Annotated in this window: 32 protein-coding genes and 8 tRNA genes (1 of these 40 running past the window's edge); 39 read left to right on the forward strand and 1 reads right to left on the reverse strand. The window is 36.7% G+C overall.

Translation table 11 applies throughout. The features are described from left to right. The 15 genes from rpsU to NK356_RS03065 all read left to right on the forward strand — a co-directional run. On the forward strand, positions 1–110 hold the 3' portion of the coding sequence (gene rpsU / locus NK356_RS02995; protein WP_034693154.1) for a 30S ribosomal protein S21. The gene continues 88 nt to the left of window position 1, outside the view; only the last 110 of its 198 coding nucleotides appear in the window; its start codon lies beyond the left edge, outside the window; its stop codon occupies positions 108–110. A 78-nt stretch (positions 111–188) separates the two neighbouring features. After that, on the forward strand, positions 189–1,076 hold the full coding sequence (locus NK356_RS03000) for a tyrosine-type recombinase/integrase (protein WP_253316236.1): 888 nt from the start codon (positions 189–191) through the stop codon (positions 1,074–1,076). After that, positions 1,073–1,363, forward strand: a complete 291-nt coding sequence (locus tag NK356_RS03005; protein WP_034693158.1) for an HPF/RaiA family ribosome-associated protein — start codon at positions 1,073–1,075, stop codon at positions 1,361–1,363. The genes NK356_RS03000 and NK356_RS03005 overlap by 4 nt, the downstream gene beginning before the upstream one ends. Positions 1,364–1,472: 109 nt before the next feature. Further along, positions 1,473–1,546 (forward strand) — tRNA-Thr (locus NK356_RS03010). Positions 1,547–1,564: 18 nt separating this feature from the next. Beyond that, positions 1,565–1,645 (forward strand) — tRNA-Tyr (locus tag NK356_RS03015). 89 nt (positions 1,646–1,734) lie between these two features. Continuing rightward, a tRNA-Gly gene (locus NK356_RS03020) sits at positions 1,735–1,807 on the forward strand. Positions 1,808–1,896: 89 nt separating this feature from the next. Further along, positions 1,897–1,970 (forward strand) — tRNA-Thr (locus NK356_RS03025). Between the two features lie 18 nt (positions 1,971–1,988). Then, a tRNA-Tyr gene (locus NK356_RS03030) sits at positions 1,989–2,069 on the forward strand. An 89-nt stretch (positions 2,070–2,158) separates the two neighbouring features. Next, positions 2,159–2,231 (forward strand) — tRNA-Gly (locus tag NK356_RS03035). A 42-nt stretch (positions 2,232–2,273) separates the two neighbouring features. Next, positions 2,274–2,345 (forward strand) — tRNA-Thr (locus tag NK356_RS03040). Between the two features lie 1,246 nt (positions 2,346–3,591). Further along, on the forward strand, positions 3,592–4,272 hold the full coding sequence (locus tag NK356_RS03045; RefSeq protein ID WP_034693163.1) for a response regulator transcription factor: 681 nt from the start codon (positions 3,592–3,594) through the stop codon (positions 4,270–4,272). After that, a complete protein-coding gene (locus tag NK356_RS03050; protein ID WP_034693166.1) occupies positions 4,273–5,637 on the forward strand; it encodes an ATP-binding protein in 1,365 nt (454 codons plus the stop codon). Positions 5,638–5,854: 217 nt separating this feature from the next. Next, positions 5,855–7,096 (forward strand): TolC family protein, encoded by a 1,242-nt coding sequence (locus tag NK356_RS03055; RefSeq protein ID WP_253316226.1) that lies wholly within the window; start codon positions 5,855–5,857, stop codon positions 7,094–7,096. 4 nt (positions 7,097–7,100) lie between these two features. After that, on the forward strand, positions 7,101–8,186 hold the full coding sequence (locus NK356_RS03060; protein WP_253316237.1) for an efflux RND transporter periplasmic adaptor subunit: 1,086 nt from the start codon (positions 7,101–7,103) through the stop codon (positions 8,184–8,186). A gap of 69 nt (positions 8,187–8,255) precedes the next feature. After that, complete coding sequence (locus NK356_RS03065; protein ID WP_034693171.1) at positions 8,256–11,354, forward strand: efflux RND transporter permease subunit; 3,099 nt, start codon at positions 8,256–8,258, stop codon at positions 11,352–11,354. Positions 11,355–11,440: 86 nt separating this feature from the next. On the opposite strand, the gene NK356_RS03070 is transcribed toward NK356_RS03065, so the two are convergent. After that, on the reverse strand, positions 11,441–12,943 hold the full coding sequence (locus NK356_RS03070) for a DUF4394 domain-containing protein (protein ID WP_253316227.1): 1,503 nt from the start codon (positions 12,941–12,943) through the stop codon (positions 11,441–11,443). A gap of 325 nt (positions 12,944–13,268) precedes the next feature. On the opposite strand from NK356_RS03070, the gene tuf reads away from it, so the two are divergent. The 24 genes from tuf (at position 13,269) to NK356_RS03190 (ending at position 40,363) form a co-directional block, all read left to right on the forward strand. Further along, a complete protein-coding gene (tuf, locus tag NK356_RS03075; protein WP_034693176.1) occupies positions 13,269–14,456 on the forward strand; it encodes an elongation factor Tu in 1,188 nt (395 codons plus the stop codon). 64 nt (positions 14,457–14,520) lie between these two features. Continuing rightward, positions 14,521–14,591, forward strand: a tRNA-Trp gene (locus tag NK356_RS03080). A gap of 12 nt (positions 14,592–14,603) precedes the next feature. After that, a complete protein-coding gene (gene secE / locus NK356_RS03085) occupies positions 14,604–14,810 on the forward strand; it encodes a preprotein translocase subunit SecE (protein ID WP_002976410.1) in 207 nt (68 codons plus the stop codon). Between the two features lie 19 nt (positions 14,811–14,829). Beyond that, a complete protein-coding gene (gene nusG, locus NK356_RS03090; protein ID WP_002976412.1) occupies positions 14,830–15,372 on the forward strand; it encodes a transcription termination/antitermination protein NusG in 543 nt (180 codons plus the stop codon). A gap of 503 nt (positions 15,373–15,875) precedes the next feature. Continuing rightward, complete coding sequence (locus NK356_RS03095; protein WP_034693179.1) at positions 15,876–16,496, forward strand: hypothetical protein; 621 nt, start codon at positions 15,876–15,878, stop codon at positions 16,494–16,496. A 13-nt stretch (positions 16,497–16,509) separates the two neighbouring features. Further along, entirely contained in the window at positions 16,510–17,157 is a 648-nt protein-coding gene (locus tag NK356_RS03100; RefSeq protein ID WP_034693182.1) for a hypothetical protein, read from the forward strand. A 7-nt stretch (positions 17,158–17,164) separates the two neighbouring features. Then, positions 17,165–17,833, forward strand: coding sequence for a hypothetical protein (locus NK356_RS03105; RefSeq protein WP_253316228.1), 669 nt, complete (start codon positions 17,165–17,167; stop codon positions 17,831–17,833). A gap of 270 nt (positions 17,834–18,103) precedes the next feature. After that, complete coding sequence (gene rplK / locus NK356_RS03110; protein ID WP_034693187.1) at positions 18,104–18,547, forward strand: 50S ribosomal protein L11; 444 nt, start codon at positions 18,104–18,106, stop codon at positions 18,545–18,547. Positions 18,548–18,558: 11 nt separating this feature from the next. Next, complete coding sequence (gene rplA, locus NK356_RS03115; protein ID WP_002976422.1) at positions 18,559–19,251, forward strand: 50S ribosomal protein L1; 693 nt, start codon at positions 18,559–18,561, stop codon at positions 19,249–19,251. 17 nt (positions 19,252–19,268) lie between these two features. Next, a complete protein-coding gene (rplJ, locus tag NK356_RS03120) occupies positions 19,269–19,856 on the forward strand; it encodes a 50S ribosomal protein L10 (RefSeq protein ID WP_034693190.1) in 588 nt (195 codons plus the stop codon). Between the two features lie 46 nt (positions 19,857–19,902). Then, entirely contained in the window at positions 19,903–20,268 is a 366-nt protein-coding gene (rplL, locus tag NK356_RS03125) for a 50S ribosomal protein L7/L12 (protein WP_034693192.1), read from the forward strand. Between the two features lie 873 nt (positions 20,269–21,141). Further along, a complete protein-coding gene (locus tag NK356_RS03130; protein ID WP_253316229.1) occupies positions 21,142–22,275 on the forward strand; it encodes a hypothetical protein in 1,134 nt (377 codons plus the stop codon). Positions 22,276–22,309: 34 nt separating this feature from the next. Next, a complete protein-coding gene (locus NK356_RS03135; protein WP_034693201.1) occupies positions 22,310–24,904 on the forward strand; it encodes a T9SS type A sorting domain-containing protein in 2,595 nt (864 codons plus the stop codon). A gap of 442 nt (positions 24,905–25,346) precedes the next feature. Next, positions 25,347–29,168 carry a DNA-directed RNA polymerase subunit beta gene (gene rpoB / locus NK356_RS03140; RefSeq protein WP_034693204.1) on the forward strand — a complete coding sequence of 1,274 codons (3,822 nt, stop codon included), beginning with the start codon at positions 25,347–25,349 and terminating at the stop codon, positions 29,166–29,168. Positions 29,169–29,274: 106 nt separating this feature from the next. Then, a complete protein-coding gene (gene rpoC / locus NK356_RS03145; RefSeq protein WP_034693206.1) occupies positions 29,275–33,540 on the forward strand; it encodes a DNA-directed RNA polymerase subunit beta' in 4,266 nt (1,421 codons plus the stop codon). 87 nt (positions 33,541–33,627) lie between these two features. Then, on the forward strand, positions 33,628–33,933 hold the full coding sequence (locus tag NK356_RS03150; protein WP_027375539.1) for a DUF3467 domain-containing protein: 306 nt from the start codon (positions 33,628–33,630) through the stop codon (positions 33,931–33,933). Positions 33,934–34,112: 179 nt separating this feature from the next. After that, positions 34,113–34,763: a Crp/Fnr family transcriptional regulator gene (locus NK356_RS03155; protein WP_034693208.1), complete on the forward strand. Its 651-nt coding sequence runs from the start codon at positions 34,113–34,115 to the stop codon at positions 34,761–34,763. Positions 34,764–34,888: 125 nt separating this feature from the next. Continuing rightward, positions 34,889–35,731, forward strand: a complete 843-nt coding sequence (locus tag NK356_RS03160) for a DUF5777 family beta-barrel protein (RefSeq protein ID WP_034693210.1) — start codon at positions 34,889–34,891, stop codon at positions 35,729–35,731. Between the two features lies 1 nt (position 35,732). Beyond that, positions 35,733–36,080 (forward strand): hypothetical protein, encoded by a 348-nt coding sequence (locus NK356_RS03165; RefSeq protein WP_034693212.1) that lies wholly within the window; start codon positions 35,733–35,735, stop codon positions 36,078–36,080. 10 nt (positions 36,081–36,090) lie between these two features. Beyond that, positions 36,091–36,636, forward strand: a complete 546-nt coding sequence (locus NK356_RS03170; RefSeq protein ID WP_253316230.1) for a YceI family protein — start codon at positions 36,091–36,093, stop codon at positions 36,634–36,636. Further along, a complete protein-coding gene (locus tag NK356_RS03175) occupies positions 36,633–37,157 on the forward strand; it encodes an ankyrin repeat domain-containing protein (protein WP_253316231.1) in 525 nt (174 codons plus the stop codon). Before NK356_RS03170 ends, NK356_RS03175 begins: the two co-directional genes overlap by 4 nt. A gap of 4 nt (positions 37,158–37,161) precedes the next feature. Beyond that, positions 37,162–37,947 (forward strand): T9SS type A sorting domain-containing protein, encoded by a 786-nt coding sequence (locus tag NK356_RS03180; RefSeq protein ID WP_253316232.1) that lies wholly within the window; start codon positions 37,162–37,164, stop codon positions 37,945–37,947. A 177-nt stretch (positions 37,948–38,124) separates the two neighbouring features. Continuing rightward, the gene (locus tag NK356_RS03185; RefSeq protein ID WP_253316233.1) at positions 38,125–38,970 is read left to right on the forward strand and encodes a GNAT family N-acetyltransferase; all 846 of its coding nucleotides are present in this window, start codon (positions 38,125–38,127) and stop codon (positions 38,968–38,970) included. Between the two features lie 109 nt (positions 38,971–39,079). Then, a complete protein-coding gene (locus NK356_RS03190) occupies positions 39,080–40,363 on the forward strand; it encodes an ectonucleotide pyrophosphatase/phosphodiesterase (protein ID WP_253316234.1) in 1,284 nt (427 codons plus the stop codon). The last annotated feature ends 92 nt before the right edge of the window (positions 40,364–40,455 follow it).

Below are 40,455 nucleotides of genomic sequence, written 5' to 3' on the forward strand. Positions count from 1 at the left end.
GTCAATTAAGATCTAGACAACAGTTTATTAAGCCTTCTGTAACTTTGAGACAAGCTAGACTAAAAGCGGCTTACAAACAAAGAGCGCTTAGCAAAGAAGAGCAGGCTTAAGATTTTTTCTTAACCATATATTAATTCACTTCTTAAATTCTTATATTTGAGGAGTGAATTTTTATTTTTATACCCATGATGCTGGAAAAGTTTTTAGAATACTTACAATTCGAAAAAAGATATTCTCCTCATACCATTACAAGCTACAAAAAAGACCTTGAAGACTTTTCCCATTTCTTTCTCCGAACAGAATCTTCCGAAAATTTAGCCAGGGCAGACAAAAAGATTATCCGGAATTTTATTGTTGAACTCAGTGAAAATGACATTTCTAAAAGAAGTATCAACAGAAAATTATCCTCGCTCCGTAGTTTCTATCTTTTTCTTTTAAAAATAGGGGAAATTAAAGTTTCTCCTACCGAAGGTATTTCTTCTCTGAAGTTTTACGCTGAGAAACAGATTCCTATGTCTAAAGAGGAAATGGAAGACCTTAATGAAAGGATTTTCGAGGAGGTACATGATGTACTTGAAAAATGCATTATGGAAGTTCTTTATCAGACAGGAATGCGTAAAGCGGAACTTTGTGGCCTGATATTTGAGAATGTTGACTTATATGAAAATGAATTAAAAGTAATAGGAAAGGGGAATAAAGCAAGGGTAATTCCTATTTCCGATGAACTGTCTGAACTCCTTAAAAGTTATCTGGAAATAAGAAATCCGCAGACAGAATTTAAATCATATTTTTTTGTCAATAAGAAAGGGAAAAAACTCAACGAAAAATTTGTTTATGTGGTAGTTAATAAGTACCTTAGTCTTATAACAACGAAAGAAAAAAAAAGTCCTCACATCCTTCGGCATAGCTTTGCTACTCACGTTTTGGATAATGGGGCGGAGATCTCCAAAGTGAAAAAAATATTAGGGCATTCCAGTCTTGCCAGTACTCAAGTCTATACGAATGCTAATATTGAACAATTGAAAAAAGTGTTTAATCAGGCTCACCCTCGAGCATCAAAAAAAGAAGAATTATGAAGATTTCAGTTCAATCAATCGGTTTAACACCACACGAACCACTAGAGTCACACATCGACAAAAAAGTTAGCAAATTGGATACCTTCTATGACAAGATTCAGGAGTGTAAGGTATTTTTGAAAGTAGAAAATAATGCTGATAAAGCAAATAAAACAGCCGAGATTATTTTGGCGGTTCCGGGAGACGATATCGTAGTAAAGAAGACATCTGCAAGTTTTGAAGAAAGTTTGGACCTTTGTGTTGATACTGCTAAAAAGCTATTAATCAAGAAAAAAGAAATGGCATAGGAAAAAAAGTTAAAAAAAGTTTATAAAATATTTGAGAATTCAAAAAATCCGTTCTATATTTGCACTCGCAAAAAAGGAACAGCGATCTTTTGAATTCTTTTTTATATTTGCCTCCATAGCTCAGTTGGCCAGAGCACGTGATTTGTAATCTCGGGGTCGTGGGTTCGAATCCCTCTGGAGGCTCATAAAATATAAACTTTTGGGGAGATTCCAGAGTGGCTAAATGGGACTGACTGTAACTCAGTTGCTTCGGCTTCGTAGGTTCGAATCCTGCTCTCCCCACTTTATATTTTTATAAAAAAAAACTTGCAAGATTAAATAAGTTTTCTTAGTTTTGCACAGCGTTTACCAATAGTTTTGGAAACAAAATTGCGGAAGTAGCTCAGTTGGTAGAGCGTCAGCCTTCCAAGCTGAATGTCGCGGGTTCGACCCCCGTCTTCCGCTCAAAAAAATCACACCATAAAGGTGATTTTTTTTAACACTGAAATATGTAGAGTAGAGTTTCTCGATCAGTTTCAGTCTTTTATTAAAATGCCTCCATAGCTCAGTTGGCCAGAGCACGTGATTTGTAATCTCGGGGTCGTGGGTTCGAATCCCTCTGGAGGCTCATAAAATATAAACTTTTGGGGAGATTCCAGAGTGGCTAAATGGGACTGACTGTAACTCAGTTGCTTCGGCTTCGTAGGTTCGAATCCTGCTCTCCCCACTTTATATTTTTATAAAAAAAAACTTGCAAGATTAAATAAGTTTTCTTAGTTTTGCACAGCGTTTACCAATAGTTTTGGAAACAAAATTGCGGAAGTAGCTCAGTTGGTAGAGCGTCAGCCTTCCAAGCTGAATGTCGCGGGTTCGACCCCCGTCTTCCGCTCAACAAAAAATCATGCTACTTAGTGTGATTTTTTTAGTTGATGCCGACTTAGCTCAGCGGTAGAGTGCTTCCTTGGTAAGGAAGAGGTCACGGGTTCAAGTCCCGTAGTTGGCTCTAATTTTTTTATATTTAAATATAAAAAGTATAAAACACAATTCCGTGAAAAAAAAACAAAACCTTTCTGGTTTATATTTTAAACTATAAAACAATTCTTGTTTTATTAGTTCTTCCGCTTTTAAAGCATATAAATAAAAATTTACATTTTTTCGATAAATATAACAATGGATGGAGCTATGCAGATTGGCTTATTAATTATCAGGACGGTGGATTTAAAAGAAGAGGATTAGGGGGAACTTTGTTTATTTGGCTTCATGACATTACAAATATTCCTTTATACAGGATAGTTTACTTTATTCAGTTTTCTATATATATCATATTTTTCATTTATTTTATACTAATTCTTTATAAAAAGAAACTATCACCTTTATATTTAACTTTAATTTTTACACCTCTTACTTTTTTATTTTACTATTATGATATAAATATTATAGGTAGAAAAGAAATTATTTTTATTACGGTGTATAGTGCTTTTATTTATTATATAAGCAGTAATACTTATCGGAAAAAAACAGAAGTATTAATTATTGGGTTTATATTTTTGTTTTCATTCTTCCATGAAATAATCATTTTTTATATACCTTATTTTATATTTTCATTGTTTTATTTTGATGTTAAATATAAGCTGAAACGAAGTTTAATATATTTAACAGTCTGTATTATACCAATGTTTCTTTTCTCTTTTATAGGGTCAAAAATTAATAATGGAAAATCTTTGCAGATATTGGAACAAAGAGGTGTACTCTTGTCAGGTGATAATATTTTTACATGGGATGAGAATTTAGATATCGTAGCTCAGATTATATCGAAGATTTCAGACTATGGCTTATACGGAATCAGTTTTGTTATAATTTTTGCGGTATTTGCTTATTATATAAGTATTAAAACACCAAACAGTAAAAAGATTTTATTAGGATTCACATTATGTTGTATCATCACAATCCCATTATTTATTATTGCCCTAGATTGGGGAAGATGGCTTCATATACACTTTATGATGTTGTTATTATTTTTAACATCTATTTTGCCCATCCGAAAACTGGAAGAGAGTAGAATAACGCTAAACAAAGAATTGTTTATAAGCCTTATGATTGTACTGATCTTATCAATTTTTCAGGTAAGACACTGTCAGTTTGGTTTTTTATTCAATTTAATTAATAACCAACCCTGAAACTTGTATTTTTATTTATACTTTCTTAAACTCCTGAAAATTTTCTTTAAATTCGTGTAAAATAAATTTTTGATGAATATTCTTTTACTGGAAGATGATCTCATTCTGTCTGCAGAATTGTGCAGATTTTTAGAATCAAATAATTTTAACTGTGATAAGATCTATGACGGAGAGACTTTTCTTCGTCAGATAAAAAATAGTACTTATGATCTGTACTTACTAGATATTAATGTTCCTAAAATAAATGGACTGGATGTCTGTCAAACGATCCGTTCTTTTGACAAAAATACTCCTATCATTATCATCTCTGCCTATGGAGATATCTCTGATAAAAAAGATGCCTTCACCAGGCTGGCTGATGATTATCTTGTAAAGCCATTCCAGTTTGAGGAACTTCTGCTAAGAATCAATTCATTGCTGAGGAGAAAAGCGCCTTCTGATAGTTCAGATCAGGATATTTTAAGAATTGATGACCTTATTATCAATAAAACCGAACAGAAAGTTTATCGTGGAGGTAATGAGATAGCCCTTACCCTAAAAGAATTCCAACTTCTGGTTTATCTTGCAGAAGCACAAGGAAGAACCGTTTCCAAGCAACAGATCACAGAACATGTCTGGGAACATAATTTTAACACGAATACTAACACCGTAGAAGTTTATATCAATTTCCTGAGGAAGAAGATCGATAAAGATTTTAAAATAAAACTGATCCACACCCGTTCAGGTTTTGGATACTATCTAAGCCCATTATAAATGTCTTTAAAAAGAAAGATCGCTTTAACGATAAGTATTGCCTTTTCATTATTATTTGGAATGGTGATGGCGGTCATTTATTTATCTTTTAATGATTTCAGAAGAGATGAGTTTAAAGAAAGATTCAGGCAGAGACTTGAATTTACTTCTCATTTCATCTCAAAATCCAAAGACTTTGAAGAGGAAGCACCCGTTTTTTTCAATGAAAATTCAGATAACATTCTTTTGAATGAAAAGATTTTAATTTTCAATGAGAAAAAAGAATTGATCTACAGTACGATCAAAGACCGAAATGTCATCTGGGATAGTGCCATGCTTAAGGAGCTGGATAAAAAGAAGATTATCTATACAGAAAAGACCGTTCCGGAAATCTATGCAGCACTTAGGAATATCAACGGCGAAAATTATTATATCCTTACAAGTGCTTTTGATACCAATGGGAAATCCAAATTGGGATATCTTAAATATCTTTTGATTACAGCTTATGTGATGAGCACCATGCTTATTGGTTTCTTCAGCTATTATTTTGTGGAAAAGTTCCTCCGTCCTCTGGAAGATCTGAACAAAGAAATCTCTGAAGTTACGGCTCATAAACTCACCACACAGATTCCGGTAGAGCAATCCAATGATGAAGTAAGTGTTCTTGCAAAATCCTTTAATACAATGATTGGAAGGCTGGATGATGTATTTCAGTCACAAAAAGATTTTACAGCCAGTGCTTCGCATGAGATCAGAACTCCTATTACAAGAATGGCATTTCAGCTGGAAAACCTTATTAAGTTTGAAGAACATTCTCCGGAAACTCTGTCTTCTTTAAAACAAATCCAGAGAGATGTATACCAGCTGTCGGATCTGACAAATTCACTTTTACTGCTTACCAAGTTTGATAAAGAAAATATCCAGAGTATTTATGAGGAAGTAAGAATCGATGAAGTCATTTTTGAAGCTTTTGAAGCGGTGGAAAAAAGTTATCCACAACTTAAGCTGGATTTTCTGATCAATGAAGAAAGTTCTGAAAATGCTTTTCTGACTATAAAAGGAATTCAGTCACTATTGGTAATTGTATTTATCAACTTGTTTAAAAATGCAGCGGTGTATTCAGATAATACAGAAGTGAATGTTCTGATCACTGAAACCAATGATAATCTTTCCATCGAAGTTATTTCCCATGGTAATACTATTTCTGAAGATGAGCAGGCTAAACTTTTTGAAGCTTTCACGAGAGGAAATAACGCACAGAATATAGCCGGGTCAGGATTAGGTCTTAGAATCGTCAAAAGGATTCTGGAATATCATGATGCAGATATTATATATTCTTCACCTGAAGAGTATATGAATAAGTTTACACTATTTTTTAAAAAATAAAATGAAAAGCAACTGATATGAAAAACAGTTGCTTTTTTGTTAAACTTCCGATTAAATTTTTTAATAAAAATTCAATAGTTGGAGAAAAATTTACTGATTTCATGTTGTGGTTTGTTGTAGAAACAGCCTGCTCAAGCCTATTTTAATATTTTTTTAAGCGTCATTTAAGTTTCTTTTAATAGCATCAAAGCAATTTTGTAATTTAAAAAGAAAAATAATGAACAGAATTGCAGTGCTGTGCCTCGCCGTTTCCTCATTCATGGCGGCACAACAGCAGATGTCTCTTTTGGATTGCGAAGAAGCTTTCCAGAAGAACAACCTCCAACTGCTCGCCGAACAATACAACATCAATATGGCTGATGCGGATATTCTGCAGGCTAAAATCTGGGAATTACCACAATTAAGCGGGCAATTCAACGCTTATAATCCTCAAGACAAAAAGTTTTTTGATGTAGGACATTCTAAAGGAGCGGGTATTACTCAATTGATTTACATGGGTGGTAAAAAGAAAAATGAAATTGCTTTTGCCAAGTCCAATAAAGAGCTTGCTCAACTTCAGTTTTCACAATTGCTGGTAGATTTAAGATCTCAGCTCCGTTCTACCTATTTCAATCTTTACTACGAAAAACTAAAGCTTGAGAATACCAACAGGCAGCTAGGGTATATGAATGATCTTTTAAACGCCTATCGTGTGCAGTCAGCAAAAGGAAATGTTTCCCTTAAAGACGCAGTAAGGCTGCAGAGTATTGTAATCCAGCTGAATCATGATAAACTGGAGATCAATAAAAATATTCTTGATTTTGAACAGAATCTGAAAGTTCTGACAGGAGTTACTGAAGAGATAGAACCTACGATGTCTGAAACCGAAGCTAAAGAAGCTTTGGTGGCACAGCCTTTCGGTGATGAAGAAGAACTGAAAAGCAAAGCCCTGGAAAATAATGCAGATTACCGATATAATTTGAAACTTATTGATAACAGTAAGCTGTATGCACAGTGGCAGAAATCATTGAATGTACCGGATGTTACCGTAGGCGCTGCATGGGACCAGGCAGGAGGAACCTTCAATAACGAAGCAAATTTGACTTTAGGAATTCCTTTGCCGCTATGGAAAGCCAATCAGGGAAATGTTGTAAAAGCAAATTATGCCATTCAGCAGAATCAGAAAAATGCAGACTTTCAAAAACTAACTCTGGAAACTAAAGTCCAATCTGCCTATAAAACCTGGAAAGCACAATACGACCAGCTTCTGGATGTGAAAACTACAGACCTTCAGAATATGGAGCTTGTTTATAACGGAATGCTGAACAATTTCAGAAAAGGAAATGTAAACCTGATTGAATTTACAGACTTCATGGATAGTTACAGGGAGACAGCTCTTCAGATCTATGATATGAAAAATGAAATCATGCAGTCTGCAGAACAGCTTAATCAATTAGTACAAACGAAAATCTTCTATTAAAATGATGAAAACATATATTATCCCCGCATTGATGGTTCTTTCATTAATGGCCTGTTCCAAAAAAGAGGAAGAGAAAAATGTTCATGCCAAAAAAGGATTTGAACTCAGTAACACGATGCTGAATTCTATTTCTCTGGCAAAAGTTGAAAAAAAGAATATAGAAGATGAATACAGCTTTTACGGAAAAATCTCAGCAGATAAAAACAGCTATATAGACGTATACCCTTTAGTAGGAGGAAATGTGATGAGTGTCAATGTAGAATTGGGTGACTATGTAAAAAAAGGACAAGTACTGGCTACGATTAGGAGTACTGAGCTTGCAGAAATTCAAAAGGATGTGAGCGATGCAAAAACAGATCTGGTAGTGGCAAAAAATAATCTTCGTGTGGCAAAAGAGCTTTACGAAGGAAAGCTTAATACAGAAAGAGATGTTCTGGAAGCTAAAAGTCAGTTACAAAAAGCTGAAGACCAATTGCAGAGAGCTGCAGCGGTAAGTACGGTTTATAATGTGAAAACCGGAAACATATACAGTGTGGTAGCACCTATCAGCGGATATATTGTTCAGAAAAGTATCAATAAAGACATGCAGCTGAGAAGTGACAGAAGTGATAATATTTTTGATGTGGCCAATACTACCAATGTATGGGCGATAATGAATGTCAATGAATCTGATATTGATAAAATCAGTCTTGGAATGAAGGCACAGGTTTCCACCCTTTCTTATCCCGACAAAGTTTTTGATGGAAAAATTGATAAAATATTCAAAATTATTGATCCGCAGACTAACGCCATGCAGGCAAGAGTAGTATTGGACAATGCCAACGGACTTTTAATCCCGGACAGTAAAGCCACAATAAAAGTTTCCAGTCTGGAAAGCAACTCTACGCTTACTGTTCCATCCAAAGCTGTGATCTTTGATGATAATAAAAGCTTTGTGGTGATTTTTAAATCCAGGACAGATGTAAAGATCAGAGAAATCAAAGTATTAAAGCAGGTGGGTGATGTCACCTATATTGCAGACGGTCTGAAAGAAGGAGAAGAAGTGATTACCAACAATCAGCTGCTGATCTACCGCTCGCTGAACAGCTAGTCTTATTAAACCATTAAGAATGTTTGCATTTTTCTTTAACGGCTTTTTTAGGTCATCAATGTATCTATCATGAATAAATTCATAAAAAATATAATCGCTTTTTCATTAAAAAATAAAGCATTTACCTTTATCTGGGTAGCGATTTTAGCCATCTCCGGTTTTATAAGTTTCAAAAACATGCCTATTGAAGCTTTTCCGGATGTAACCAATACCCAGATTGTAATCATCACCCAATGGAATGGACGTAGTGCAGAAGAAGTAGAACGTTTTGTCACGACACCCATCGAATTGGCGATGAGCCCGGTTCAGAAAAAAACAAGTGTGAGAAGTACCACCATGTTTGGGCTTTCTATTGTTAAAATTCTGTTTGACGACGGGGTGGATGATACTTTTGCCAGAAATCAGGTCAATAACCAGTTAAGAACCATTAGCCTTCCTGATGAGGTAGACCCCGAAGTACAGCCACCCTACGGGCCAACCGGTGAGATTTTCAGATATACGCTGGAAAGTAAAACAAAAGATTCCCGAACATTGCTTACCCTGCAAAACTGGGTGATAGATCGTGCTCTAAGAGGAGTTCCCGGTGTAGCAGATATCAACGTTTTCGGAGGGCAGGATAAAGTTTTTGAACTCAGTATTGATCCGAGAGCATTGGATAAATATAATCTGACTCCGCTTCAGGTATATGATGCTGTAACAAAGAGTAACCTGAATGTAGGAGGTGATGTCATTGAAAAAAATGGCCAGGCTTATGTAGTAAGAGGTATTGGTTTGGTAAAATCTGTGGCAGATATCGGAAATATTACCATTCAGAATGACAGTGGAAACCCTGTTTTGGTAAAAAATGTAGCAGAAGTTCATGAAAGCTCTATGCCTAGAGTAGGACAGGCTGCTTTGAATCATCATGACGATACAGTAGAAGGAATCGTTGTGATGAGAAAAGGAGAGAATCCAAGAGAAGTTCTGGTAGGAGTGAAAGCTAAGATTAAAGAGCTTAACGAAAAAGTACTTCCGAAAGATGTGAAAATGGTCACTTTCTATGACCGCGACAATCTGATGGATTTCACTACGCATACTGTAATGCATAACCTTATTGAAGGAATTGTATTGGTAACGGTAATTGTTTTAATCTTTATGGCAGACTGGAGAACCACTTTGATTGTTTCCATCATCATTCCTCTGTCTCTATTATTTGCCTTTTTATGTTTAAAACTGGCCGGGATGAGTGCCAATCTGCTTTCGTTAGGAGCGGTTGACTTCGGGATTATCATTGACGGAGCCGTCGTCATGGTGGAAGGTCTCTTCGTAATGCTCGATCATAAAGCGAAGCGGTACGGAATGGAGAAGTTTAATAAACTTGCCAAAGGTGGCTGGATTAAGCAGACCGGAACCGGATTAGGAAAAGCAATCTTCTTTTCGAAATTAATTATCATCACCTCTCTGATTCCTATTTTCTCATTTCAGAAAGTAGAAGGAAAAATGTTCTCTCCTCTGGCATTTACATTGGGATTTGCATTAATGGGAGCGTTGATATTTACTTTAACATTAGTTCCTGTTCTTTCCCATATTCTTTTAAATAAAAACGTAAGAGAAAAAAATAACCCATTTGTTAATTTCTGGGACAGAATCGTTTTGAAAGGCTTTAATTTAACGTTCAAACATAAAAAGATGAGCATGATTGTGGCGATTTCTTTCTTGGCAGTTACTTTATTTTCCGGTAAATTTTTAGGAACAGAATTTCTACCCCAGTTGAACGAAGGTTCATTGTGGATTACTGCAGAAATGCCGATGAGCTCCTCATTAAAAGAATCTCTGAAAACAGCTGATCTTTTAAAGAAAGACATTATGAGCTTCTCCGAAGTAACAGATGTTCTTGCGCAGACGGGAAGAAGTAATGACGGAACTGATCCCAACGGGTTTGGATTTGTACAATTTGCGGTGAATCTTAAGCCAAGAGAAGAATGGAAGCGTAAGATTACTTATGATGAACTGATCAATGAAATAGACAAAAAACTTAGAAGTTATCAGGGAATTACCTTCAACTATTCTCAGCCGATTTCGGATAACGTAGCAGAAGCCGTTGCAGGTTTTAAAGCTGAAAACGGAATCAAAATCTACGGTGATAACCTTGAAACTCTGGATAAATTAGCCCATGAAGTCTTACTGAAGATTAAAGATGTGAAAGGCGTAAAAGATCCGGGAATCATTAAAAATATTGGGCAACCGGAAGTGAGCGTAGTTTTGGATAGAGATAAGATGGCTGCTTACGGAGTCATGCCTGCGGATGCCCAAGCTGTGCTGGAAATGGCTTTTGGAGGAAAAACAGCTTCTGAAATGTTTGACGGGGAAAGAAAATTCCCGATCCGTCTTCGTTATTCTCAGGAATACAGAACCAATGAAAATGACATTGCTGCTTTGATGGTACCTACACAGGATGGAGCAAAAATTCCTTTAAAAGAAATAAGTACCATTGTTAAAGATAACGGAGCTGCATTTATCTACAGAGACAATATAAAGCGATATATCGGAGTTAAATTCTCCATTCGTGACAGAGATTTGGGAAGTACCATTGCGGATGCCCAGAAAAAAGTGGAAACCATTGAATTTCCGGATGGCTATTCTGTAGGATGGACAGGTCAGTTTGAAAACCAGCAGCGTGCCTCTCACAGGTTAGCACAGGTAGTACCTGTGAGTATTCTGATGATTTTCTTCCTGTTGTTTATTCTGTTTGGGAATATGAAAGATTCTCTTTTGGTGTTAGCGAACGTACCTTTTGCTTTGATAGGAGGAATTATCGCATTGCATGTTACCGGAATCAATTTTGGAATCTCTGCCGGAGTAGGGATGATTGCCCTTCTGGGAATTTGTATCCAGAACGGGGTTATTCTCATCACCGAGTTCCATCAGAATGTTAAAGACGGAATGGATATAGACACCGCCATCTTAAATGGGGTGAAATCCAGAACAAGACCCGTGATTATGACAGCATTGATGGCTTCCATCGGATTGATGCCGGCAGCCTTGTCTACAGGAATCGGATCGGAGTCTCAGAAACCTTTGGCCATTGTTATTATCGGAGGACTGATTACAGCTACAGTGCTTACCCTGCTTATTTTTCCGATTATCTTCTGGATCTTCAACAGAACAAAAAAGCTCAGTCAAATTTAATTAATCTTTCATTTATATATTAGTTAGAAGCGCGGAAAACAAAGTTTTCCGCGCTTCTCCATTATTGAAATAAAAAAAGGATGAGTTTAAAATCCTAACCCCACTGCAAAAGCTTTTACAGTATTGGGGTAATCAGAAACAGAAGTAGCTGCTCCTGTCATTGTATTTACAGTGTAAATTTTTGTTGAAGAACCTACAGTAGCCATTAAATAAGCTTTCTGGCTCATGCCTCCAATATCAAAACCATTAGCACTGGTAATATTGATTCCTAAAGAACCTGTCTCAACTAAAGTCCCGTTGTTGGGTGGGTTTTGCTGATATAATTTATCCGTATTATGATCGATAACAAGCAGAGTAGTAGCAGTAGCTCCTGCAAAATTGTTGGTATAGGCGGCTGCACTTATCATTGGACTTCCAGGATTTAATGCGAGATCTGCAGCAGCAATAGTTCCATCGTTAGGATTGAGTCGGAGATTTTGTCCAGTATTGCTTACTACCCTTATTCTGTCAACAGTGGGGTTAAAATCAAATCCAAAATCAGTTCCAGAAAGGAGGGTGGCAAATGGAGCTGTTCCTATGGCTGTGGCAGCGCCTGTTCCTAAGTTTATGGTGTAAATTCTGCTTGAACTTCCCAAAGCATACAATTGTCCGTTGGCAGGACGGAAATCGATTCCTAAAATATTTTCACCACTTTGTAGTCCTGCCACAGTCTTGGAGACAGGCATTGGGGTATTCGGATTGAAAATCTGAAGATTATTCGAATTGTCAATGGCATAAGCTACCGGTTCTGTAGGAATGGCAATGTCAATGATTCCTTGTTGAAGAGTTCCTATAGAGGTTGCTTTTCCATTATTCAGATCCAGAATATGCAGTTTATCATTAAAAGCTAAGAGAGCAGTACTGTTATCATATTTGATGTCAAAAGCAGCCTGTCCTGTAAAAGTAGTTCCAAGACTTCCAACCTCTACCAAAGTTCCATTGTTGGGAGGATCCTGTTTATATAATTTTCCCAGCATCGGATCAATATCATATAAAATGGTTGTAGAAGCACCAGCCTTACTGTTGGTATAGGCTAATCCTGTTATTGAAGGACTTCCTGTTCCATTAATAGTAATATCAGTAGCAGCAACAACTCCGGTTTCCGGATGTAAGCGTAGATTTTGTCCGGAATTACTTACCAGACGAATTCTGTCAACAGTAGGATTGAAATCAATAGAAGCTATTGTTCCGGAGATCATAGGGGAAAATGCTGTTGAGCTTACTGTTCTTGCGGAAGCATTGGAGGTATTGATGATATATAATTTGCTGGCATTGGATAATGCATACAATTCTCCTGTGGCAGGTCTGAAATCTATACTTAATAATTTTTCTCCTGAGGTAACACCGGTTACCGCTGTTTTTGAGAGGAAGGTTTTTGGATTATTGGAGTTAAAATAAACCAGCTCATTCATTGCTGTTATTCCATATACCATAAGATCCGGGCCCTGCGGAGGCATATTTTCTGACATACTGTTTTCATCTGAATGATCACATGAAAATAATGTTGTAATAGCAAACAAGGCTAAATACATGTGTAATAGTTTTCTCATAATATTAATTTTAGTTGTTATCTTTATATGTACGAGAAAAAACAGCACTTGGATTCATGGATACAGGTAATAATCAATATTTTTTTGTGTGTATATCCTGTTCATAATTAACGAGATAGTTTATATTTTTAATAAAACGTTTCTAAGGATTTTTTCTATTCGGAAAAATGTGTAAATTTGCAGTCTCAATACGTTAAATATAAGGTTTGTCCTTCACTGGATGAGAATATTGAAAGTTTTTTTAATAAAAAGTTTTTGGTATTTAAAAATTCATTATATTTGCACACCGAAAATTTGAAAAACAATAAATAAATAATTTTAAATCATGGCAAAGGAAACGTTTAATCGTAACAAACCACACTTGAACATTGGTACTATTGGTCACGTTGACCATGGTAAAACTACACTTACTGCAGCTATCAGTAGTGTATTAGCTAACAAAGGTCTTGCTGAGAAAAAAGACTTCTCTGCTATTGACTCTGCTCCAGAAGAAAAAGAAAGAGGTATCACTATTAATACAGCTCACATCGAGTACGAAACTGAAAACAGACACTATGCACACGTTGACTGTCCAGGTCACGCCGACTATGTTAAGAACATGGTAACTGGTGCTGCTCAGATGGATGGAGCGATCTTAGTATGTGCTGCAACTGATGGACCAATGCCTCAAACTAGAGAGCACATCCTACTTTGCCGTCAGGTAAACGTACCAAGAATCGTTGTTTTCATGAACAAAGTTGACATGGTGGATGATGCTGAGCTTTTAGAGCTTGTTGAACTTGAACTTAGAGATTTATTATCTACTTACGAATATGACGGAGATAACTCTCCAGTGATCCAAGGATCTGCTCTTGGTGCTCTTAACGGAGACGAGAAGTGGGTTAAGACTGTTGAAGAATTAATGGATGCAGTTGATACATGGATCGAGCAGCCTGTTAGAGATCAGGATAAGCCATTCTTGATGCCAATCGAAGACGTATTCTCTATTACAGGTAGAGGTACTGTAGCAACTGGTAGAATCGAGGCTGGTGTTATCAACACTGGTGATCCAGTTGATATCGTAGGTATGGGTGATGAAAAATTAACTTCTACTATTACAGGAGTTGAGATGTTCAGAAAAATCCTAGACAGAGGTGAAGCTGGTGATAACGTAGGTCTATTGTTGAGAGGTATTGAAAAAACTGACATCAAGAGAGGTATGGTTATCGCTAAGAAAGATTCAGTTAAGCCACACAAAAAATTCAAAGCTGAGGTTTATATCCTTTCTAAAGAAGAAGGTGGACGTCACACTCCATTCCACAACAAGTACCGTCCTCAGTTCTACGTAAGAACTACTGACGTTACAGGTGAGATCTTCTTACCAGAAGGTGTAGAAATGGTAATGCCTGGTGATAACTTAACAATCACTGTTGAATTACTTCAGCCAATCGCTCTTAACGAGGGTCTTAGATTCGCGATCAGAGAAGGTGGTAGAACAGTAGGTGCAGGTCAGGTAACTGAAATCATCGACTAATTCACATCTAAAACAATATAAAAAGCTTCCGTAAGGAACACTCTTTACGGAGCTTTTTTTAACTACGGGCATCGTCCAATGGTAGGATACCGGTCTCCAAAACCGTTGATCAGGGTTCGAATCCTTGTGCCCGTGCAAATATAAATTATGAGTTCATTTGTCGATTTTTTAAAAGGTTCTTATAACGAATTCAGACATAAAGTTGAATGGCCAAAATGGGCTGACCTTCAGTCTTCTACAATTGTAGTGACTATTGCGACAGTTATTCTGGCTTTATTTACCTTTGGAGTTGATGAATTGTTTTCAAAAGCAATCAGCAACATAATAGGAATGCTAATCAACTTGTTCAATTAATAATTAAGTATTTTCCATAATGAGCGAATTGAAATGGTATGTGCTGAAAGCAATCAGCGGACAGGAAAATAAAGTGAAAAACTATATTGAGACAGAAATCAAACGTCTAGGGTTTGAGCAGTACGTTACTCAAGTGGTTATTCCTATGGAAAAGGTGATCCAAATTAGAAACGGTAAAAAAGTTCCTAAAGAGAGACCTTACTATCCTGGCTACTTGATGATTGAAGCTGACCTGATGGGAGAGATTCCTCACGTTATTAAAAATATCCCAGGAGTTATTTCTTTCTTGAGTTTAACAAAAGGAGGAGATCCTGTTCCAATGAGAAAATCAGAGGTTAACAGAATGCTTGGAAGAATGGATGAACTTTCAGAATTTGCAAGCGATGTTGAAATTCCTTATGTAGTAGGTGAAAACGTTAAAGTAATCGACGGACCTTTCAACGGATTCAATGGTACAGTTGAGAAGATTCTTGAAGACAAAAAGAAAATTGAAGTTTCTGTATTGATCTTCGGTAGAAAAACTCCAATGGAATTAAGCTACATGCAAGTAGAAAAAGTATAATACATTACTTATAAAATATAAAAAAGACTGCTTTTTAAGCGGTCTTTTTTCATATATATTCTTTTCAATTTTTTTTGGGTGATGAATTGCTTATTCTTTATTATCAAGTAGTTCTATAATACTATTAATTCATAATGAAATATTGAAACTTAGTTTTTATATTTTTTCCCTATTGTTAGAGTTTTTTTAAGTTTATTAATATTATTTTGTTGATTTTCAAATTTCACACCTCTGTTGGTTACTTCTATAGTGTACTTTGCTTTAATTTAATTATCACCATTCAGTGATCATATTTTCTTTTTAAACATTGAGTTTTTTTTAATTGCTTAATTCACCTTCAGATGGCATACTTCTTGCAACCAAGCTGTTAACTAATCCACAAAATTTTATATTTCTTATTTCATACCCTGGTTACAGAGGTATAAGCAATGTATGTTGTTTTAATAAATATAAAATCCGGATTAGCTAAACAAAACACAAGTCTTATATAAACACATAACCCAATGACAAAAATTATTTCGATGATCATTCTGGTGGGTGCATCTGTGCTCACGAGTGCGCAGGTTGGTATCAATACTGCGACACCGGAAAAGGAACTTACTGTAAATGGTACAATGAAGACATCAGGAATTGTTTTCAAGCAACCTCTGGAGAAACTGAAAGCGGACGAGAATTACACTTTCATTATTAAGTCTCCGGCTCCGGAAAACAAAATTACAGCGTACAATGATTCTTTTGTACCTAATTCACCGGCACCTATTAATCTTATTCAGTTCAAAATTACCTGTGATCCTACAGACAAGGATTGGGTAAATCAATTTGACACAAAGATTAATTCCAGCAAGTTTTTGGTGGTAATCTCTTCCTTTGGATTTACACAGCCTACAAGAACGTATTCTGCAGACTGGCTTACACCAATGCCTCAGATTTTTGCCTACTCTTCAGGAGGAACATGGAAACTTAAGGCAGACTACCAGGGATTCGCCCCTGATAATTCTTTCCCTACAGGTGTCTGGACGCTGAACTTATTGGTGTTTGACAGATCGTATGCCAAAGATTTTAATTCAACACAAAGCCTTAGTGGGGCAGGTACTGGTGCTGCAACAGCTCCATTAATTCAATAAAAACATAAACTATATGAAAAAAATTATTGCGATACTCTTCACGGGTTTTGCTGCTTTAAGCATAAATGCGCAAGTGGGAATAAATACTACAACACCTAAAGGAACGTTGGACGTTGAAGGGGAAACATTAGTAGAATCCTATTTAATAGATACTGAAAATACAAAGGCAGGCGGAAATTATCTTCTTCTTACCCGATCAAAAGATTCTTCGCCGGTAGGTAAGGTAAAACTGCTGGATATATCGCTCCGTAATGTAGCACCTGTAAATATGTATAATGTTGTATTGAAAAATGTGAGACAGGATGAAGTGGTAAATCTCAATACAGGATTAGATGCGAGTAAATATGTGGTGGCTATTACTGGTGCTGTTTTTACAGGAGCGGTTTCGGCAGCGAATACCACCACCAGCCCAAAATCTTATGGTTCCTACGCAACTGAAATTACACAGGTAAGCAGTGGAGGTAAAAAATACCATGCTATTAACCTGGCTTTTAAAGGAGCTGGAACTGTTTCCTCCATCAATGGAACCTGGACACTTACTCTAAATGTATTTGAAAAATCATTAGTGAAAGACTGGGGAACTTTTAACGGTTCTGTTTCAGCATCTGCTTCACCGGGATATTCGGGAGTATCAACCAATACGCCTTTAGGGCTTCAATAAAAAAACTATGAAAAGAAAAATTTATATCACAATAATCATGTGCCTTGGGATATTTTTAAATGCCCAGAAAGGAAAAGTAGGGGTGAATACAGCTAATCCTACAGAAACACTTGATGTTAATGGAAAAACATATACGAATTCTCTGTACTTGAGAAATCCGGGAGAACCTACCATGACAGGAGGTAGCTTTTTAGCAACTTCACAGAATGCTTTACAGTTGTATGATCCTGCTCTGGAAAGCAGCGGATTGTTCAATTACCTTAAGCTTACCCTTACCGGTGTACCTGGGACAGGAATTACAGATTATGATACTAAAATTGATGCCACTAACTTTTTGGTTATACTTCATAACTATTCATTTAAGCTGAATGATGGAAATACCAGCGTAATGCTTGATTACGGAGACAATGGTGTGAATGACAATAAACAGGGATCACCGGATGTAGTAGCCTTCAAAAGTAACGGAACATGGCACGTAAGAGCAAGATTTACGGATAGCAGAATGATTGCTACCAATACCACTACACCATCAAGAACTTATAACAACTTTACGGTTGACCTTTACCTGATGGCCTACAGAAGATTGATTGAAAAGCAAAATATAAGCGACATCTATGATGATCTTGGAGGAAATGACGGTTCTACAAAAACAATTAATAAACCTTCCGGTTTTTAATCAGTCTTTCCTTTTAAAAATATTTTAAAAACGGTTATTTAATGCAAATAACCGTTTTTATTTTTCTGGTAGTATTTTAAATTAGGCAATAAAGGATAATGATTTATTTTTTCTAAAACTTTTTAAAAATCAGCAATTTCCGTTTGCTATTTCAAAAATATTTTATACTTTTGCAGTCCAAAAAGTAGGTTTATTGTTATGTGAGTGCATAACCTGCTGAATAATAAATGCTTCCAAACTCATTAATTATTCAAATTTAAAAAACAAACAATGGCTAAGAAAGTCTTTAAAATGGTAAAGCTTCAGGTGAAAGGTGGCGCAGCTAACCCTTCTCCACCAGTAGGTCCAGCATTGGGTTCTGCAGGTGTGAACATCATGGAGTTTTGTAAGCAATTTAACGGAAGAACCCAAGATAAGCCAGGGCAAGTTTTACCTGTAGTAATTACAGTATACGAAGACAAATCTTTTGAATTCGTTATTAAAACTCCACCTGCAGCGATCCAGTTAATGGATGCAGCTAAGATCAAGGGAGGTTCTGGTGAACCAAACAGAAACAAAGTAGGTTCTGTAACTTGGGAACAAGTAAAGAAAATCGCTGAAGATAAAATGGCGGATCTTAACTGTTTTACAATGGACTCTGCTCTTTCTATGGTTGCAGGTACTGCTAGATCTATGGGATTAAGAGTAACAGGAGCTAAACCAACTAACGCTTAAAACTTAAAGAAATGGCAAAATTAACTAAAAAGCAAAAGGAAGCTTTAAGCAAAGTAGAAAAAGGAAGAATCTATAACCTTGAAGAAGGTTCAGCTCTTGTAAAAGAAGTGAACACTACAAAGTTTGATGCTTCAGTAGATATCGCTGTAAGATTAGGTGTAGACCCAAGAAAAGCAAACCAAATGGTAAGAGGTGTTGTATCTCTTCCTCACGGTACTGGTAAAGATGTTAAAGTATTAGCTCTTGTAACTCCAGATAAAGAAGCAGAAGCTAAAGCTGCTGGTGCTGACTATGTAGGTCTTGACGAATATTTACAAAAAATCAAAGAAGGTTGGACAGATGTTGACGTTATCGTTACTATGCCAGCTGTAATGGGTAAATTAGGTCCATTAGGTAGAGTATTAGGTCCAAGAGGTTTAATGCCAAACCCTAAATCAGGAACTGTAACAATGGAAATTGGTAAAGCAGTAACTGAAGTTAAAGCAGGTAAAATTGATTTCAAAGTAGACAAGTATGGTATTATCCATGCAGGTATTGGTAAAGTATCTTTCGATGCTGCTAAGATCAAAGAAAATGCTCAGGAATTAATCCAGACATTGATCAAAATGAAACCAACTGCTGCTAAAGGAACTTATGTGAAGAGCATCTATTTGTCTTCTACAATGAGCCCAGGTATTGCAATTGATACTAAATCTGTTAACTAATAATAATCCTTAAGACAATGACAAAAGACCAAAAAGTTGTAGCAATACAAGAGATCAAAGATTTGCTTCAGGATGCAAAAGTAGTATACGTAGCAGATTTAGAAGGTTTGAACGCTGGTAAATCTTCAGATTTCAGAAGACAGGCTTTCAAGCAAAATATCAAAGTGAAAGTTGTAAAAAATACACTTTTACAAAAAGCAATGGAGCAAATTGATGGAGTAGATTACTCTGAAATGTTCCCATCTTTCAAAGGAAACTCAGCGTTAATGATTGCTGAAACAGCAAACGCTCCTGCGAAATTGATCCAAGGATTCAGAAAGAAAGAAGAAAAGCCAGCTTTAAAGTCTGCTTTTGTTCAAGAAACTTTCTATGTTGGTGACAATAACCTAGACATGTTGGCTAACATCAAGTCTAGAGAAGAAATGATCGGTGAAATCATCGGATTACTTCAGTCTCCAATCCAGAGAGTTGTTTCTGCTCTTCAAAACAAATCTGAAACTGTAGAAGCTCAAGCTGAAGAAGCTGCTCCTGTAGTAGAAGAAACTCCTGCTGCTGAAGCTCCAGAAGCTGCTGCAGAAAGCACTGAAGAAACAAGTGCTGAATAATTACACTCAAAAAATTAAATAAATAATCAACAAAAACATTACAACAATGTCAGATTTAAAAAATTTAGCTGAAACGCTAGTAAACCTAACTGTAAAAGACGTAAACGAATTAGCTGCTATCCTTAAGGATGAGTACGGAATTGAGCCTGCTGCTGCTGCAGTAGTAATGGCTGGTCCTGCTGGTGAAGCTGCTGAAGAAAAGACTGAATTCGACGTAATTCTTAAGTCTGCAGGTGCTTCTAAATTAGCTATCGTTAAATTAGTAAAAGATTTAACTGGTGCTGGTCTTAAAGAAGCTAAAGATATCGTAGACGGAGCTCCTGCTGCAATTAAGCAAGGTGTTTCTAAAGACGAAGCTGAAGCTCTTAAGAAGCAATTAGAAGAAGCTGGTGCTGAAGTAGAATTGAAATAATTTCAATTTTATTATAAATATAGAAGCCCGGGCATTTGCCCGGGCTTTTTTTTTGTATGTAAGTCTTTGTAAATGTGATTCTTATTCTGTAACAGTATTTTAATATTATTGGTTCTTATTTTAATATATCTTTTTACGATTAAATATTATTCAATAATTAACATAATATTTTAATGTTATTTAGTGTATTTTTTATTTAGTGTGAATTTTTATTAATAAAGTGTTATTTTGGTTGAAAATATATTATATTTGTATCGAAAAAACACAATATAATTGGATAGAAATTATTTTCTTTCCTACGGCCATAAGATTACACTTTTGTTGCTTCTGGCAGCTGTAGGAAAATTAAACACTAAGTTGATATCTGTGATGAGAACAAAACCTGAGTTGTCTTATTATTCAGATATTAAAAATCATCTGCAGGGTTACTTAGCTGATGTTTCTGTTCATCAGTGTTCTGAAACAAAAAATGATAGGTCTGTTTCCGAATGTCTTTCTGCTCATCAAAATGGAACTCATATATTTTATAACAAAGATTCCCAACATAAATTCCCTTTCTTTAATACTATAAAACTTATAGGCATATCAAATAAATGGAACTATTCATGTCAGCAATATAGGGAGAACGCTTGCCCGATATTTAAAGACGTTAAAAAGTTCTATAGTAACTCCATTAAACTGGTTGACGGTTTTAAATTTATCATCAAAATTCCCGATAAACCGATTCTTTCCCTTATTCTATAACATTCCTTACAATTTTAAACGCCTTCTTACAGCATGAGCTGTTATTTCATTTATGATTTAGATGAGAAAGCGTGAGAATTGCCCTTTCAAAAAAACACATTTACATAAAAACAGCAAACATCATTAGAAATGAAAAACAAATTATTAACCATCGCTCTGTTATCAGTAAGTTTTCCAATACTCGCTCAGGTAGGGATTAATATTAATCAACCACAGGCAACTTTTGATATTGTAGGATCACCTTCCAATCCAGGCAAGCTTGACGGTGTGATTGCCCCAAGACTTACAGGAATACAATTAAAAGCTAAAAACTATACTGCAGCCCAAACCGGAGCAATCGTATATGTTACAGCCGCTGAGACTACCCCAACAGGACAAACTGTGGATGTTGTTTCACCAGGCTACTATTATTTTGACGGTTCGAAATGGAGTAGCTTAAGCGGAAACTGGCGACTAGTAGGGAATTCAGGAACTACAGCAAGTACTGCCATCATAGGAACAGACATCAGTACTGGAAATTACCTGGGAACTAATGACGGTCAGAACTTGGTTTTGGCAACTCAGAAAAACGTAAAAGGAATTCTGGATATTAACGGAACCCTGCAGGGTGGAAATGCTAATTCTTCATCAGGTCCTTATGCTTCATTGACATGGGGATCAAATAATACGCTTACCAACAGTACTTCCTCCAATATTGCTCTGGGAAAAGATAATACCGTTTCTGCACAGGGAAATTTTCCGGCTGTAGCTATTGGATTAAACAATGCAGCAAATAATGGAGCTAAAGTAATAGGAAATAACAATACAGCAACAGGTGCTAATAACCTTGTCTTTGGAAATCTGAATACAGTAACAGGACTCACGGGGCTGACCATCGGAAATAATCACAATAACAATGGTGGGATTGCCATTGGAAGCGGAAACACCACCTCATTAAACAATATAGCGGTTGGTTCGGCAAATACAGCGACAGGTACGGAAGCTTTTGCTATAGGATTTTCAGGTCAGGCTGCTGCGGGACAAATGGTGTATGCTAATAAGGAACATGTTTTCTTCAATAAAGGAAACGGAACAGATACCATACTGGGAATTAATATGGCTCCTACAGCGGCTACTTCTACAGGGGCAGCTCTTCAGATGAAAGGAATTGCTTCCGGTGCCAATGCAACATGTACAACGGCTGAAGAAGGCGCAATCCGATATAATACAACTGCTAAAGTTCATGAAGGTTGTAACGGTTCCAACTGGAAGGCACTTTACTAATTCAATAAAAACACAAACCTTAAAAAAATAAAAAATGACCAGAAAATTATTCGAAAAGTTAGCTGCGCTGCTCATGACATTGATGATGTCTGCAGGAGTATTTGCACAGCAGGGCTATGAACCAATCCGTGGAATGGGTGTGGAGGCAAAACCAGTCAATAATTCAGGGATATGTCTTGCCTGTTATAACGGAAGTATGAATCCCGTAGTGGATGCCAGTCTTGATAATAGTGTAAGTATGGGTAATTTCGCTTCTCTTTTAAGTGGAAACGGAATCTCTGTAAAGAATAAAAATACAACCTATCCTGCAGGATATATTACCGGTTTCAATGTAGATCTTGGAACAAGTTTTATCACAGTTGATCTTTTGAGCTCTTTGAGAATCAGTACTTATAAAAATGGGGTTCTTCAGGAAACGACTACCAGCAGTACACTTTTGTCAGTGCCTGCATTCGGGGGAAGTAAAAACAGAATATTTCTTCATTTCAAAACTTCAAAAGAATTTGATGAAGTAAGGTTGTATCAGACCAATGTTCTTTCCATATTCAGTGCAATGAATGTATATTATGCATTCGCATTTGATCCTGCAAAAGTACCTACAGATAACAATGGTATTTGTGACGATATTATTGCGGGAAGCGGTGTGGATGGAAATGTATCCGGAAGCAGCAGTTTTCTTGCTCCGCTTTCTTATGTTCAGAATAAAGAAAAAATAGGAGACGGGAACAAAAATTCTTATGGATCAATTGTTCTGCCAGTGGGATTATTGGGTTCTTATTCGGTAGGCGTTTTAGACAAAAACCAGACATACCCTGCAGGAAACAGAACAGGTTTTGTAATAGAACCGGATGATCAGGGTAAATTGTTAAGTGCAGAGTTTTTAAAAAATATTACCATAGAAACTTATCTTTTTGGCCAGCTTCAGGATTCAAAACAGTTGTCCGACGGAGGAGGCTTAATTAATATAAAAGTATTAGGTTATGGCTCAGGAAAACAAAAAGTTACCTTAACGACTACTAAACCTTTCAATGAAGTAAGATTAAAAGTGACTCAAACCCTGGGATTTAATTTAGGAGCATTGAAAGTCTATTATGCTTTCGAAGAACCGGTTTCTTGTGATTGTGATGATAAAATTCAGACAAGCGGTTCTGCTGTTCCTGGAAATTTGGTTACAGGTACTTCATGGACTTCCGGACCAGGGTTTCTTGGTCTTATTTTAGCTAAAATGACCAGTCCTGAAGCGATTGTAGATAATAATCCTTCCAATTATGCCACAGCTACTGTTCCGGCTGCTTCTATTTTCAGCCTTTTCTCCGCATTTGCAACGGTAGGAACTAATGCAGTGCTTCCTGCCAACACAATGGCCGGATTTACGGTAGAAAAAGCAGGAAACCTTCTTGGAGTAAGTGTTTTGGAAAATATCACAGTAACATTGTACAACGGAAATACTTTGACAGATACTTTTACGAGTTCAGGAAGTCTTATCAGTGGAAATTTCTTCACAACGAATTCCAATAAATTCTATGTTGGAGGGAAATCAACAAAACCTTTTAACCGTATTAAAATCACTTTCAACAGCGGAACGGCCATTCGTATTCCTCAAAACTATTATATCTATAATGCATTTGCGAGCAGAGATGATGATAATGACGGTGTACCGAACTGTTTTGATCAATGCCAGGGAGGAGATGACAGCATAGATAATAACGGAAACGGAATTCCTGACTGTGCGGAAGGATGTACAGCCGTAAATGACAAATCTCCTGCACTCGATACGGATGGTGACGGAATTGTAGATGCCTGTGATCTGGATTCTGATAATGACGGAATTCCGGATGCAATAGAAGACTTTGATAAAAACGGCAAGTTCCAGGATGATGATAACGAAGGAGATATTCTTTTAACACCTGTATTGGGAGATTCTGTTCCTAATTATCTTGATCTGGATTCTGATAATGATGGTATCCTGGATTTATTTGAATCTGGAATTCCGACCTCTGTCATCAATCAGATTGATTCGGATCATAACGGTATCATTGATACGAATGTTCCGGTTGGTAAAAACGGAATTGCTGATATTCTGGAAACTTCACCTGATTCAGGTGTATTGAAATATCCAATCAAAAATACAGACGGAGATGATAAACCTGACTTTCTGGATATTACTTCCGATGGTTCAGAACCTGACCTTTATAAGATCGGAAAAGCAAATCTGGATACATTAGGAGGAGGATTCATTTCTACCATTAATGATAAAGACAAAGATGGAATTCAGGCAGTAGTAGATACGGATCTTGTAAAAAGAGGTTCTCCGGATTCCCCGCTTTCACCTTATGCTTCATTATTGAAAAATGCATCTAATGTGGCAAAAACTACTTCCGCAGAAATTATCGAAGCAGCGAATGATGTAAAAGTATACCCGAATCCGGTAAAAGCAGGAGAAAATCTTAGAATTATATCAGAGGAAGAAGGTGTATATACTTTGTTCTCTGCACAAGGACAGGTTGTTAAGACAGATCGTTTTAATGCCCATACAGGTATTGATACTTCTTCACTTCCTACAGGAGTGTATATTATTAAAGTAGAAACTAAATCAAAAATAAAATCTTATAGGGTTATTGTGAAATAATCATAGGATTAGCTTGTGTTGTGGAGGGGTTGCTCATATTTGGGCAGCCTCTCTTGTTTTTAAGAGTCTCAAAATGAGATGATTTATTTGTTATTGTGGATAACTTTTTGTATCTTTGCCCCTCTTTTGGCGCGAAAAATTGTTTGTAAATTTATAAAATACTGAAAATCAGCTCTTTCACTGTGTAAAACATGGAAGGGATTTCGTGTATATAAATACTGCGGTAATACTGCCTCAAAAGTAATAAAAATATTTTGCATTACGCTGTGAAAAGATATACCAGCGTTGCAGTTAGAAAGAACTACATACAAAGTTTAAAAGAGCTTAAGGTCCTTTGTGAGCGCCAAAAACACTTTTACCTTTTACTTTTATCTTGTTTCTTGTTCTTTTCTGATATTTTTTAATGAATCAAAATATTTTTTAACCCTTTCTTAAAAGTTTTATGAGTAAAACAAAATCAACAACTCAAGGAAATCCGAGAATTAATTTCTCATCAGCGAAAGGAAAAATCATCACTCCAGACTTTTTGGATATCCAAATTGAGTCTTTCAGAGAATTTTTCCAGCTTGATACACTTCCTGAAGCCAGAAAGACAGAAGCTCTTTACAAGACTTTCCAAGAGAATTTCCCAATTACGGATTCAAGAAACCAATTCGTATTAGAATTCTTAGACTATCTGGTAGATTCTCCACGTTATTCAATCGATGAGTGTGTGGAAAGAGGACTTACTTATTCAGTTCCTCTAAAAGCTAGACTTAAATTGTATTGTACTGACCCGGAACACGAAGATTTCCAAACAGTGGTTCAGGACGTATACTTAGGTCCGGTTCCTTATATGACGCCAAGTGGTTCTTTTATCATCAATGGTGCTGAAAGAGTTATCGTTACGCAGCTTCACCGTTCACCTGGTGTATTCTTCGGACAAACTTACCACGCAAACGGAACCAAACTTTACTATTCAAGAATTATCCCTTTCAAAGGATCTTGGATGGAATTTACAACAGATATCAACAGCGTAATGTACGCGTATATCGACCGTAAGAAAAAATTACCATTAACAACTCTATTAAGAGCGATCGGTTATGAATCTGACAAGGATATCCTTCAGATCTTCGACCTTGCTGAAGAAGTGAAAGTTTCTAAAGCTGCCCTTAAAAAAGTAGAAGGGAGAACATTGGCTGCGAGAGTATTGAACACTTGGTTCGAAGATTTCGTAGACGAAGATACAGGTGAGGTAGTTTCTATCGAAAGAAACGAAATCATCTTGGATAGAGAAACTATTCTTGAAAAAGAACACTTAGATCTTATTCTTGATGCTGGTGTGAAATCAATCCTGATTCACAAAGAAAACAGCAACGAATTCTCTATCATCCAGAATACATTACAAAAAGACCCTACTAACTCTGAAAAAGAAGCGGTAGAGTATATTTATCGTCAGTTAAGAAATGCAGATCCACCAGATGAGGAAACTGCAAGAGGAATCATTGAAAAATTATTCTTCTCTGAGCAAAGATATTCATTAGGTGAAGTAGGACGTTACAGATTGAACAAAAAGTTAGGTCTTAATATTCCAACTACAACTGAGGTTCTTACAAAAGAAGATATCATTGCTATTGTAAGACACTTAATCGAGCTTGTAAACTCTAAAGCTGAGGTTGATGATATTGACCACTTATCAAACAGAAGAATTAAAACTGTTGGTGAGCAATTAGCTGGCCAGTTCGGAGTAGGTCTTTCAAGAATTGCAAGAACAATCAAGGAAAGAATGAACGTTAGAGATAACGAAATCTTTACTCCACTTGACCTTGTAAATGCTAAGACATTAACATCTGTAATTAACTCATTCTTTGGTACCAACCAGCTTTCTCAGTTCATGGACCAAACCAACCCTCTATCAGAAATTACTCACAAGAGAAGATTATCTGCACTAGGGCCTGGTGGTTTATCAAGAGAAAGAGCAGGTTTCGAGGTTCGAGACGTTCACCATACTCACTACGGAAGAATTTGCCCGATTGAAACTCCGGAAGGACCAAACATCGGTTTGATTTCATCCCTAGGTATTTATGCTAAAATCAACAGACTAGGTTTCATCGAAACTCCATATAGAAAAGTAGAAGACAGCAAGATTAATCTTAATGCTGATCCTATTTACCTTAATGCAGAAGACGAAGAAGACAAAGTAATTGCTCAGGCAAACGTTGAATTGAGCGATAACGGTGATTTCTTAACAGATAGAATTATTGCAAGATTAGATGGTGACTACCCTGTAGTGGAACCATCTCAGGTTAACCTTATTGATGTTGCACCAAACCAGATCTCTGGTATTTCTGCTTCATTAATTCCGTTCCTTGAGCATGATGATGCGAACCGTGCATTGATGGGATCTAACATGATGCGTCAGGCCGTTCCTCTATTGAAGCCACAGGCTCCAATCGTGGGTACAGGGCTTGAGCAACAAGTTGCAAGAGATTCAAGAATTTTAATTAACGCTGAAGGTACAGGTACTGTAGAGTACGTAGATGCTGACAGAATCGTTATTAAATATGAAAGAAGCGAAGACGAAGATTTAGTACAATTCGAGTCTGCTACTAAAACATACAACCTTACTAAGTTTAGAAAAACTAACCAGAGTACAACCATTACCCTAAGACCAAACGTAAGAGTAGGTGATGTAGTGGAAAAAGGACAGGTACTTTGCGACGGTTATGCTACTGAAAAAGGAGAATTAGCTCTTGGTAGAAACTTAGTGGTAGCGTTCATGCCTTGGAAAGGGTACAACTTCGAGGATGCAATCGTAATCAACGAAAAAGTTGTACGTGAAGACTGGTTTACTTCAATCCACGTGGATGAATATTCTCTTGAAGTTCGTGATACCAAATTAGGTATGGAAGAGCTTACAGCAGATATTCCAAACGTATCTGAAGAAGCTACTAAAGATCTTGACGAGAACGGTATGATCAGAATCGGTGCTGAAGTGAAGCCTGGAGATATCATGATTGGTAAAATTACTCCAAAAGGTGAATCTGACCCGACTCCTGAAGAAAAACTTCTTAGAGCAATCTTCGGTGATAAAGCTGGTGATGTGAAGGATGCTTCATTGAAAGCTGACTCTTCATTAAGAGGAGTTGTTATCAACAAGAAATTGTTCTCTAGAAACATTAAAGACAAAAAGAAAAGAACTGAAGAAAAACTTAAACTTGAAGAAATTGAAAACACTTACAAGGCTAAGTTTGACGAGTTGAGAAATACTTTAATTGAAAAATTAAATACACTGGTAAGCGGTAAAACTTCTCAAGGGGTACAAAACGACCTAGACGAAGAAATCATCGGTAAAGGTGTGAAATTCACTCACAAGTTATTAACTTCAGTTGAAGATTATGTAAACGTTAGCGGTTCAGACTGGACAGTAGACGCTGACAAGAATGAATTGATCAAACAATTGATTCACAATTACAAAATCAAATATAACGACATCCAGGGAGTTAAAAACCGTGAGAAATTTGCAATTTCAATCGGAGATGAGCTTCCGGCAGGTATCATGAAGTTGGCTAAAGTTTACATCGCTAAGAAACGTAAACTGAATGTAGGAGATAAAATGGCAGGACGTCACGGTAACAAAGGTATCGTTTCAAGAATCGTTCGTGAAGAAGATATGCCATTCCTTGAAGACGGAACACCAGTAGATATCGTATTGAATCCACTAGGGGTACCTTCTCGTATGAACATCGGTCAGATCTACGAAACCGTTCTTGGATGGGCTGGTAGAAAATTAGGATTGAAGTTCGCTACGCCAATCTTCGATGGAGCAAGTCTTGATCAGATTACTGAATATACTGAGAAAGCAGGTCTTCCTAAATTCGGTCACACTCACCTTTATGATGGTGGTACCGGAGAAAGATTTACTCAGGCTGCAACAGTAGGTATTATTTACATGTTGAAACTAGGACACATGGTAGATGATAAGATGCATGCACGTTCTATTGGTCCTTACTCATTGATTACTCAGCAGCCGTTAGGAGGTAAAGCTCAGTTCGGAGGTCAGAGATTCGGAGAGATGGAGGTTTGGGCACTTGAAGCATTCGGTGCATCTAACATCCTTAGAGAGATCCTTACTGTGAAGTCGGATGACGTGATTGGTAGAGCAAAAACTTATGAAGCAATTGCAAAAGGTGAATCTATGCCTGAACCAGGTATTCCGGAATCATTCAACGTATTACTTCACGAGTTACAAGGTCTTGGATTAGACGTAAGATTGGAGGAGTAAATTAAAGATTTAATTACTAAAAATTAAAGAATTAATCAACTCCGAGATGATAAGAGCGAAAGTGTAACGCTTTCAATCTTTAATCTTTATAATCAAAAATAAAATTATGTCAAATAAAAATAAATCAAGTAGATTTAATAAAATAACCATCGGTCTAGCGTCACCGGAGTCTATTTTACAAGACTCAAGAGGGGAGGTTTTAAAGCCGGAAACTATTAACTACAGAACTCACAAGCCTGAAAGAGACGGGCTATTTTGTGAGAAAATCTTTGGTCCTGTAAAGGATTACGAATGTGCTTGTGGTAAATACAAGAGAATTCGTTACAAAGGGATCGTTTGTGACCGTTGTGGAGTAGAAGTTACTGAGAAAAAAGTAAGAAGAGAGAGAATCGGGCACATCAACCTTGTAGTTCCAATTGCACACATCTGGTATTTCCGTTCATTACCAAACAAAATCGGATACCTTTTAGGAATTCCTTCTAAGAAATTAGACATGATCATCTACTACGAAAGATATGTAGTGATTCAGCAGGGTATTGCTAAGAAGTTAGACGGTTCTGATTTTGAAAATATGGAATTCCTTACAGAAGAAGAGTACCTTGATATCATGGAAACTCTTCCTGTAGAAAACCAGTATCTTGATGATTCTGATCCAAACAAATTCATCGCCAGAATGGGTGCTGAAGCTGTAGAAGATCTATTAAAAAGAATCGATCTTGATGCATTGTCTTTCGACTTGAGACACAAAGCTCACAACGAAGGTTCAAAACAAAGAAGAACAGAAGCTCTTAAGAGATTGAACGTTGTAGAAGCATTAAGAGGTGCTAATACAAGAATGATCAACAGACCAGAGTGGATGATCATGCGTGTACTTCCTGTTATCCCACCAGAACTAAGACCATTGGTTCCATTGGATGGAGGACGTTTCGCAACTTCTGACTTGAATGACCTTTATAGAAGAGTTATTATCAGAAATAACCGTTTGAAGAGATTATTGGAGATCAAAGCTCCTGAAGTAATCTTGAGAAACGAGAAGCGTATGCTTCAGGAATCAGTAGATTCATTATTCGATAACACAAGAAAATCTTCTGCAGTAAAATCTGAATCAAACAGACCATTGAAATCACTTTCGGATTCATTGAAAGGTAAGCAAGGTCGTTTCCGTCAGAACCTACTAGGAAAAAGGGTTGACTACTCTGCGCGTTCGGTAATTGTTGTAGGTCCAAACTTACAGCTTCACGAATGTGGTATTCCTAAGGATATGGCAGCTGAACTTTACAAACCATTCATCATTAGAAAACTAATTGAAAGAGGTATTGTAAAAACAGTAAAATCTGCAAAGAGAATTATCGACAGAAAAGAACCAGTAGTTTATGATATCCTTGAAAACGTGATGAAAGGTCACCCTGTTCTATTGAACAGAGCACCTACGCTTCACAGACTGGGTATTCAGGCTTTCCAACCTAAGATGATCGAAGGTAAGGCAATCCAGCTACACCCATTAGTAACTACGGCCTTCAACGCCGATTTCGATGGTGACCAGATGGCGGTACACTTGCCACTAGGACCAGAAGCGATCCTTGAAGCTCAGTTATTGATGTTAGGTTCTCAAAACATCTTGAACCCTGCAAACGGTTCTCCAATTACAGTACCATCTCAGGACATGGTTCTTGGTCTTTATTTCATGACTAAAGAATTAAGCTCTACTGAGACAATGAAAGTAAAAGGAGAAGGTCTTGCATTCTATTCTCCTGAAGAAGCAGAAATTGCTTACGCTGAAGGTAGAGTATCTTTAAATGCTAAAGTAAGATGTAGACTACCTATCAAAGAAGATGGAGAAATCGTTACAAGATTGATCGAAACTTCTGTAGGTAGAATCCTATTCAACCAGATTGTACCTAAGCAGGTAGGATATATCAATGAACTTCTTACGAAGAAATCATTGAGAAACGTTATCGGTAAGATCCTTGCTGATACAGATTTCCCTACAACTGTGAAGTTCCTTGATGCAATGAAAGACCTAGGATATTCAAACGCATTCAAAGGAGGTCTTTCTTTCTCACTAGGAGATATTGTAGTTCCTGTTGAGAAAAAGCAGATGATTGCACAATCAATTGAAACTGTAGACGAAATTAGAGCTAACTATAACATGGGTCTAATTACCGATACAGAACGTTATAACCAGGTAATCGACGTTTGGACAAATACCAACGCAGGATTAACTGAAATGATCATGAGCAGAATGAAAACTGACCAAGGTGGTTTCAACTCTGTATACATGATGCTTGACTCTGGAGCGAGGGGTTCTAAAGAACAGATCCGTCAGTTATCAGGGATGAGAGGTTTGATGGCAAAACCGCAGAAAGCTGGTTCTACCGGAGCGGAGATCATCGAAAACCCGATCCTTGCAAACTTTAAGGAAGGTCTTTCGATTCTAGAGTACTTTATCTCTACCCACGGTGCTCGTAAGGGTCTTGCGGATACCGCTCTTAAGACAGCCGATGCTGGTTACTTAACGAGAAGATTGGTAGACGTTGCACAGGACGTTATCGTTACAGAAGACGACTGTGGAACATTGAGAGGTACAGAAGTTACTGCACTTAAGAAAAATGACGAGATCGTTGAAAAAATCTCTGAAAGAATCTTAGGTAGAGTATCCCTTCATAATATTTACGATCCTGAAACTGACGAGCTTATTGCAAGTGCAGATCAGGTGATCATTGAATCTTTGGCGAAGAGAATCGAAGAAGCAGGATTAGAAGCTGTGGAGGTTCGTTCACCATTAACTTGTGAAACTAAGAAAGGTATCTGTGCAAAATGTTACGGTAGAAACTTAGCAACAGGTAAAGTGATCCACATGGGTGAAGCAGTAGGTGTAATTGCAGCACAGTCAATTGGGGAACCAGGTACTCAGCTTACGTTGAGAACCTTCCACCAAGGGGGTACTGCAGGTAACGTATCAGAAAACCCATCTATCGTTGCAAGAAGAGACGGTATCGTAGAAATGGATGAAGTAAGAACAATTACTTCTGAAGATGAAAACGGTAATACAGCTGAGGTTGTAGTTTCTCGTTCAACAGAATTCAGATTAGTTGCTGATAATGAGTCCAGAACTCCATTAATGGTAGCTAACGTACCTTACGGATCTATATTATCTGTAAAACCAGGTGATAAAGTGAAGAAAGGAGATACAATCTGTAGATGGGATCCGTATAACGCGGTTATCATTGCTGAAACTTCAGGTAAGGTAGAATACGAGGATATCATCCAGGGTATTTCATTCCAACTTGAAATTGACGAACAAACAGGATTCGAAGAGAAAGTAATCTCTGAATCTAGAAATAAGAAAGCCGTACCTACCTTGAAAGTGGTAGACTCTAAAGGAGTTGAGCAAAAAGCTTACAACTTACCGGTAGGAGCCCACTTAATGGTTAACGATGGTGAAAAAATTAAGGCTGGTAAAGTCTTAATCAAAATCCCAAGAAAATCTGCAAAAGCAGGGGATATCACCGGAGGTCTTCCGAGAGTTACCGAATTATTCGAAGCAAGAAACCCTTCAAACCCAGCGGTTGTTACTGAAATCGACGGGGTAGTTTCTTACGGAAAAATCAAGAGAGGTAACCGTGAACTTATTGTTGAGGCTAAAACTGGAGAAAGAAAAATTTACTTAGTAAAACTTTCTAACCAGATTCTTGTTCAGGAGAATGACTTCGTAAGAGCAGGTTCTCCACTTTCTGACGGTTCTATCACACCGGAAGATATCTTAAGAATTAAAGGTCCAACTGCCGTTCAGGAATACTTAGTAAACGAGATTCAGGAAGTTTACCGTCTACAGGGGGTAAAAATCGACGACAAGCACTTCGAAATTATCGTAAGACAGATGATGACGAAAGTATCTATCGTAGATGGAGGTGATACTCAATTCCTTGAAGGAGCTCTTGAACACAAGTTTGATTTCTTGGAAGAAAACAACAGAGTATTCGGTCTTAAAGTAGTAGTAGATGCTGGTGATTCTAAAGAATTCCAACCAGGTCAGATGATTACGGCAAGAGAATTAAGAGACGAAAACTCTAAGTTGAAGCGTGAAGATTTAGGTTTAGTAGAAGTAAGAGAAGCTCTTCCTGCTACTGCAACTCCTGTACTACAAGGTATTACAAGAGCGGCTCTTCAGACTAAGTCATTCATGTCTGCAGCATCATTCCAGGAAACAACGAAAGTTCTTAACGAAGCAGCAGTTGCTGGTAAAGTAGACGATCTTAACGGTCTTAAAGAAAATGTAATTGTAGGTCACAGAATTCCTGCAGGTACAGGTCTTAAAGAGTATCAGAACGTTATTGTTGGTTCTAAGAAAGAATTCGAAGACCTTAACTAAAATTAATGATTTGAAATTTGGGATTTGAAATTATTTTTATATTTTCACAATCTCAAATTTCGAATTTTAAAAACATAATTTATAACAATGGACAACAATCAAAATCCACAAGACGGAAACATCAACATCGAATTAAACGAAATGGTAGCTGCTGGTATCTATGCTAACCTAGCTTTAGTAAACCACTCTCCATCTGAATTTGTAGTAGACTTTATTCAGTTGATGCCAGGTGTTCAGCAAGCTAAAGTAAGATCAAGAGTAATTCTTGCTCCACTTCACGCTAAGAGAGTATTAAGCGCTCTTCAACAGAACATCGCTAACTACGAGCAGCAGTTCGGAGAAATCAAAGAAGTTGAGCCTTTCGTATTAGGAGGAAACAACGTTCAAGCGTAAGATTTCTTTTACAATAAAATAAAGAATGTCCTGGTTTTTACCAGGACATTTTTTTTGCACTTTAAGGAAAGATAATTAGAATTTGTTAAATTGTTAATTTTGTTTAATAAGATAAAAATGTGTAGTAAGGATATATCAATTTTATATCTTTGTTTAAGAAAAAGCAGAAAATATAATATATGATTGATAACTCGTTCGCAGTAAGTAAATTTGGCTTTTTAGGTGCCGAATTTTTATCTGAGCTTGAAAAACATGCTGTTGCTATTGATATAAAAGCAAAGACTGAAATTATAAGAGAAGGACAGAAAAATAAGTTTGTTCCCTTCTTAATAAAAGGTTCTATCAGGGTTTTTACCCTCAATGATGGTAGGGAACTGATCTACTATTATATCAAACCGAAAGATAGTTGTCTGATGACCTTTTCATCTATTCTGACAGATTATATCAGCAGGGTATATGCGGTTGCAGAAGAAGATTCAGAAGCCATTCTGATTCCCGTTTCTATCATGCACGAATGGCTTACCAGATTTCCGGAGATTAATAAACTCTTTTATCATGAATATGACCGAAGATTTTCAGAAGTGATGAACATGGTGAATGATGCTGTTTTTCACAGACTGGATAAGCGGGTTCTGAACTATATCAAACAACAGATTTCATCCACAGGAAATAACCCTATTAAGATTACCCATCGTGAAATTGCCAATAGTTTGGGAACTTCCAGAGAAGTTGTGAGCAGAGTTTTGAAAAAAATTGAGAGCGAAGGTGAAATTGTTCAGACTAAAGAAGGAATAAAAGTTCCTGTAAATGAAAATGTTAGAATCGTCTAATTTCAATTGTTTGAAAACTTTATTTCTATCATTGATAAAAACAATTTGACTGGTGACTTTTATCACCTATTTTTGAATTGAGAACTCAATAAGTTTGTTATATCATAATTTAAATCAAATTGTATATGACAAAAACTCTCTTATTTTTGTCAATGTTTTCTTCAGGTCTTGTCTTTGCACAGGAAGATCTGCTGAAAGATATTGACACTGTTAAAACCAATACAGAAACCTCACAACCCGCCTTCAAAGCCCTTCAGATTGTAACAGGACAATCTACAAAACTAGCCGCCAAAAAAGAATGGTACATGATTGTTGCCCATAGATTTGGTGATATAAGTGCAGGATTTAAAGACTTTTTCGGACTGGATAATGCTTCCACCAAATTAGGCGCTATCTACGGTATTTCAGATGCTGTTTCGGTAAGTCTGTCCAGAGAAACAAATATGAAAACCTTTGAAGGAGCAGTGAAATACAGACTGGTACAACAAAGTGAAAACTTTCCGGTGGATATTGTGGGGTATAATGTAATGGGCGCCAATACTGAACTGGATAAAGATACTTATCCACACTTAAAATTCAGTGACAGGCTTTCTTACCTTACACAGGCATTGATCTCAAGAAGATTCAATGAGAAGCTTTCTTTACAGCTTACTCCTTCCTTTGTTCATAAAAATCTTTACGAACCTACCATTGAAAACAAAAACCAGTTTCTGGCAGGCTTGGGAGGACGCTACAAAATCTCAAAAAGAGTTTCTGTGAACGCAGAATACTTTGTGAATTTCGACGATCACAGTTTTTATAAAAACCCACTATCATTAGGGGTAGATATAGAAACAGGAGGACATGTGTTTCAGCTTTTACTCACGAACTCCCAGATAAATTCAGACATCGGATATCTTACCAATGCTACAGGAGCATGGGGAAAGGGACATATTTTCTTTGGGTTTAATCTTTATAGAGTTTTTTAATATGAAAAAGCTAACATCCTTATTAGTATTGTCATCAGCAATCATACTGATGGCTTGTGACAGCAGAACATATGAAGAGATTTCTGATAACACACCTATCACGGCACCTGTAAAATATACAGCAGATGTAAAACCCATTATGGATAACAGCTGCGCAGGCTGTCATTCCGCAGGAAGTTTTAAACCTCTGGTTACCTATGATCAGGTAAAAAATAATATTGACGGAATTCTGGATCGTATCCAAAGACCTAATGGTGATCCGGAGAAAATGCCAAAGGGAGGATCTCTATCTGCAGCTCAGATCAATATGTTTATCAAATGGAAAGCTGACGGATTAAATGAAAATTAAAAAAATTGATATGAAAAAATTAGCATTATTAAGCGTATTACTCCTTTCTGCCGGTTACGCTTCAGCACAGAAATATAGTTCCAAAACAGGGAAAGTGACTTTTGAAGCTTCGGTACCTCTGTTTGATGATATTTTTGCTCAGGATGATAACAATGTTGTCATTCTCAATGCAGATAATGGTGAAATGGCATCCGTTTCAACTGTTAAAAACTTTCATTTTAAAACAAAATTAATGGAAGAACACTTCAATGAAAGTTATGCTGAATCTGCAAAATATCCGAAAACTACTTTCAAAGGAAAGATTGTCAACTTTGATAAAACGAAGCTTACTGCAAGCCCTCAGAAATATACGGTGCAGGGAACATTAAACTTTCATGGAGTAGACAAAGCCGTTACCTCTGCTGCCACTTTATATGCAAAAGATGGAAAAATCTATATGCAGGGAGGCTTTGTAGCAAGACCTGTAGATTATAAAGTGACTATTCCCAAAATGGTTACCAAGAAAGTGGCTGAAAATGTCAATATTGAATACAACTACATAATGGTAAAACAATGAGAAATATAATCTTACTATTAGGATTGTTCCTGAGCTCATTAGTATCTGCTCAGGAAAAAGCTAAATCAATATTTGATATTGCAAGAAGTGGGACTGTGACTGAAGTACAGGATTTGATGAAACAAAATCCGGATGTGATTAATCAGATCAATGAGAACGGATTTTCACCCCTTATTTTAGCATGTTACAGAGGGAATACTCCTGTTGCTGAATTTTTAATTCCCCGCGTTAAGAACAGGAATTATGCAAGCGGAGAAGGAACGGCTTTAACGGCTTCTGTATTTAAAGGAGATAAAAATCTTACTCAGAAATTATTACAGAACAAGGCTGATCCAAATGTAGGAAACAGCAGTGGAGTAACTCCATTGATATATGCTGTTCAGTCCCAAAACAAAGAAATGGTTGAACTGTTACTAAAAAATAAAGCCAATAAAACATTATCAGATAAACAGGGAAAAACTGTTTTTGAATATGCTTTATTTTCTAAAAATCAAGATATTATTAACCTATTAAAAAATTGATCATATGAAATTAAAAACTACACTTGTATTATTGATCGGATTTTTTGCTTTTTTAAATGTAAAAAGTCAATATTCGACAGGAACTGTGCCTCTTTTTTCTACACCTGGAGGAACAGATTTGGCTTATTCAGTTAAGATAGACCTTAGCCCTTCTTTAGTTACCCTTACCCTTGTTGGTCCTTCTACAGGATGGCTTGGAATGGCTTTTAATACCACAAATATGGATGATATCGGAAAGGATGTTGTAATCTTTGACGGAACGAACTTAAGTGACAGAACATTTAATGGACAGGGTGTGGTTCCGCCGTTGGATGGAACTCAAAACTGGACGGTAACATCCAACACGGTTGCAGGAAGTGTCCGTACTGTAGTTGCTACAAGAGCTTTAAACACAGGAGATGTTAATGATTATGTCTTTACAGTTCCTCCTACAAGTCCTCTCAACGTTACTTATGGACGCAGATTATCAAATTTTACGATTGGTTATCACGGTTCTAACAGCTGTGGTACTACAGCTCTTAATTTTGCTGCTACTCTAGGAACTAGTGAAACAGCTTTAGAGAGCAAGAAAATAGCTCTTTATCCAAACCCTGCTAAAGAAACTGTAAGTTTAAAAAATGCGGATAAAATAAAATCTGTAGATATTTATGAATCTGCCGGAAGAAAAGTAAGATCTGTAAAACTTGAGGGAGAAAGTATTAGTATCGGAGATTTAAAATCTGGTATTTATTATTTTGAAATCACATTGAAAGATGGAACTACATCTTATGAAAAATTGATTAAAGAATAATTTTTCAGAAAAAACACACCTAAATATTTTTTTAAAACAGATACCTCTGATCTTTCAGGGGTATCATTTTTTTCTTAAAGTCCCAATTTCAGGGAGTTTGCTTTAAAATTCATATATTTGTGTAGATCCTGATTCTTAACAAAAGGAAGTTTCCTGACTTTACAATTTTTACGACCAATGGAATTTAAAACGTTAGCTAATATCACAATAGATGAACTTTTATCCGTGTTCAATCATTCATTTTCTGATTATGTTGTTCCTTTTCACTTAACGAAAGAAGTACTTGTTTCAAAAATTGCTGCAGAAAAATTAGATATGAATTTGTCTGCCGGAGCATTTGAAGATGGAAAACTGGTAGGCTTTATTCTTCAGTCTGAAAAAATTGAGAATGGTGAGAAAATTATTTACAATGGCGGAACAGGAGTCGTTCCGGAAAGCAGAGGTAAAGGCCTGGTAAGAAAAATGTACGATTTTATCATTCCTGTTTTAAAAGAAAGAAATGCCAATACATTATTGCTTGAAGTGATTGAAGGAAATCAGCCTGCTATCAGGGCTTATGAAAATTTAGGATTTACAATTGTCAGAAGACTGCTTTGCTTTAATGGAAATATTAAACAGGAAAAAGGGAATATTGAAGTATCCATACGAGACTTGAAAGACTTTCAATGGAATGTATTATGCTCATTCTGGGATATTGAACCTTCATGGCAAGGATCTGTTTTCGTATTGGAACCCATGCCGGAAAACTATGTGACTTTAGGTGCTTATAAAGATGAAAATCTGGTCGGATATATTGTTTACGGTCCTGCTTCAAGAAAAATATATCAGTTTGCTGTAGATAAGAATTACAGAAATCAGGGAATAGGTACAAAGCTGTTTAATGCGATTAGAGAAAAAAATAACGGACAGGCTGTAGCTTTGAACAATGTGGATGATTCCTCAGAAAATACGGGTAAGTTTCTTAGCGAAAGAGTAGGGCTGAACAACTGGCTTTCACAGTTTGAAATGAAAAGACCTATTTAACAGCGATTAATTTTGACTCAAACAAAATAAGAGGTTTTAATATACTTTTAATCTCCTAAACTTTTCAGGCAGAAGTATAGGATGTAACTTTGCAGAAAATTTTAAAATAATGAAGCGAGGAATCCATTTTTTACTGCTGCTAATTTCCTTTACGGCTTTTGCACAACAGGCAAATATTGATACTGCCCAGGTAGTTATCCCGGGAAGGCAAAACAGCACGGAAGCACAGTCAAAACCTTATGTGATCATGATATCAACGGATGGTTTCCGTTATGATTATGCTCAGAAATACAATGCTGAAAACCTTTTGAAACTAGCTAATGGTGGAGTAAAGGCTAAAGCAATGATTCCAAGTTACCCAAGTATTACTTTCCCAAACCACTGGAGCTTAATTACCGGACTTTATCCTTCCCATCATGGTTTGATTGATAACTTTTTCTACGATTACAAGAGAAAAGAAGGCTATGCAATGAGCAGCAAGAAAAATGCTGAGGATGGAAGCTGGTACGGGGGAACTCCGCTTTGGGGACTTGCTGAAAAACAGGGAATGGTATCAGCCTCTTTAATGTGGGTAGGATCTGCCAGCGATGCAGGAGGAGTGCGACCTACTTATTATTATCCTTATCACGAAAAATTTACCCCTTCAGAAAAAGTAGAAAAAGTAGTTAACTGGCTGAAATTACCGGAAGATAAAAGACCTCATTTTATTTCATTGTATTTCCCGGAAGTAGATGGAAGCGGGCATCATTATGGTCCGGATACCAAAGAAACGGAAAATGCTGTTCATCTGATAGACCAGGCCATTGGCGATCTTGCTCAGAAAGTAAATGATTTAGGGTTAAAAAATGTCAACTTTATTTTTGTTTCCGATCACGGAATGATTAAAGTAGACGGAGGTACACCGTTGGAAATTCCTGCTGTTCTTTTTGATAAAAACAGATTTGATTTTTACAATTCCCAAACCTTGCTGAGAGTTTACGTTAAAAATCCTGATGAGGTAAAAGCAGTTTACAAAGAACTGAAAGCCAAGAAAACAGATGACTATGAAGTTTATCTTGACAAAAAACTGCCTAAATATCTGCATTTTGCCACAAGAGATGACCAGTATAACAGAATAGGACAGATTCTTCTGATCCCGAAAGCACCAAAGATTTTCCTGGAGAAAGGTAAGAAATCATCAGTGGGGAAACATGGTTACAATCCTAAAGTGGTATCGGAAATGAAAGCCACTTTCTTTGCCTGGGGACCTGAGTTTAAAAACAATCTGGTGATCAGCGAATTTGCCAACATCAATGTTTATCCTTTGGTTGCTGAGGTTTTAGGATTAAAAATAGATCAGCCAATTGATGGAAAACTGAAAGTTTTAAAAGAAACGTTGAAAGAGAAAAAATAATCTGAAGATTAAAAAAATAATTAGATAAAGTAGTTTCGGCGCACCAAAGGTGGGCCGCAACTCGTTTTTTATAATTACTTATGAAATAAAAC

Source organism: Chryseobacterium sp. S0630, assembly GCF_024158915.1.
Lineage (GTDB): Bacteria > Bacteroidota > Bacteroidia > Flavobacteriales > Weeksellaceae > Chryseobacterium.

Coding starts and splice junctions, on each gene's coding strand:
- NK356_RS03100 (WP_034693182.1), top strand. CDS start 16,510: ATGAAAAAAATTATTGCGATACTCTTCACGGGTTTTGCTGCTTTAAGC.
- NK356_RS03055 (WP_253316226.1), top strand. CDS start 5,855: ATGAACAGAATTGCAGTGCTGTGCCTCGCCGTTTCCTCATTCATGGCG.
- NK356_RS03175 (WP_253316231.1), top strand. CDS start 36,633: ATGAGAAATATAATCTTACTATTAGGATTGTTCCTGAGCTCATTAGTA.
- NK356_RS03190 (WP_253316234.1), top strand. CDS start 39,080: ATGAAGCGAGGAATCCATTTTTTACTGCTGCTAATTTCCTTTACGGCT.
- NK356_RS03005 (WP_034693158.1), top strand. CDS start 1,073: ATGAAGATTTCAGTTCAATCAATCGGTTTAACACCACACGAACCACTA.
- rplK (WP_034693187.1), top strand. CDS start 18,104: ATGGCTAAGAAAGTCTTTAAAATGGTAAAGCTTCAGGTGAAAGGTGGC.
- NK356_RS03070 (WP_253316227.1), bottom strand. CDS start 12,943: ATGAGAAAACTATTACACATGTATTTAGCCTTGTTTGCTATTACAACA.
- nusG (WP_002976412.1), top strand. CDS start 14,830: ATGAGCGAATTGAAATGGTATGTGCTGAAAGCAATCAGCGGACAGGAA.
- NK356_RS03065 (WP_034693171.1), top strand. CDS start 8,256: ATGAATAAATTCATAAAAAATATAATCGCTTTTTCATTAAAAAATAAA.
- NK356_RS03045 (WP_034693163.1), top strand. CDS start 3,592: ATGAATATTCTTTTACTGGAAGATGATCTCATTCTGTCTGCAGAATTG.
- NK356_RS03060 (WP_253316237.1), top strand. CDS start 7,101: ATGAAAACATATATTATCCCCGCATTGATGGTTCTTTCATTAATGGCC.
- NK356_RS03160 (WP_034693210.1), top strand. CDS start 34,889: ATGACAAAAACTCTCTTATTTTTGTCAATGTTTTCTTCAGGTCTTGTC.
- NK356_RS03180 (WP_253316232.1), top strand. CDS start 37,162: ATGAAATTAAAAACTACACTTGTATTATTGATCGGATTTTTTGCTTTT.
- tuf (WP_034693176.1), top strand. CDS start 13,269: ATGGCAAAGGAAACGTTTAATCGTAACAAACCACACTTGAACATTGGT.
- NK356_RS03155 (WP_034693208.1), top strand. CDS start 34,113: ATGATTGATAACTCGTTCGCAGTAAGTAAATTTGGCTTTTTAGGTGCC.
- NK356_RS03135 (WP_034693201.1), top strand. CDS start 22,310: ATGACCAGAAAATTATTCGAAAAGTTAGCTGCGCTGCTCATGACATTG.
- NK356_RS03130 (WP_253316229.1), top strand. CDS start 21,142: ATGAAAAACAAATTATTAACCATCGCTCTGTTATCAGTAAGTTTTCCA.
- NK356_RS03000 (WP_253316236.1), top strand. CDS start 189: ATGCTGGAAAAGTTTTTAGAATACTTACAATTCGAAAAAAGATATTCT.
- NK356_RS03170 (WP_253316230.1), top strand. CDS start 36,091: ATGAAAAAATTAGCATTATTAAGCGTATTACTCCTTTCTGCCGGTTAC.
- secE (WP_002976410.1), top strand. CDS start 14,604: ATGAGTTCATTTGTCGATTTTTTAAAAGGTTCTTATAACGAATTCAGA.
- rpoC (WP_034693206.1), top strand. CDS start 29,275: ATGTCAAATAAAAATAAATCAAGTAGATTTAATAAAATAACCATCGGT.
- rplJ (WP_034693190.1), top strand. CDS start 19,269: ATGACAAAAGACCAAAAAGTTGTAGCAATACAAGAGATCAAAGATTTG.
- NK356_RS03150 (WP_027375539.1), top strand. CDS start 33,628: ATGGACAACAATCAAAATCCACAAGACGGAAACATCAACATCGAATTA.
- NK356_RS03050 (WP_034693166.1), top strand. CDS start 4,273: ATGTCTTTAAAAAGAAAGATCGCTTTAACGATAAGTATTGCCTTTTCA.
- rplL (WP_034693192.1), top strand. CDS start 19,903: ATGTCAGATTTAAAAAATTTAGCTGAAACGCTAGTAAACCTAACTGTA.
- NK356_RS03185 (WP_253316233.1), top strand. CDS start 38,125: ATGGAATTTAAAACGTTAGCTAATATCACAATAGATGAACTTTTATCC.
- NK356_RS03095 (WP_034693179.1), top strand. CDS start 15,876: ATGACAAAAATTATTTCGATGATCATTCTGGTGGGTGCATCTGTGCTC.
- NK356_RS03165 (WP_034693212.1), top strand. CDS start 35,733: ATGAAAAAGCTAACATCCTTATTAGTATTGTCATCAGCAATCATACTG.
- NK356_RS03105 (WP_253316228.1), top strand. CDS start 17,165: ATGAAAAGAAAAATTTATATCACAATAATCATGTGCCTTGGGATATTT.
- rplA (WP_002976422.1), top strand. CDS start 18,559: ATGGCAAAATTAACTAAAAAGCAAAAGGAAGCTTTAAGCAAAGTAGAA.
- rpoB (WP_034693204.1), top strand. CDS start 25,347: ATGAGTAAAACAAAATCAACAACTCAAGGAAATCCGAGAATTAATTTC.